Origin of the sequence: Kitasatospora sp. NPDC127116 (assembly GCF_042677365.1) — a bacterium.
In the GTDB taxonomy this organism is placed as follows: domain Bacteria; phylum Actinomycetota; class Actinomycetes; order Streptomycetales; family Streptomycetaceae; genus Kitasatospora; species Kitasatospora lactacystinica.
In genome coordinates this window covers 1-57,671 of the sequence record NZ_JBHXTL010000049.1, presented here as the reverse complement: position 1 = coordinate 57,671, position 57,671 = coordinate 1, and the positions used below count along the sequence as shown (strand labels likewise).

Sequence of the window (57,671 nt, the reverse complement as noted above, 5' to 3'; positions counted from 1 at the left end):
GCTCCTTGTACTGGTACGGCGCCTCGGGCAGCTCGCGGTAGAGCGGGTGGTCGACGGTGACGGAGGCGATCTCGCCGAGCAGGATCACCCGGCACTCGTCGCGCAGGTACGGGTCGGCGTCGCGCAGCCCGAGCAGCCAGGCGGTGACGGCGGGCGCGGCCAGCGTGCGCTCGACCGGCAGGCCGCGCCAGACCAGGGTGTTCAGGACGGACAGCGGCAGCTTGACGGTGCAGCGCTCGGGGTGGGCGGTGTTGAAGAAGGAGCGGATGGACTGCTGGGGCAGCCGTGGGTCGCCGTCCGAGGGCAGCGGGACGATCTCGCCGGAGGCGATCCAGGGGGCGAACAGCGGCAGGATCGTCTCGTCCCACTGCCAGGGGTGGACGGGCAGCAGCAGGTAGTCCCCGGCGTCCGGGCCGAGCGCGGCGCGCAGCGCGTCGACGTCGTCCAGCTCGCGGGCGTACAGCTGCTCGGGCCGTTCCAGGCCGGGCACCCCGCGGTACTCGGCGAGCCGGCGGTGGACGGCGATCCAGGGCAGCGGGCGGGGGCTGCGGGCCTCCGGGGCCCAGCGGGCGGCGTCGGTGCCGGAGAAGCCGATCCGGCCCTTGTTGGGCACGATCCAGGGGTGGCCGGTCTGCCGGCCCTCCAGGGCGGCGTGGTCGAGGTCGGCGAGTTCGGCGGCGGTCAGCGCGGTGGCGAGCTGGCGGGCGTCGGCGGTCAGGGTGGCGCAGAGCTCGCGGATCAGGTGGCCGGTGGTCTCGCCGCGCATGCCGAGGGTCTGCCGGGCGTACGGGAGGAAGCGCAGCGGGTCCAGGCCGTCCGGGCGGGTGCAGCGGACGGACTCGGGGTCGACCTGCCAGCTGTCGTAGGCGCCGCGCCGGGCGGTGAAGCGGTACTCGGCCTCGGGCAGCTCCAGCCGGTACTCGCCGGGCGCCTCGCCGGGGACGGGCCGGAGCAGGTCCTCGTAGGCGAACTCGCCCAGCATCTTGGCCAGCAGGGCGCGGCCGGCCCGCTGCCAGTGCCCGGCGGTGAGGTGCGGGGGCAGGTGGAGCGGCGGTTCAGCGGCCGACGGTTGCGGCACGGGTCAACTCCTGGGGGCGGGGGACGACGGGGGTCCGGTGGCGGGACGCGGGGTCGGGGGCGGGTACGGGCGGTGCGAAGCCGGTCCAGGCGGTGCGGTCGGGCAGCCGGTGGACGGTGCGCCCGGTGACGGCGTTGAGGATCACGGCGGCCCGGTGGGCGCCGAGTCCGAGGTCGGGGGTGCCGACGCCGTGGGTGTGCAGTTCGGCGTTCTGGACGTACAGCCCGCCGGTGAGTTCGGGGCGGGTGGCGACCCGGTGGTCCAGGTCGACCCGGTAGCGCCCGGCCTCGTCCCAGTCGATCAGCTCGGCGAGCGGTTCGAGGGCGGCCGGGCGGGCCGCCCGGTAGCCGGTGGCGAGCACCAGGGCGTCGGTGCGCAGCAGGTGCTCGGCGCCGGAGTCGGTGTGCCGGCAGTGCAGTTCGAGGCCGCCGCAGGGGCCCGGTCGGGCGGCGGTGACGGCGGTGCCGGGGGTGATCTCGACCGGGGCGGTGTCGATCGGGCGGCCGATGGTGCGCTCGTAGAGGTGGTCGTGGATCTCGGCGAGGGTCTCGGTGCTGGCGGCCTTGTGCAGCTGCCACTGGGCGGCGACCAGCGCGTCCCGGACGGGGGCGGGCAGGCCGTGGAAGTAGCGGGTGTAGTCGGGGGTGAAGTGCTCCAGGCCGAGCTTGGAGTACTCCATGGGGGCGAGCGCCCTGGTGCGGGTGAGCCAGCGCAGCCGGACGCCGTCGCCCTCGTGGCGCCGGAGCAGGTCGAGGAAGACCTCGGCGCCGGACTGTCCGCTGCCGATCACGGTGATGTCCCGGGCGCCGGCCAGGTCGGCGCGGCGGTCCAGGTACTCGGCGGAGTGGAAGGCGCGCGGGTGTCCGGCCAGCGCGGCGAAGGCCTCGGGGAGGACCGGCCGGGTGCCGACGCCGAGGGCGAGGTTGCGGGCCCTGACCTCGGAGCGCCGGCCGGTCGCGGTGTCGGTCAGCTCGGCGCGGTACCAGGGCGCGTCCCAGTGCAGGGCGGTGACCTCGGTGCCGAAGCGGCAGCCGGCCAGCCGTTCGGCGGCCCAGCGGCAGTAGTGGTCGTACTCGCGGCGCGGCAGCTGGAAGCGCTCGGCGAAGTAGAACGGGAAGAGCCGGTCCTGGTCGCGCAGGTAGTTGAGGAAGGACCACGGGCTGGTCGGGTCGACCAGGGAGACCAGGTCGGCGAGGAACGGCACCTGCATCCGGGCCCCGTCCACCAGCATCCCGTGGTGCCAGCGGAACTCCGGGCGCTGGTCGCAGAAGAGGGCGCGCAGGCCGGGGACGGGCTCGGCGAGCGCGGCGAGCGAGAGGTTGAACGGGCCGATGCCGACGCCGAGCAGGTCGTACGCGGGGGGTGTCGAGGTGTCCACAGGGGTTTCCTAGGCGGGGAGTTGGGCCTGCGCGGCGGGCCCGTCGGCCCGGTCGCGGACCATCAGGGCGGCGCGCTTGCCGGGCAGGTCGAGTTCGGCGGCGGCTCGGAATCCGGCCCGTTCGAAGGCCCGGACGGACCGCCGGTTGCGGACGTCCGGCTCGGCCACCACCCGTTCGCAGCGCGGATTCCCGCGAAGAATCAATTCTGCGAGGGCGGCGAGGAGGACGGCGCCCAGCCCTCGGCCGCGGCTGGCGGCGGGGCCGAGCAGCAGGTGCACGCCGGTGTCGTACGGCCGGGCGGGGTAGTGCGCGGCGAGCGGGTCGAGGTCGGCGCGGTAGACCTCCCAGTAGCTCATCGGCTCGCCGTCGAGCAGGCCGAGGCAGGGCAGGCTCCGGCCGTCGCCGTCCTGCTGGGCCCGGACGTGCCGTTCGGTGACCTCCGGCGGCCCGGCGAGCTCCCAGAAGGCGTCGACCTCCGGGTCGTTCATCCAGCCGGTGAGCAGCGCCAGGTCGGCGGGCAGCAGGACCGGGCCGAGCCGGAACTCGCCCGCCGCGGTGGGCACCGGACCGAGCCGGAACTCACCCGCCGCGGTGGGCACCGGACCGAGCCGGAACTCGCCCGCCGGGGCGGGCACCGGTGCCCGCCCGGGCAGCTCGTGCGGCATCAGGCGCCCGCCACCGGGTTGGGGATGTCCACGTACACGGACTGGCTGGCGACCGGGCCGACCAGCTCGTCCATGCCGTTGATCCGGGTGAGCAGGTTGGCCTTGCAGGGCAGCGTGGGCGCGTCCAGCAGCAGGGCGGGCAGCGCCGAGCCGGTGGCGGCGGCCCGCGGACCGGCCAGGAACCGGCGCAGCGCCGCCAGCAGCACCGTTTCGTCGGCGAGCCGCTGGGAGCCGAAGGCGCCGATCAGGCCGAGCACGTGGTTGATGCCGAGGTAGTAGGCGAAGTGGTGGTCGATCACCTCGTCCGGCAGGAAGGTGTCGCTGTCCGTGCCGAGCCCGGGCAGCCGGGCGGCGAGCGCGCCGGCGGCGCTCTCCCGGTAGTAGTAGCCCTGGTTGTCGCGGTAGCGGCCGCCGCACGGCCAGCCCTCGGCGTCCAGCAGCACGAGGCTGTTCTGCTGGTGCGCCTCCAGGGCGATGCCGCCCCGGCCGTCCAGCCAGAGGATGGGCAGCACGACCGCGTCCAGGTAGCGCAGGAACCATTCGGCGGCCACCGTCCGCAGCGGGCGGGCGCAGCGCAGGGCCAGCGCCCGCAGGAGGTCGCCGAGCCGGGAGGGCACGGTGTCGCCGCCGCCGAGCGGTTGTTCGGCGACCAGCCCGGCGACGCACAGCGCGCGGTCGGTGGGTGCGAAGGGCTGGGCGCGCAGCACGGTGTCCAGGCCGTTGGGGTCGCCGAGGTCGGGGTGGTCGACGCCGATCCAGGCAGGGTCGCGGACGATGTCGAAGCCGGGGTGGGCGGCCCGCCACTCGGCGGCCAGCCCGCTCTCCAGCAGCCGGTGCATCTCCAGGCCGCGGTGCAGTTCCTTGCGCAGGTTCTCCCGGCGGGAGTTGGTGATCCGCAGGCCGAGCGAGAGCTTGAGCATCCACGGGGTGCCGGGCCGGTAGACGGTGCGCACCGAGGAGGTGGGGTACCAGGGCTCGCCGGCCGGGCCGAGGTCGTGCAGCAGCCCGTCGGCGAGGAGTGCGGCGACGGCCGGGCGGTGGGCGAGTTCGCGGGCCTGCCAGGGGTGCAGCGGGACGGCCGCGGTGCCGGGCGGCAGCGCCGGGCCGCCGTCGAGCAGTCCTGCGGTGAGCTGCTCGGCGCTCTCGGCGACGGCGGAGCCGGCCGCGAGCAGTTCGCGGTCCACCGCGTACCAGTGCAGTTGGAAGGAGCCGTGCAGTTCGGGCGAGTAGGCGGCGCTCTGGGCGGGGCCGAGGCCGTCGCGGCTCTTGGGCGTGGGGTGCAGCGGGTGGCCGAGCAGCAGGGACTGTTCGGCGGCGAGGAAGTGCGAGCGCTCCGGCCCGCCGGGCACGGCGGCGGTGCGGCGGTGGGCGAGGATCTCGGCGGTGCGCACGACCGAGTCGGCGACCCGGCCGGCCAGGTCGGCGACCTGCCCGGGGTCGGGCCGTTCGGCGGCCGCGGCGGCGAGCAGCGCGGCGGCGGCGACGGCGTCCACCGGGGCCTCGGCGCCGCCCTCGCCGGCCGCGAGGGTGGCGGGGCCGAAGCGGTGCCAGCCGCCGGGCGACCAGTAGCGGACCGGGGCGGTGAGCCGGGCGGCCCCGCCGAGGACGGCGATCCGCAGTCGGCCGTCCGGGCCGGGCCGGGCTCCGGTCTCCCGCGTCCAGCAGCGCAACAGGGCTTCCAGTCCGGCCTGTTCGGCGGCGACGGCCGGGTCGGGGTGCAGCAGCAGGTCGTGTCCGAAGGCCCGTGCCGCGGTGGGCGGCGGTACGGGCGGGGCTCCGGTGAGGGCGGTGCTCAAGGCTGCTCCTTGGGGCGCGTGGGGGTGCGGACGCGCACTGTGGTGGAGGGGATCGGCGGGCACTCGCACCGTCGCGTCAGGTAAGGGTTACCTATCCATGACGGGTGATCACAAGGAACGCTCACTCGTCCGGGTGAGAATCGGCGATTGTGCACATCCGGGGCCGGATGCCCTGCTGGGCCGGTGCACCGGCCGGGCCCGGATCACGGATCGGTGACCTCCGGCCGGCACCGCAACCCGGGGGGTGGGCACCGCCGTCCTCCTTGGCGATGGAAGACTCCAGGACGGCGGACCGCCGCACCGCGAACCGGCCGGGCACCCAGCGCCCCGGTGTGCGGCCGCCCGCCGCGGCACCGTCCGGCGAGCCGGGACCACCCGGCGACCCGGCACCGCCCAGCACCCACCGCCCGAGCACAGGGGGAAGCGCACAGATGCCAACGATCCACCGGTCAGCCCTGGCCGCCGCCCTGGCCGCGGGCACCCTGCTCGCCGTGAGCGCCTGCGGGCCCGACGGCCCGGCGGGCGGCGGGACCAGCCCCGCGCCGCCGCCCTCCTCCGCGGCGGCCCAGGCCGCGGGCGCGGGCGGGGCGATCGGCGGCATCACCCTCCCGTCCGGGCTGCCGACCAGCCTGCTGGAGGGACTGCCCAGGAGCTGGGACGACCTGAAGAAGTGGAAGTTCGAGGACTGGGACAAGTGGGCGTCCAAGCACGTCTTCAACAACCCGGTGGTGAAGGACTTCTGGGACCCGGACAAGATGGGCGACTCCAAGCCCGCCGAGCCGGCCCCGCCCACCGCCAAGCCCGCCCCCGCCACCCCCGCGCCGTCCACCGACGACGGCGTGACCGACCCCGAGCCCCCGGTGGTCAAGGCCCTGGCGGTGCCCCGCCCGTACACGAAGCAGCCCTCCGGAAAGGTGTTCTTCTCCGCCCAGGGCGGCCGCGGAAACTGCTCGGCGACGGTGATCACCGACCCGCAGCACCCGGGAAAGAGCAACCTGGTCTGGACGGCCGGCCACTGCGTGCACGAGGGCAAGGGCGGGAACTTCTTCAAGGACCTGGTCTTCGTGCCCGCCTACAACAACTCGGGCGCCTCCAGCGGCGGCAAGCGGGCCCCGCTGTCCGAGCTGGCCCCGCTGGGCACCTGGTGGGCCGACCAGGTCACCGCCTCGCCGCAGTGGATGGTCGAGGGCGGCGGCAGCGGCGACGCCGCCAACCAGTACGACTTCGCGGTGATGCGCGTGCGCAACCAGAACGACACCGGCAAGTCCCTGGAGGAGACGGTCGGTTCGGCCGTTCCGGTCTGGTTCGACGCGCCGCGCGACCAGCTCAAGGTCTCGGCCGTCGGCTACCCGCTCGTCAAGCCGTTCGACGGCCAGGAGCTGTACAAGTGCGACGGCGGCAAGCCGACCCGGCTCTCCTTCGACGCCAAGCGCCCGACGATGCTGACCATCGGCTGCACCATGACCCAGGGCGCCAGTGGCGGCGGCTGGTTCGCCACCATGCCCGACGGCAGGACCGCCCTGGTCAGCAACACCTCGATCGGCACCCAGGAGCACACCTCGCTGAGCGGCCCCTACCTGGAGGCGGTCGCCCGGCAGGCACTGGACTGGATCTCCAAGAAGTAGCAGCCGTACGAGGGAAGCAGCCGCCGGCGGGGGGCGGTACGGGACCACCAGCACAGCACGGGGGACGAGCCAGCATGCCGACAACCACCAGCCGGCGGCGCCGGGCCGCGACGGCCGGCGCCGCGCTGCTCGCCGCGCTCGCGCTGGGCGCCGCCGGGTGCGGCCCGGACGGCCCGGCCCGGCCCGCCACCGCGCCCCTCGCCCTGCCCCGCTCCGCGCCCACCAGCCTGGGCGACCTGACCGGCTGGAAGGTGGAGGACTGGGACCGCTACGTCGCCGACAGCGCCTTCGCCGGCGACGCGGCGCCCGGCTCCTGGACGGCCGCCCGGATGGACACCGCCAAGCCCCGGCCCACCCCGGAGTACTCCCTGGCAGCCCCCGCGGCGGCCGGTGTCGAACAGGACGCCCCGCCGGCCGCCGTCCCGGCCCAGCCGCTGCCGCACCCGTACGCCCAGGCCGGTGCGGTGGTCGGCCGGCTCTTCATGACCACGCCGCAGGGCGACGCGGCCTGCTCCGCCACCGTGGTCTCCGACCCGGTCAACCCCGGCCGCAGCAACCTCGTCTACACCGCCGCGCACTGCCTGCACGACGGCAAGGGCGGCGGCTGGCTGAAGAACCTGGTCTTCGTCCCCGCCTTCAACCGGGACGGCCGGGTGGTCCACGGCAAGCCGAACCCGGACCAGCAGGCCGCCCCGTACGGCCGGTGGACGGCGGTGCGCGCGCTGGTCTCGCCGACCTGGCGCCAGGAGAGCGGCGTCGGTGCCCGCAACCAGTACGACTACGGCGTGCTGCGGGTGCGCGGCGAGGACGGCTCCGGCAGGTCCCTGGAGGAGACGGTCGGCGGCTCGGTGCCGATCTGGTTCAACGCCCCGCGCGAGCAGATCACCGCGGCCGCCGCCTACGGCTACCCGGCCGAGCGGCCGTTCGACGGCCTGGAGCTCGAACACTGCGACTCCCCGGCCGCGCCCGGGCGGCTCTCCTTCGACCGGAGCCGCCCGCCGATGTACGTGATCGGCTGCTCCATGACGGCCGGCGCCTCCGGCGGCGGCTGGTTCGTCATCAGGGACGGCAAGCCCAACCTGATCAGCGTCGGCGCGGTCGGCAACCGCAACCCGGCCGGCTACCAGGCCGGGCCCTCCCTGCACGACCAGGCGAAGCAGGCCTTCGACTACTTCGCCAAGAACGTCCGGTAGCCCCTGCGGGGGCACGGGAAGGGCCCCGGGACGGCGTACCGTCCCGGGGCCCTCCGTCGGCTCCGGCCTCAGCCCTGCAGGGCCACCGCGAAGTACTCCAGCTCGGCGGCCAGCTCGGCCTGCACCTTGGCGTGCAGCAGGGTGCCCTCGCCGGTGTGCTCGGTGGAGAGCAGCTCCCCCTCGGCGTGCACCCGGGAGACCAGCGCGCCCTGGGTGTAGGGCACCAGGGCCCGCACCTCGACCGCCGGACGCGGCAGCTCGTCGTCGATGAGCTGCAGCAGCTCCTCGATCCCCGCGCCGCTGCGGGCCGACACCACGATGGCGTGCGGCTCGCGGCGCAGCAGGCGCTGGAGCACGTGCGGATCGGCGGCGTCCGCCTTGTTGATCACCACGATCTCCGGCACGTTCTGCGCGTCGACCGAGACGATGACCTCGCGGACGGCGGCCAGCTGCGTCTCCGGCTCGGGGTGCGAGCCGTCCACCACGTGCAGGATGAGGTCGGCGTCGGCGACCTCCTCCATGGTCGAGCGGAAGGCCTCGACCAGGTGGTGCGGCAGGTGCCGGACGAAGCCGACGGTGTCCGCCAGGGTGTAGAGCCGCCCGCTCGGGGTCTCGGCCCGGCGCACGGTCGGGTCCAGGGTGGCGAACAGCGAGTTCTCCACCAGGACGCCCGCGCCGGTGAGCCGGTTGAGCAGCGACGACTTGCCCGCGTTGGTGTACCCGGCGATGGCCACGGACGGCACCTGGTGGCGCTTGCGCTCCTGGCGCTTGGTGTCGCGGCCCTTCTTCATGTCGGCGATCTCCTTGCGGAGCTTCGCCATCTTCTCGCGGATCCGGCGCCGGTCGGTCTCGATCTTGGTCTCACCGGGACCACGGGTGGCCATGCCGCCGCCCGAGGTGCCGGAGCCACCGCCACCCATCTGCCGGGACAGCGACTGGCCCCAGCCGCGCAGGCGCGGCAGCATGTACTGCATCTGCGCGAGCGAGACCTGCGCCTTGCCCTCCCGGGACTTGGCGTGCTGGGCGAAGATGTCCAGGATCAGGGCCGTCCGGTCGACGACCTTGACCTTGACCACGTCCTCCAGGTGGATCAGCTGGCCGGGGGTGAGCTCACCGTCGCAGACGACGGTGTCGGCGCCGCTGGCGGCGACGATGTCGCGCAGTTCCCTCGCCTTGCCGGAGCCGATGTAGGTGGCCGCGTCGGGCTTGTCGCGGCGCTGGATGACGCCGTCCAGCACCTGGGAGCCGGCCGTCTCGGCGAGCGCGGCGAGCTCGGCCATCGAGTTCTCCGCCTCCTCCAGCGTGCCGTCCGTCCAGACGCCGACGAGCACCACGCGCTCCAGGCGGAGCTGGCGGTACTCGACCTCGGTGACGTCTTCGAGTTCGGTGGAGAGGCCGGCGACACGGCGCAGGGCGGCTCGCTCGCTGCGGTCGTACTGGTCGCCGTCGTAGTGGTGGCCGAGGTCCTCGTCGATGGCCGCGAGGTCCTCGTCCATGAGGGCTTCCGCCCGCAGACCGTCGAGGCGGCGCGGAGCGTCGGCGTGGTCGCGGGTGTCGAACGTGGAGGTCATTCTGTCCTTTGGCTCGCTGGTACGGGTGGCCTTCGGGGACCGCTGCCGCGGTCCCGTAAGGAGTCTGCCCAGCTGCCGCCCCGGTTACCGTCCGGGCGGGGGTGAGCTGCCCCTCGGGTCCTCGGACGAGGCCCGGGCTCCTGTGCCCGGACAACACCGTGGACCGGCCGTGAATTCCCCATGATGGTCGCACGCCCGGCGCGGGCCGGTCATCCCCATTTCCGCGGGCCGGACATCCTCATTTCCCGCGGGCCGCCGGGCCGAGCGGCCGCTCCCCCGGCTCCCGGCCGCCGTCCGGGGCCTGCGGGCGGCTCACGTCGTACACCCCGGAGACCTTGAGCATCGCCCGCATCAGCCGCGGCAGGGCGGCCGGCTCGGGCAGTTCGACGGTGTAGGTGTGCCGGACCCGGGACTCCTGCGGCGGCTCGACCTCGGCCGAGACGATGCCGACGCCGGCGCCGGCTCCGGAGATCGCGGCGGTGAGGTCGGCGAGCAGCCGGGGCCGGTTCAGCGCCTCGGCCCGCAGGGTGACCCGGTGCCCGGTCGCCGGGGCGTCCTCCGGCCGCCAGCGGACCTCCAGCTCGGCCCGCCCGTCCGCGCGCATCCGCTCCCCCGCCGGGCAGCCGGTGCGGTGCACCGCGACCGCGCCGCCGCGGATCGGGTAGCCGGCCACCTCGTCCGGCGGCACCGGGGTGCAGCAGCGCGCCAGCCGGACCGGCGCCCCGGGCCGTCCGGCCACCGCGACCGGGGCGGCCCGCCGCTCGGCGGTCGGGCGCCCGGGCGGGGCGGGCTGGCCTCCGGTCGGGCCGGTGCGGACCACCGGCTGGCGGGCCGGGTGGTCGGCCAGCCAGCGCTCGATGGCCAGCCGGGCGCCCGGGGTGCGGGCGTGCGCCAGCCACTCGGGGGCGGGGCCGGAGGGCTGGCCGCCGCCGGCCGGGAGGGATTCGGTGAGCACCGCGATCTGGTCGCCGTCCTCCAGCACGGTGGACAGGGCGGTGAGCCGCCCGTTGACCCGCACCCCGATACATCGGTGGCCGGTCTCCTCGCCGAGCAGGTAGGCCGCGTCCACGCAGGTGGCGCCGGCCCTCAGCTGAAGCGTTTCGCCGCTCTCCGTCACCACGGTGATCTCGCGGTCGCCGGCCAGGTCGGCGGTGAGCGCGGACCAGAAGGCGTCCGGATCGGGCGTCTCCTGCTGCCACTCCAGCAGCCGGCTGAGCCAGCCCGGGCGGGCCGGGTCGGTGCGGTCCAGCTCGTCGGCGTCCTGCACGGCGCCGGCCGGGGACGGGTCCCCGAGCGCGACCACCCCGGTCTCGGCCACCTCGTGCATCCGCCGGGTGCGGACCAGCACCTCGACCACCGCGCCGCCGCTGAGCGCCACGGCGGTGTGCAGCGACTGGTAGAGGTTGAACTTGGGCGCGGCCACGAAGTCCTTGAACTCCCCGGGCAGCGGCGTCCAGCAGGTGTGCAGCTCGCCGAGCACGGCGTAGCAGTCGGCGTTCTCCTCGACCACCACCAGCAGCCGCCCGAAGTCGGCCGGCCGCGGCCCCTGCGGCCGGCCGTCCGGCCCGGGCACGGCGGCCCGGCGGAGCAGCACCCGGTGCAGCGAGACGCAGTGCCGGGGGCGGACGGTCACCTCGGCGGTCACCCCGGCCTCGGCCAGTTGGCGGGCCAGCTGCCGGGCGAAGGGCTCCAGCAGGGCGTCCGGCTCGGCCTCGTGACCGGTCATCAGGGCGCGGGTGCGGGCGTGTTCCTCGGGGTGCAGGGTGGCGAAGACGATGTCCTCCAGCTCCGCCTTGAGCACCTGGATGCCGAGCCGCTCGGCCAGCGGGATCAGCACGTCCCGGGTGACCTTGGCGATCCGCACCTGGCTGGCCGGCTTCATGTGCCGGATGGTGCGCATGTTGTGCAGCCGGTCGGCCAGTTTGATCACCATCACCCGGACGTCGTCCCCGGTGGCGACCAGCATCTTGCGGAAGGTCTCGGCCTCGGCGGCGGCACCGAAGTCGACCTTCTCCAGCTTCGTCACCCCGTCGACCAGGTAGGCGACTTCGGGCCCGAACCCGGCGCCCACCTGGTCCAGCGTCAACTCGGTGTCCTCGACCGTGTCGTGGAGCAGCGAGGCGACCAGGGTCGTCGTCCCGGCGCCGAGTTGGGCCAGGATCATGGTCACGGCCAGCGGGTGGGTGATGTACGGCTCGCCGCTCTTGCGCTTCTGGCCGCGGTGGCTGGCCTCGGCGAGCCGGTACGCCCGGGCGAGCAGGCCGAGGTCGGCCTGCGGGTGGTGCCGGCGGTGGACCTGGACGAGCGGCTCCAGGGCGTCCGGCACCGGCGGCCGGCCGGTGGCCAGTAACGCGGCCCGCCCGGCCCGGCCGAGAGCGGCCCGGCCGAGCTCTCCGAGGGGCCGCCTGGCCCCGGCCTGCCGTACGGTCGTCGGCTGTCCCGTCAGGGACTGCCCGGCTTCGATGGTCATCGGCACCTCCGGCAACGGTCGCCGGGCGCCGCCCCGTCCGAGGGGGTGATCTCGACACCCCTCCCCATGGGGTGATCGACCCGGTGGTCCATGCTACCGAGCAGAGCACGTTCCGCGACGCCCTGATTCCCGTCCGCGACCGGTATCACCCGATCGGGGGGATTCGTCACCACACGAATTGGGCAAACCGGGCCGCAGGCCTCAGCGCACCGACTCCCACCAGCGCCCGTCCAGCCGCCCCTCGGCCACGATCACCGCCGGCCCGGTCATCTCCACCCGGCCGTCCGGGTGCTCGGTGATGACCAGTCGCCCGCCCAGCACGTCCACGGTGTACGCGACCGACTCGCCGGTGACCGCCGGGTCGGCGCCGTCCCGGCGGATGGCCGCCACCGCCACCGCGCAGGCGCCGGTGCCGCAGGAGCGGGTCTCGCCCGAGCCGCGCTCGTGCACCCGCATCGCGACGTGCCGCGGCCCGCGGTCCACCACGAACTCGACGTTGACGCCCTCCGGGTAGGCGCTCGCGGGGCTGGTGAGCGGCGCGGCGAACAGGTCGCCGGCGTGGTCCAGGCTCTCCACGAAGGCCACCGCGTGCGGGTTGCCCATGTTGACGTTCAGGGCCGGCCAGCGCCGCTCGCCGACCGCGACCTCGATGCCGTCCGGCCCGGGCAGCCGGGCCCGGCCCATGTCGATGGTGACGTCGCCGGGCGTGCCGTCCTCGGCGGCCTCGGCGACCTTCGCGGTGAGCACCCCGGAGCGGGTGGCGACGGCCAGCTCGCCCGGCTCGGCCAGGCCGGCCTCGACCAGGAAGCGGGCGAAGACCCGCAGGCCGTTGCCGCACATCTCGGCGACGCTGCCGTCCGAGTTGCGGTAGTCCATGAACCACTCGGCCCGGTCGGCCATCGCCGCGGCCGCCGGGTCGGCGGCGGCGCGCACCACGCGCAGCAGCCCGTCCCCGCCGAGGCCGGCCCGCCGGTCGCACAGCGCGGCGACGGTCTCGGGACCGATCTCCAGCGCGCCGTCCGGGTCCGGGACGATGACGAAGTCGTTCTGGGTGCCGTGCCCCTTGAAGAAGGGGATGCCGCCCTGCTGGGGAGAGGATGCGCTCACCCCTCCGATGGTACTGAGCGGCGACCCGCCCGCTCGGGGCGGGAGGCTCCCGGGGTGGGAGGCACCCGGAGCGGGAGGCGCCCGGGGCGGAGGTGCTCCGGGCGGACGGCGCTCAGCGCAGGTAGGCGACCCGCCAGACCGCGAGCGCGCAGGCGGCGAGCGCGATCAGGGTGTAGACCACGATCGCCTTCCAGCCGGCCCGCTGCCCGGAGCCCCGCCTCGGCAGCCCCGGCCACTTGTAGCCGGCGTGCCGGGCGGCCATCGCGCCCCAGCCCATCGAGGCGGCGGTGAACAGCAGCCCGAGCATCCCGACCATGGTGGCGCGCGCCCCGGCCGAGCCGAAGGCGAGCGGGAAGGCGAACATCAGCGAGCCGAGGGTGCCCAGCAGGGCGATCGGCAGCGTCTGCCACCAGCGCAGCCGGCGCAGCGGACGGATCTCCCGTTCGTGCACCGCGGCGTCGGGCGGCGTGCGGGTGTCCAGGGCGGGCACCGCGGCCGCGTAGGAGGTCGGCGCCTCCAGTCCGGTCAGCACGGGGAGGTCACCCATCGTCGACTCGTCGAACTCCTCGGCCGGCGCGGTGACACTTCCGCCCTGGCCGGATTCGGGGCCGGTACCCGTCGACACACGGCCTCCCCTGACAGTTCGACACGAGCGGACTCGCGGCCGGGCACGGTCGGCCCGTCCGGCCGACCCCTACGGCATCGATGATGGCATGTCCAGAGAGGCGTTCCGGGCCTGACCGGGGTCGACGGGTGATCCGTGGCCATCACGTGATCGGGCCGTGACCGCCGGTTCGTCCTGCACGGTCGCCTGCGCGCGCAGGTGCACCGCCGGATTGGCCAAAAACCCGTCCTGTACGGCCGGAACCGCCTGACGGCCGATCAGTTCGAGGGATCGTTCCAGCAGCTCGACGGGGTCGGTTCCGGCCGGCCGGGAGAGCCATTCGATGCGGTCGTCGCGGCGGAACCAGGACTCCTGACGCCGGGCGAAGCGCTTGGTCGCCCGGACGGTCTCGGCCCGGGCCTCGTCCTCGGTGCACTCCCCGGCGAAGTGGTCGAGCACCTGCTGGTAGCCGAGCGCCCGGGAGGCGGTCCTGCCCTCGCGCAGCCCGGCCCTCTCCAGCTCCCGCACCTCGTCCAGCAGTCCGTCCTCCCACATCCGGTCGACCCGCAGCGCGATCCGCTCGTCCAGCTCCGGGCGCGGCACGGCGACGCCGATCTGCACCGCCTCGTACACGGCGGTGTTGCTCGGCAGGTTGGCGGTGAACGGCTGCCCGGTGATCTCGATGACCTCCAGGGCGCGGACGATCCGCCGGCCGTTGCTGACGAGGATCGCCTCGGCGGCCGCCGGGTCCAGCTCGGCCAGCCGCCCGTGCAGCGCGTACGGGCCGACCAGCTCCAGCTCGGCCTCCAGCCGGGCCCGCACCTCCGGGTCGGTGCCCGGGAACTCCATCTCGTCGATCGCCGCCCGGACGTACAGCCCGGAGCCGCCGACCAGGACGGGCGTGCGGCCGGCGGCGAGCAGCCGGTCGATCTCGGCCCGGGCCAGCCGCTGGTACTCGGCGACGCTGGCGGCCTCGGTGACGTCCCAGACGTCCAGCAGGTGGTGCGGCACTCCCCCGCGCTCGGCCGTGGTGAGCTTGGCGGTGCCGATGTCCATGCCCCGGTACAGCTGCATCGAGTCGGTGTTGATCACCTCGCCGTCGAGGCTGCGGGCGATGGCGACGGCCAGGTCGGACTTGCCGGCGGCGGTCGCGCCGACGACGCAGACCACACGGGGAGGGGCGACATGCGGGGTACGGGAGCTGCTCACCGTTCCAGTCTCCCAAAACCGCCGGGCCACCGGGGACCGGGCTGCCGCCCGCCCGCCACTGCGCGACGATATGACTGTTTCCCGGACATTTTCCGGCCGTTTCCCCGGTTGGGCCCGCTTTGCGAACGCTTTGCCCGGCCCGCTCGTTGTGCGGGGAACAGCGGATGAAGGAGATCGTCATGGGCCTGATGGACAACCTCAAGGGCAAGGCCGAGGAGCTCAAGGGCAAGGCCGGCGAGTTCGCGGGCAAGCACAGCGACCAGATCGAGAAGGCCGTGGACAAGGCCGGCGGGGCCATCGACAAGGCGACCAAGGGCAAGTACAGCGACAAGATCGAGCACGGCGCCGAGAAGGCCAAGGACGCGGTCGGCGACTTCGCCCAGAAGCCGAAGCCGGGCGACGAGGGGCAGCCCCCGCGGTCCTGACCCCGCGGTCCCGGTCCCGGTCCCGGCCGGTCCGGCGGTCCCGACCGGGAGCCCCGACGGCCGGGAGCCCCGGTCCGGCGGCCCCGACCGGCTAGGACCAGGACGCCACGAAGTACCCGACCCCGTACGGCGCCTCCTGGTGGCCCAGCCGCCCGGTGAGGCCGGCGCCCTCCGCGGCGCCGGCCAGCACCTGCCAGGGCGCCCGGCCGTCGGCCTTGAGCTCGGCGGCCAGAAGCGGGTCCAGCGCGGCCAGGGCGGGCAGGTCGGCCGAGCCCAGGGCGGCGGCCAGGGCGGCGTCGAAGCCCTCGGCCCGCTCGTCCAGGTACCCGGGCGCCTTCAACGAGCGGCAGGCGCTGCCGTCGCCGAGCACCAGCAGGCCGACCCGCTCGGCCAGGCCGGCCAGGCCCTGGCCGAGGCCGAGCATCCGGTCGGCGGGGGCGTCGGCGGGCACCGCGCACGCGTGCGTCGGCAGGGTCACCCCGGCGCGCTCCAGCAGCCAGGCGCCGACGGTCAGCGAGGGGGCCAGCTCCGGCCCCTCGACCCGGTCGCCGGGCAGCTTGGCGACCAGCGGCACCCCGTAGCGGCGGAAGGAGCCGGCTCCGCCCTCGGTCCAGACCTCGGCCGTCGGCCCGGTGCCGACCACCACGACCAGCTGCGGCCCGGCCGCGACCAGCGCCGCCAGCGCCTCGTCGCAGGCCGTGCGCAGGGCGTCCAGCTCGGGCGCGGCCCCGGCGGCGACCTCGGGGACGAGCAGCGGCGGACAGGGGCACACGGCGGCGGCTACCAGCATGTGGATCACTCTAGCCAAGAAGCCGGGCGGCCCGGCCGGAGCCGAAGCTCCCGCCGGGCCGCCCGGAACACCCGCGGGTCAGTCGCCGCAGCAGGCCCCGCCCGCCGGCGCGGCCAGCGGCAGCTCGGCCGGGGCGCCGATCTTCGGCAGGCCGAGCATCACTCCGGCCGGCTTGGCGGCGGGCGCGGCCCGGCGCTTCTCCCAGGCGTCGCCGGCGCGGGTGCGGCGCACCGCGAGCGCCGGGCCCTCGGCGAGCAGGTGGTGCGGGGCGGCGTAGGTGATCTCGACGGTCACCACGTCGCCGGGGCGCACCGGCTCGTCCGGCTTCGTGCTGTGCTCGTCGTCCACCCCTCGGAGCCTCGGGTTGAAGTGCACCAGCCGGTTGTCGGGGGCGCGGCCGGAGAGCCGCCGGGTCTGATCGTCCTTCTTGCCCTCGCCCTCGGCGACCAGGACGTCCAGGGTGCGGCCGACCTGCTTCTTGTTCTCCTCCCAGGAGATCTCCTCCTGGAGGGCGATCAGCCGGTCGTAGCGGGCCTGGACGACCTCCTTCGGCACCTGGTCCGCCATGTCCGCGGCGGGGGTGCCGGGGCGCTTGGAGTACTGGAAGGTGAAGGCGTTGGTGAAGCGGGCCTCGCGGACGGTGTGCATCGTCTCCTCGAAGTCCTCCTCGGTCTCACCGGGGAAGCCCACGATGATGTCGGTGGAGATGGCCGCGTCCGGCATCGCCTCGCGGACCTTGCGGATGATCCCGAGGAAACGGTCCTGCCGGTAGGAGCGGCGCATCGCCTTGAGGACGCGGTCCGAGCCGGACTGCAGCGGCATGTGCAGCTGGTGCATCACGCTCGGGGTCTCGGCCATCGCGGCGATCACGTCGTCGGTGAAGTCGCGGGGGTGCGGCGAGGTGAAGCGGATCCGCTCCAGGCCCTCGATCTGCCCGGCGGCGCGCAGCAGCTTGGAGAAGGCCTCGCGGTCGCCCAGGTCGGAGCCGTAGGCGTTGACGTTCTGGCCGAGCAGGGTCACCTCGATGACGCCCTCGTCCACCAGCGCCTCGATCTCGGCGAGGACGTCGCCGGGGCGGCGGTCCTCCTCCTTGCCGCGCAGCGCGGGGACGATGCAGAAGGTGCAGGTGTTGTTGCAGCCGACCGAGATGGCGACCCAGGCGGCGTACGCGGACTCGCGGCGGGTCGGCAGGGTGGAGGGGAAGGTCTCCAGCGACTCCAGGATCTCGACCTGGGCCCTGCGCTCGACCGCGGCCCGCTCCAGCAGCGCCGGCAGGTGGCCGATGTTGTGGGTGCCGAAGACCACGTCGACCCACGGGGCGCGCTTGACGATGCTCTCGCGGTCCTTCTGGGCCAGGCAGCCGCCGACGGCGATCTGCATGCCCTTGTGACGGGTCTTGACCGGCGCGAGCTGGCCGAGGTTGCCGTACAGCTTGTTGTCGGCGTTCTCGCGCACCGCGCAGGTGTTGAACACCACCAGGTCCGGGTCGCCCTCGGGCCCGGCCTTGACGTACCCCGCGTCCTCCAGCAGGCCGGACAGCCGCTCGGAGTCGTGGACGTTCATCTGACAGCCGTGCGTGACGACCTTGTAGCTCTTCAATCCGCTCTCACCGCTCACCAGACCAGGGTACGGGCAGCGGCGAAGGGCTTTTCCCTGAGCTTCCACCACCCGTTCCACTCCCGTTCCGCCTGAGCGCCTGGCAGTATCCCTGCATGACCCCCACCACTGCGTCCCGTCTCGGCGCCGCCGTCCGCACCGCGGCCCGGAGCCCGCTGTGGCGCACGGTGCTGGTGGTGGTACTGCTGGTGGCCGGGTTCGGCGGCTGGTGGCTGTCGGCGGGCCGCTCGCCCGGGTACCCGCGCGGCGAGGTCCGCTTCGCCACCGGGGTGCAGCGCGGCGTCTACGACCGGTACGGGCAGCTGCTCCAGGCCCACGTCTCCCGGACCATGCCCGGGGTGCGGCTGGCCCTGGACAACTCCGAGGGCTCGATCGACAACCTCACCCGGGTGATCAGAGGCCGGGACGCCTTCGCCATAGCCACCGCCGACGCGGTCGCCGACTACCAGGGCCAGGGCAAGGAGAAGCTGCGGGCCATCGCCCGGCTGTACGACGACTACCTGCAGCTGATCGTCCCGGCCTCCTCCCCGGTGCGCCGCACCGCCGACCTCAAGGGCCTGCGGGTCGGCGTCGGCCTGCCGCAGTCCGGGGTGAACCTGGTGACCAAGCGGCTGCTGGGCGCGGCCGGCCTGGACCCGGACCACGACATCGTCCCGGTGCCGAAGGGGATCGGCGAGGCCGCCGACGACCTGCGCGCGGGCCGGCTGGACGCCTTCTTCTGGTCCGGCGGCCTGCCCACCAGCGCGCTCACCGACCTCTCCGACCACTTCCCGATCCGTGTCGTGCCGCTGAGCGACCTCGCCGAGGCCCTGCACAAGGCCGAGGGCGGCGGCACCGACGCCTACCGGGCGGCCACCATGCCCAAGGGGACGTACCCGAACGCCGAGCCCAAGGACGCCGTCGCCACGGTGGCCGTGCCGAACCTGCTGATCACCCTGGACGACGCGGACCCGCGCCTGGTCGAGGGCATGACCCGCGCGGTGATCGACAGCCGGGACCAGATCGGCGCCCAGGTGCACGCGGCCCAGCTGGTCGACCTGCGCACCGCCGTCTACACCGACCCGCTCCCGCTGCACACCGGCGCGGCCCGCTACTACCGCTCGGTGAAGCCGTAGGGCGCGACCACCGACCGCTGACGCCGCGGGGCGCGGCCGCCGCCCGGTGAAGCCGTAGGGCGCAGGGCCTGCCCCGGCTACTTCTCCGGCCGGGGCACCGCCAGCGTCACCGCGAGCCCGGTCGGCCTGACCGGCGCGAAGCCGAGCGTGCCGCCGCCGGCCGCCAGCAGGGTGCGGGCGATGGACAGCCCGAGCCCCGAACCGTCCACGTTCTGGTGCCGCGTGCTGCGCCAGAACCGGTCCCCGGCCCGGGACAGCTCGTCCTCGGTGAGACCGGGCCCGGCGTCGGTGACGGTCACCGCGACCTCGTCCCGCCGCACCGCCACCCGCAGCCGCACCTCGCTGCCGGCCGGGCTGAACTTGAGCGCGTTGTCCACCACGGCGTCCAGGGCCGAGCCGAAGCCGATCGGGTCGGCCATCCCGATCGCCAGCGCCGGGCCGTCCCAGCGCAGCCCGATCCCGCGCTGCTCGGCCACCGGCCGCCAGGCGTCCACCCGGGACAGGGTGAGCTCGGCGAGGTCGGTGCGCTCCGGTTCGGGGCGGGCGTGCTCGGCGGTGGCCAGGCCGAGCAGGTCGTCCAGCACCCTGGCCAGCCGGGCGCCTTCCTCCCGTACGCCGCTGAGCTCCTCCTCGTGGCCCTCGGGCAGTTCCAGGCCGAGCAGCTCGACCCGCAGCAGCAGCGCCGACAGCGGGTTGCGCAGCTGGTGGGAGGCGTCCGCGACGAAGGCCTTCTGCTGGTCCATGGCGAGCACCACGTGGTCCGCCATCTCGTTGAACGAGCGGGCCAGCCGCTGGAGTTCGGGCGGTCCGCCGCCCGGGGCGACCCGGGCGGCCATCCGGCCGGTGGCGATGTCGTGGGTGGCCCGGTCCAGGGTGCGCACGGGGCGCAGCACCCACTCGGTGAGCCGGACGGCGAGCAGCACGGCGACGATCATCGCGGCGGCCTCGCCCGTGCCGATCACCAGCCACTTGTGCACCACCCGGGTGCGCAGCGCCTCGGCCGGGGATTCGCTGAGCACCACCGCGACCACGTCGCCGTCGCGCACCACGGGGGCGGCGACGGTGATCGTCCGGTCCGGCGTCCACGGCCAGACCTGCGGCGGGTTGTGGCTGCGCCGCCCGTCCAGCGCCTCCTGGAAGGCCTGGGCGCCCCAGCCCCCGGAGGGCACCCGCCAGTCGTCCGGGGCGACGGCGAGCGGAATGCCGTCGCGCTGGAAGATGCCCAGGCGCACGCCGTACAGGTCGTGGTAGCGGCGGACCTCGGCCTCGATCGCGCGCTGCCGGCTGCCGTCGCCCGGGGCGGGTTCCGGGTCGCCCTTGCGGGCGGAGTCGGCGGCGCCGGAGGTGGGCAGGTCCTGGGCGAGGCGGGCGGCGTCGTCGAGCCGGTCGACGACCACCTTGGTCTGTTCGGCCGCCGCGACCGCCGCCGCGAGCGGCAGCCCCAGGGCGGCCAGGACGCAGAGCATGAGGGCGATCAGGATGCCGAGCAGGCGGGTGCGCACGTGCGGTCAGTGCTCCGCGGGGGCGCTCGGGGCCGGTTCGGCCGCGGCGGGCGTGGGGCAGTCGGGGATCAGCCGGTAGCCGACCCCGCGCACGGCCTCGACCAGGCCGGGCAGCGCCAGCTTGTTGCGCAGCGAGCCGATGTGCACCTCCAGGGTGCGCCCGTTGCCCTCCCAGCCGCTGCGCCAGACCTCGCTGAAGATCTGCTCGCGCCGGTAGACGACGCCGGGGCTCTGCGCGAGCAGTGCGAGCAGGTCGAACTCCTTGCGGGTGAGCGGCACGTCGCGGCCGTCCACGCTGACCCGGCGGCGCTCCCGGTCGATCCGGATGCCGCGGGACTCCAGCGGGCCGCGCTGCTGCGGCACGGTGTCGGGCGCGGACACCGCCACCGCGGCGGGGGCGGCGCCGCGGCGGGCCACGGCGTGGATGCGGGCGAGCAGCTCGCCCATGTCGTACGGCTTGGTGACGTAGTCGTCGGCGCCCAGGTTGAGGCCGTGGATCCGGGAGCGGACGTCGGCGCGGGCGGTGACCATGATCACCGGCACGCCGCTGCCGGCCCTGATCCGGCTGCACACCTCGAAGCCGTCGCGGTCGGGCAGTCCGAGGTCGAGCAGCACCACGCGGTACGGCTCGTTGCCGTCCGGCACCAGGGCGTCCAGCGCCTCGTGCCCGCTGCGGGCGTGCCGGACCTGGAAGCCGTGCCGGCCCAGCACCGCGACCAGCGCGGCGGCCACGCGTTCGTCGTCCTCGACGAGCAGCAGTCGCATCCTGTCCTCCTCCTTCCCCCACGTGATCACCGATGATCACCGGGCCGATCGTTCAGGTCCCGGTCCTGCGCAGTATGGGCCAGCGAACGGCCCGGCGCCAGGTTCGACCGCGCACCGGGCCCGGGGGGAACGGGGAGCACCGGAGCGGATTCCCGCTGTGACATGCCCCGTCGGCGCCCGCGCGAACAGCGTGCGAGCGCCGTGTGGCCGTTTCGTGATCCTCAAGTTCCGCTCAGATCGGCTGACGGCGCGCGGTCATGGCTCCTAAGGTCGGCCCACCGGGGGCCGCGGCTCCGCCGGCCTCGGCCCCCGGATCCGTACCACCATTGCCTGTCAAGGGAGTTGAGACTTCTCGGACAGGCGTGATTCGACGACAGAGGGAGCAGGCGCGATGACCGAGAGCCCGGTCGAGGACTCCACCCCCGCAGCCGCCCCACTGGTCGTGCTGAGCAACGTCAACAAGCACTACGGCGCGCTGCACGTCCTGCAGGACATCGACCTCCGGATCGCCCAGGGCGAGGTGGTCGTGCTGATCGGCCCGTCCGGCTCGGGCAAGTCGACGCTCTGCCGGACGATCAACCGGCTGGAGACGATCGACTCCGGCGCGATCACGATCGACGGCCGGCCGCTGCCCGACGAGGGCAAGGAACTGGCCCGGCTGCGCGCCGAGGTCGGCATGGTGTTCCAGAGCTTCAACCTGTTCGCGCACAAGACCGTGCTGGAGAACGTGGTCATCGGCCAGGTGAAGGTGCGCAAGGTGCCCCGCCCGCAGGCCGAGAAGACCGCCCGGGAGCTGCTGGAGCGGGTCGGCGTCGGCGCGCAGGCGGACAAGTTCCCGGCCCAGCTCTCCGGCGGCCAGCAGCAGCGCGTGGCGATCGCCCGCGCGCTGGCGATGAAGCCCAAGGTGATGCTCTTCGACGAGCCCACCTCGGCGCTGGACCCGGAGATGGTCAACGAGGTGCTGGAGGTCATGCGCCAGCTCGCCGCAGACGGCATGACGATGGTCGTGGTCACCCACGAGATGGGCTTCGCCCGCTCCGCCGCCAACCGGGTCCTGTTCATGGCCGACGGGAAGATCGTCGAGCAGAACACCCCGGACGCGTTCTTCACCGCGCCGCGCTCCGAGCGCGCCAAGGACTTCCTCTCGAAGATCCTCCACCACTGACGCTTCGAGACCGGCGGGACCGCCCCCGGCCGCAGTGCCGGCCCGCCCCGCCCGTGCACGCCTTCCAGACGCCAGAGCCCGGTTGACACCGCGGCCCAGCCCCAGGAGAACCCTCATGAGGACGTCCCGCACCCTCGCCGTCGCGCTCTGTGCCGTCGCGCTCACCGCCACCGCCGCCTGCGGCAAGGACGGCACCCCCGGCGCCACCGCCGCGAGCAGCGGCGCCGGCGCCCCGAAGCTGCCGAGCTACACGGTCAAGACCGACGTCAAGGTGGACTCCGCGGTCCTCGCCGAGGCCAAGAAGCGCGGCCAGCTGATCATCGGCGCCAAGGCCGACCAGCCGAACCTCGGCTGGGAGGACGTCGCCAGCGGCGACCGCAGCGGCTTCGACATCGAGATCGCCAAGATGATCGCCGCCGACCTCGGCTTCACCCCGCAGCAGATCAAGTGGCAGACCCTGGTCTCCTCGCAGCGCGAGCCGGCCATCGCCAAGGGCCAGATCGACTTCTACGTCGGCACCTACAGCATCAACGACGAGCGCAAGAAGAGCGTCTCCTTCGCCGGCCCGTACTACATCGCCGGCCAGGACCTGCTGGTGAAGGCCGACAACACCACGATCACCGGCCCGGAGAGCACCGGCGGCAAGAACGTCTGCACCGCCACCGGCTCGACCTCGATCAAGAACATCCAGCAGTACAACCCGAAGGTCACCCAGTTCGACACCTACTCGGCCTGCGTCGAGAAGCTGCTGTCCGGCGAGGTCGACGCGGTCACCACCGACGACGCGATCCTCAAGGGCTACGCCTCCAAGTACAGCCCCAAGCTCAAGGTGGTCGGCAAGCCGTTCACCAAGGAGAACTACGGCGTCGGCCTCAACAAGGACGACAAGGCGCTGCGCGACGCGATCAGCGACGCCCTCAAGGCCCACGAGGACAACGGCGACTGGAAGAAGGCCTACGACGCGACCCTGGGCGCCTCCGGCTCCCCGGCGCCGGACGTCCCGGCCCTCGAGCGCTACTGATCCGCCCGCCGTACGTCGACTCCCGACCATGAACTGAGAGGAGGGCCGCCGGATGGGGTTCCTGTTCGAGGACGACAACTTCGCGTTGTTCCGCGACGGCTTCCTACAGACGATCGAGGTGAGCGCGCTCAGCGCTCTTCTCGCCCTGCTGCTGGGCACCCTGCTGGCGGCCTTCCGGGTCTCCCCGGTGCCGGTCCTGCGCGCCTTCGGCACCGCCTGGGTGACGCTCTTCCGCAACACCCCGCTGACGCTGCTGTTCTTCGCCGTCACCTTCGGCCTGCCGCCGCTGGGCGTGCACTTCAGCCACCTGGCGTTCGCGGTGCTGGCGCTCGGCGGGTACACCGCCTCGTTCGTCTGCGAGGTCATCCGCTCCGGCATCAACACCGTGCCGCTGGGCCAGGCGGAGGCCGCCCGCAGCCTGGGCATGACCTTCGGCCAGACCCTCACCCTGGTCGTCCTGCCGCAGGCCGCCCGGACCGTCCTGGGCCCGATGAGCAGCGTGTTCATCGCCCTGCCCAGGAACTCGGCGATCGCCGGCGCGTTCAGCGTCCCCGAGCTGTACAGCGCCCAGCAGACCTTCTCCGAGCGCGGCTACTCGATCTTCGCCATCTTCTTCTGGGTGGCCTGCGCCTACCTGCTGATCAGCGCCACGGTCGCCACGTTCTTCCGCTTCCTGGAATCCCGACTGGCGGTGGCCCGATGAGTGAGCGCAGCGAGCGAACGATCAAGTGGTGCGCGTGGGCGAAGGCCCCTGCCGAGCGCAGCGAGGTGGGCGCATGAGCGTTCTGAACCGTCAGGCGTCGGCGAGTGTCCTCTACGACACCCCCGGCCCGAAGGCCCGTACCCGGTACCGCGTGTTCGGCGTCCTCTCGGTGCTCGGCATCGCCGGTCTCCTCTGGTACGTCTTCAGCGCGCTGAACGACAACGGCCAGTTCGACGCCGGCCTCTGGGACGCCTTCCAGTACACCTTCGTCCAGCAGCAGATCGTGGACGGCCTGCTGTCCACCCTGGAGGCCTTCGGGCTCGCGGCAGCCTTCTCGCTCACTCTGGGCGCGCTGCTGGCGGCCGGTCAGCTCTCCGACCACCGGCCGGTCCGCTGGTTCTGCACGGCCTTCACCCAGTTCTTCCGGGCGATGCCGCTGCTGATCCTGATCGTCGGGCTCTACTACGCCTTCTTCGCCCAGCAGCCGATGTGGGCGCTGGTGCTCGGCCTCAGCCTCTACAACGGGGCGGTCCAGGCCGAGATCATCCGCAGCGGCGTCAACGCCGTCCCGCGCGGCCAGGGCGAGGCGGCGTACGGGCTCGGCATGCGCAAGACCCAGGTGATGATGTCGATCCTGGTGCCGCAGGCCGTCCGCTCGATGCTGCCCTCGATGATCGGCCAGCTGGTCGTCACCCTCAAGGACACCTCGCTCGGCTTCGTCATCACCTACAGCGAACTGTTGTTCATGGGCAAGAAGATCGCCAGCCAGCCGATCAACGCCGCGGGCTTCCCCTACATCCCCGTGGTGCTCGTGATCGGCCCGATCTACATCGTGATGTGCCTTCTGTTGACCGCGCTCGCACGCTGGATCGAAGCACGTGGCCGTCGCGGCGCGAACCGGCGCACTTCAGCTTCTGCTTGACGGACACGCAGGTGAACTGTTGCATTGCTCTTCGTGACACCTCCCGGGAGCATCCACGCGGCATATGCGGCAGCGGTAACTGACGCCGGCCGATCGGCCGGTTCGCGCCCGGAGGTTCCCTCATGGACCCGGTGATCGTGGTCGGGGCCGGACCGGTCGGTCTGGCCCTGGCCCTCGCCCTGGCCCGGCACGAGGTACCCACCGTCGTCCTGGACGAGGGCTCCGGGCTCTGTCCCGAGGGCCCGCGCAGCCTCGTGCTCGGCGCCGACACCGCCGCCTTCCTGACCCGGATCGGCTACCCGCGGGCCGCCTCGGACTCCGCGCTGTGGGACTCCTTCGCCGTCTGGCGCCGCCGCCAGGAGGTGCTGCGGATCGACCTCACCGATTCGCCCACCTACCACCTGCCCCAGCACCGCCTCCAGCGCGGGCTGCGCGACGCCCTCACCGGCACCCCGCTGATCAAGCTGGTCCCGCTCAACCGGGTCGTCGAACTCGAACAGGACCGGGACGGCGTCAGCATCCGCACCACGGGCACCCAGGACGGCTCCACCACCTGGTGGCGCGGCAGCCACCTGGTCGGCTGCGACGGCGCCAGATCCACCGTCCGCAAGCTCCTGAAGATCCGTTTCCCCGGCCGCCCGGCGGTCGACCGCAACGCCATCGCCACCGTCCGGGTCGACCTGCCCTTCGACGGCGCCCGCCTGCACCGCGAGCCCCCGTGGCGGGGCGACCGCGAGGCCTCCGCCCGTCCGCTGCCGGACGGCGTCTGGCGGCTCGACTGGCGACTGCCCCCCGGCCGGCCCGCCGCCACCGAGACGGTCGACCCGCACGCCACCTGGCCCGGCATCGTCACCGGCGACACCCTGCTCACCCGGGTCACCTCCACCCTCACCGGCTGGTGCGGCGAGCTGCCCCGCTTCGAACTGCTGGCCGCCGCCGACCACACCGCCCAGCAGCGGCTCGCCGCCCGCTTCCGGATCGGCCGCTGCTTCCTGGCCGGCGACGCCGCCCACCTGCACGGCGCCCTCGGCATGCAGAACCTCCCGGACGGGCTGCGCGACGCCGACAACCTCGCCTGGCGGCTGGCCCTCGCCTGGCACCTCCACTCCGGCGGCCCGCAGCCCGGCGGATCGCTGCTGGACGGCTACGAGGCCGAGCGGCGCGGGGCGGTCGGCGCCCGGCTGCGCGCGGTCGACCAGTCCATGCCGCTGCTGCGCCCGCTGCGCGGCTGGCAGCAGACCCGGCGCTCGCTGCTGGTCGGCGGCTTCCGCAAGCACGCCCCGCTGCTCGCCGACGGCCAGCTCGGCACCGGCCGGTTCGGCGGCGCGCCCGCCTACCCGGCGGCGCCCTCCGGCGTCCCCGGCCGGGTCCCGGTGCAGCGCGGCGCGCGCGGCACCACCTCGCTCAGCGAGCTGCTGCCCGCCACCGCCCCCGGGGTGCTCGTCCCGGACCTGCCGGTGCTCGCCGACGACGGCACCCCCGACCACCTGCACGCCCGGCTCGGCACCACCTTCCTGCTGCTGCTGGTCGCCCCCGGCACCGCCGTCTGGTCCTCCGAGCACTGGCTCGGCGCCGGCCTGATGCCCCGCCTCGCCGAGGTCGCCGCCGCGCTGCCCGTCCCCGCCGAGGTGCTGGTCACCGAGGACTACCCGGGCGCCGGCCCGCACACCGTCCTGCTGATCCGCCCGGACGGCCACCTCGTCGGCGTCACCCAGGGCGCCGTCGCCGAGGACCTCCTCGCCCTCGCCGACCGCGCCCGCGGCGGCCCGGCCACGCTCACCCCGGCCCCCGACCCGGCCGAGCAGCCCGAGCCCCGCGAGGTGGACTCCCCGAGCCAGGGCGTGTCCTGACGGGTCCCGGCGGGACGGCCCAGGCAAGTCCCCTTGCAGGTCCTGGCAGGTCTGGCAGGTCTCCTGGCGGGCCCTCCTAGCCGGCCACCGCCGTGGCCCGGCTCTCGCGGACCACCGTCACCCGGATCCGGCCCGGGTAGGTCAGCTCGGTGGAGAACTGGCGGGCGACCTCACGGGCGATCAGCTCCGCGCCCAGGTCGTCCACCGCGTCCGGGCGGACCATCACCCGGACCTCACGGCCGGCCTGCATCGCGTACACCTCGGCCACGCCCTGGTGCGAGCGCGCGATCTCCTCCAGCCGCGCCAGCCGCCGCACGTACAGCTCCAGCGACTCCTTGCGGGCGCCCGGCCGACCGCCCGAGCAGCCGTCCGCGGCCTGGGTCAGCACGGCCGTCACCGTCCGGGGATCGACCTCGTTGTGGTGGGCGGCGATCGCGTGCACCACCTCGGGGGACTCGCCGTACCGCCGGGCGAGCTCCGCGCCCACCGCCGCGTGGCTGCCCTCCGACTCATGGGTGAGCGCCTTGCCGATGTCGTGCAGCAGCGCCGCGCGCCGCACCGGCTCCGGGTCCACCCCGAGCTCGGCGGCCATCATCCCTGCCAGGTGCGCGGACTCCAGCAGGTGCCCGAGCACGTTCTGCCCGTACGACGCCCGGTAGCGCAACGAGCCCAGGGTGCGGACGAGTTCGGGGTGCATCGCGCCGACCCGGGCGTCCAGCAGGGCGTCCTCGCCGGCCCGGACGCAGCGCTGCCCGACCTCCTCCCGGCTGCGCTCGTGCAGGTGCTCGATCCGGGTCGGGTGGATCCGGCCGTCCTCGACCAGCTGCTCCAGGGTGAGCCGGGCGGTCTCCCGGCGGACCGGGTCGAAGCAGGACAGCTGCACCGACTCGGGGGTGTCGTCGACGATCAGGTTCACGCCGGTGACCGCCTCGAAGGCCCGGATGTTGCGGCCCTCCCGACCGATGATCCGGCCCTTGATGTCCTCGTTCGGCAGCGGCAGGACGGTGACGGCGCTCTCCATCGTCTGCTCCGTCGCCAGCCGCTGGATCGCCCCGGCGACGATGTCCCGGGCCCGGCGCTCGCCCTCCTCCTTGGCCTCGCGCTCGATCTCCCGGACGGTGACCGCGGCCTCCCGCCGGACCGACTCCTCGGCCTCCCGCAGGAGTTCGGCGCGGGCCTGCTCGGCGGAGAGCCCGGCGGCCCGCTCCAGCGCCGCCACCCGGCGGGCGACCAGCGCCTCGGACTCGCTCCGGGACCGCTCCAACTCGGTCGAGCGCTCCGCCAGTTCGTCCTCGCGGCGGCGCAGCCTGCGCAGTTCCTCGGCCATGTCCTGCTCGCGCCGGGCGAGTTCGGCCCGCTGCCCGGCGCTCTGCTCCTCGGCCCGCCGACGGGCCCGCTCGGCCTCGGCCAGCGCGCTGTGCCGGGCCGCCCGGAGCCGCCTGATCACCAGCCCGGCGGCCACCGCGAACACCAGCAGCAGGAACGCGGCCGATCCGGCGACCGCCACCAGCGAGCCGCCCGGGCCGGTGCCCGCCGAGATCCCCATGTGCCGCCCACTCCCCCGTCGCCGCGCGGGCCGCCGTACGGAGGCGCCCCGGGAACTGATGGCGAGGCTAGGTGGGGGTCATGAAAGGGTCAAGGGTTGACCTGGTTCACTCCAGGACGCCTACAGAACTGCCACTACTCCCGACCCGACAGTTCACTCCGCTCCTCCTCCAGCGCACTGCGCACCACCCGGAACGCCAGTCCCTCGGAGTAGCCGCGCCGGGCCAGCATCCCGACCAGCCGCCGGGTGCGCACCTGTGCGTCCAGCCCCCGGGTGGAGCGCAGCCTGCGCTCCACCAGCGCCCGGGCCGCGTCCGTCTCGTCGTCGTGGTCGACCTGGGCGACGGCCTGCTCGACCAGGTCGGCGGCGACGCCCTTGGTGCGCAGCTCCTGGGTCAGCGCCCGCCGGGACAGGCCCCGGACGGCGTGCCGGGACTCCACCCAGGCCGCGGCGAAGGCCGCGTCGTCGATCAGCCCGACCTCTTCGAGCCGGGTGAGCACCTCGTCGGCGACCTCGTCCGGGATCTCCCGCTTGCGCAGGGCGTCGGCGAGCTGCTTGCGGGTCTTGGCGGCGCCGGTCAGCAGCCGCAGGCAGATGTCCCGCGCGCGGGTCTCCGGATCGACCGACTCCTCGGCCTGCTTCCGGGAGGCACGGCCGGTGCCCTCCTCCCCGGACGGCCCGGCCGCGGAACGGCCCCGACGGGCGCCGCGACGGGAGGCCGAGGCGGCCGCACCCCCGTGACCGGCCGCCTCGCCTCCGCCCCGGCCGCTCTCCGCGGCCGCCGGTGCCGAAGCGGGCCCCGCCGCTTCGAGTTCCTCGGCCTCCAGGGCCGAGCGCCGCCGTCGGCGGCCGGTGGGCAGCTCGGAGGCGGAGACCAGGCCGAGCGCCTCGACCGATGCTTCCGCCGGCTCCGGTCCGGGCGCCGCGCCGCGCACCGCCCGGTCCGGAGCCAGGTCGAACTCCGGCTCGGGGCCGGATGCCCACTGCGTGGTGGAGCGGCGATCACGCCGGGAGGGCCGCCGCCCGGGCCTCTCGGCCGCCGGCTCCGGTTCCTCCGCGACCGCGGCGAACCAGTCCGGCGGGCCGTAGTCGTCGTCCTCCGGGCCCGCCGGGCCGCCGCCCACCGTGTCGTACTGCGTCAACGGATCAGGCCTTGGCCGCCGCCGTCTTCTTCGCCGCGGCCGTCTTGGTGGCGGTCGCGGTGATCGGCTTGGCGGCGCCGTCGGCGGCGGGAGCAGCAGCAGCAGCAGCAGCGTCGGCCCCGCCCTCGGCCGGCTCCTCCACCTTCGGGCCGATGCCGAGCTTGCCCTTGATCTTCCGCTCGATCTCGTCGGCGAGCTGCGGGTTGTCCCGCAGGAAGTTGCGGGCGTTCTCCTTGCCCTGGCCGAGCTGGTCGCCCTCGTAGGTGTACCAGGCGCCCGACTTGCGGATGAAGCCGTGCTCCACGCCCATGTCGATCAGGCCGCCCTCGCGGCTGATGCCCACGCCGTAGAGGATGTCGAACTCGGCCTGCTTGAACGGCGCGGCGACCTTGTTCTTGACCACCTTGACGCGGGTGCGGTTGCCGACCGCCTCGGTGCCGTCCTTCAGGGTCTCGATCCGGCGGATGTCGAGGCGGACCGAGGCGTAGAACTTCAGCGCCCGGCCACCCGTCGTGGTCTCCGGCGAACCGAACATCACGCCGATCTTCTCGCGCAGCTGGTTGATGAAGATCGCGGTGGTGTTCGACTGGTTCAGCGCACCGGCGATCTTGCGCAGCGCCTGGCTCATCAGTCGGGCCTGCAGACCGACGTGCGAGTCGCCCATCTCGCCCTCGATCTCGGCGCGCGGCACGAGCGCCGCGACCGAGTCGATGATCACCAGGTCGATCGCGCCGGAGCGGATCAGCATGTCGGTGATCTCCAGCGCCTGCTCACCGGTGTCCGGCTGGCTGACCAGCAGGGCGTCGGTGTCCACGCCGAGCTTCTTGGCGTACTCCGGGTCGAGCGCGTGCTCCGCGTCGACGAACGCGACCGTGCCGCCGGCCTTCTGGGCGTTGGCGGCCAGGTGCAGGGTCAGGGTGGTCTTGCCGGAGGACTCGGGGCCGTAGATCTCGACCACCCGGCCGCGCGGGATGCCGCCGACCCCGAGGGCGACGTCCAGGGCGGTGGACCCGGTGGAGATCACCTCGACCGGCTCGTTGGCCTTCTCGCCGAGGCGCATCACCGAGCCCTTGCCGAACTGCCGCTCGATCTGGGCGAGAGCGGTCTCCAGGGCCTTCTCGCGGTCCGTACCTGCCATGGCTTTTTCCCTCGGGTTCTGTGCTGTGCGCTTCATCGTCCTCGACGCTAGCGCGTCCCACTGACAAACGGGCTCGATCGGGCTCGGCCTGTGGAAAACTCCTCGCCGGAGAGTACAAAGAACATCTGTTCGATTCAAGCGTCGCACGTCCGGGCCGTGCCGCCCCCGGGACACCCCCCGGGGGCGGCGCCCCGGGTCACTCCCCGCGCCTCGTCCCGTCCCCGCCGACCATCCGGCGCAGCCGCCGGGCCGCCTCCCGGCGCAGCTCCCGCCGCGCCCGCCGCTGCTCGCCCCGGTCGATCCGCGGATCGGTGGCCACCTCGTACCGCCGCACGTACGTCCCCACGAAGCCCTGGAGCGTGGCCGCCGCCGGGATCGCGATCACCGCGCCGACCGCGCCGAGCAGCGCCGCGCCCGCGATCACCGAGCCGAAGGCCACCGCCGGGTGCACGTCCACCGTCCGCGCGGTGATCCGCGGCTGCAGCAGGTAGTTCTCGACCTGCTGGTAGACCACCACGAAGACCAGCACCCAGAGCGCGTCCACCGGCTCCACCGTCAGCGCCACCAGCACCGGCAGCGTCCCGGCCAGGTACGTCCCGAGGGTCGGCACGAACTGCGACATGACGCCGACCCAGACCGCCAGCGCCGCCGCGTACGGCAGGTTCAGCAGTTCGAACATCACCCAGTGCCCGGCGGCCGACACCACCGCGAGCAGCGCCCGGGAGTACAGGTAGCCGCCGGTCTTGGCGAGCGCGATCTCCCAGGCCCGCAGCACCTCGCCCTGCTTGGCGGGCGGCAGCATCGAACAGACCGTCCGGCGCACCCGCGGGCCCTCGGCGGTGAAGTAGAAGGTGAACAGCCCGACCGTGAAGGCCTGGAAGAGCCCGCCGATCACGGTGGACGAGACGCCCCAGACGTTGTCGGCGGCCTGCTGGACGTAGTTCTCGATGGTGCCGGAGTCCTTGAGCAACCGATTCTGCAACTCGCCCAGCGAGAGGTCCTGGTGGAAGGTCCGGTTGATCCAGCCGATCAGATTGTCGACCAAGTGCGGAAGGTCCCCCGCGATCTTCGCCACCTGGTCGACCAGCAGCGTGCCGAGCGCGGCGAGGAAGCCCACCACCGCGGCCCCGACCGCCACGAACACCAGGAAGGTCCCCACCCCCCGGCGCACCCCCCGCGCCGCCATCCGGTCCACGGCCGGCTCCAGCGCCAGCGACAGGAAGAACGACACCAGCAGCATCACGAACAGGTCGATCAGCTGCCGGAACGCCCAGTCGGCGAGCTGGAACACCCCCACCAGCACCAGGAACAGCACCATCGCCCGCGGCAGCCAGCGCGGCATCCCGCCGCCCCAGAGCCCCCCGCCCACCGGAGCGCCCTCGGCGCTCCGGTCCGAATTCTTCTGCTCTGCGCTATTTGTCACCCGAACAGTCTGTCCCATGCCGCCCGGAGGCCGGCACTCAGCGCAGCACGCCGGAGACGCCCTGGGTGTCGCAGACCACGCGCCAGACGTCCTTGGCCTCCCAGCCCGACTCCAGCGCCTGGCGCACCGTCCGCCCGCCCAGCTCGCTCATCACGTGGTCGGTCGCGAACGACTCCGCGTACGACTCCCCGAAGTGCGCGTACATCCGTCGCCAGAAATCCGTCAGCCTCATGCCCCGATTATCCCGGACCGCGCCCGCCAGTCCCCGGCCGTCAGCGCGTACTCGACCTCACCGTGCTCACTGCCCGGGATCGTCTCCGGGTAGTCCTCGCGGAACGTACGGACGTACGACAGCCCGCTCTTCTCCATCACCCGCCGCGAGCCCGCGTTCACCGTCATGGTGTACGCCACCACCCGCTCCACCCCCAGCTCCATGAACCCGCGCCGGACCAGCGCCCGCGCTCCCTCCGTCGCGTACCCGCGCCCCCACGCGGCCCGCCGCAGGCGGTACCCGAGCTCGACCTCCCCGCGCTCCCCCTCCCGCGTCGGCCGGAACTCGAACCACCCCAGGAACGCCCCGCCCGCCCGCTCCTCGGCCGCCCACCAGCCGAGGTCGCCGTACCGCCGGTAGTGCTCCAGGTACTGCGGCAACAACTCCTCCTCGACCCACTCCCGCGGGCTCGGGCGCCCCCCGGTGAGGAAGCGCATCACCGCGGGGTCCCCGTCCAGCTCCACGAGCCGGTCCGCGTCCGCCGCCGTGAAGCGCCGCAGCACCAGCCGCTCGGTCGTCAGGAACACCGCCGCGTCCGATTCACCCATGCCCCGATCCTCACCCCCGTCCCGCCGCCCCGTCACCTGCTTTTCCCCGCCCCCACCACCCGACGGGCGCGCGGGGCGCGGCCCGCGCGCCCGCAACGGAATCCGCGCCCCCGTCACCGGGGCAGCGCCAGCAGCCCCGCACCGAAGTACTGCCGCTCCCCGCAGCCGAACACCCCCGCGGGACACCCCGGTGCCGCCGCCCCCGCCAGCACCCCCGCCAGCCCGTCCGCCCCCAGTTCCGGACGCAGGGCCGCCACCACCGCCACCGCCCCGGTCACGTGCGCGGCCGCCATCGAGGTCCCCGCCAGCGCGGCGTACCGCCCGTCCGGCCAGTCGGAGACGATCGCGCCCTGCGGCCCGCCGTCCGGGTCGCCCCCCGGCGCGGCCAGCGAGACCCGTCCGCGCCCGTAGTTGGAGTAGCCCGCCGGGTGCCCGTCCCGGTTGACCGCGGTGACGGTGACCACCCCGGGAAGCTCGCCGGGCAGCCGCACGCACTCGGTGCCCAGGTGGCGGACGGGCGCCGGCCCCGAGAGCCGGTCGTTGGGGCTCCGGTCGTCGGTCCGCCCGGCGCCGAGGTCCTGCCCGTCGTTGCCCGCCGAGGCGACCACCACCGCCCCCTTCCGCCGGGCGTACCCGACGGCCCGCCCGACGGCCGCGGTCAGTGCGGCCTGGTCCCGGTCCTCGGGGCAGTTGTACTTCCACGGGTCGGCGAAGTAGCTGTTGTTGATCGCCCTGGCCCCGTGGTCGGCGGCCCAGAGCATGCCGCAGACGACGTTCTCGGCGTAGTACTGCCCGAGCGGCCCGAGCAGCCGGACGGCGGCGATCCGTACGCCCGGCGCGACCCCGGTGACGCCGTGGCCGTCCCGGGTGGCGCCCACGATCCCGGCGACGTGCGTGCCGTGGCCGCTCTCGACCACCCCGGGGTCCGGCCGCCAGGCGCCGGTCCGGGCGTCGGGCCGGCCGTCCGCGCAGGAGGCGGAGGCCTTGGGGTCGACGGCGGCACGCAGGTCCGGGTGGGTGTCGTCGACGCCGGAGTCCAGCACGGCGACCAGCACCTTGTGCAGCACGTCGGCGCCCGGCACCGCAGCCCCGGCCGGCGCCGAACCCCCGCCCCGCACCGCGCCTGCGGCCGGCGGCGCGCCACCGGACACCGCCGAGGCATCGCCCGCCCGGACGCCGGCGCCCCCGACCATGGCGAGGTTCCAGGCGCCCGCCTCCCCCGGATCGGGCACCGTCACGGTCCCGGAGTCCGCCCGGTCACCACCGCGCGGAAGGACGTCCCCGCTCCGGCCCGTCCCGGCCGCCGGCCGCGCGCCGGTGCCCGCCGAGAAGTCGCCCGCCCCCGCCACCGCCCGCGGCGGCGCGACCACCGGCGCGGTCCTGGTCGCCCCGACGGCGGCGATCCCGGGCCGGGCCCGCACCCGGTCGGCGAACGGGCCGGTCGCGTACACCAGCGCGGCCCCGATCTGCGGGTACTCCTGGACCACCTGCCCGCCCACGGCCCGGCTCTCCGTTCCGGCCCGGGCCGCGCCGGCGGCGTCCTCGCCCTCGGCCAGCACCAGGTAGCTGAGGTACGCCCGCCCCGATCCGGACACGTACGGGACGGCGCCACCCACCACGAGCGCCGTGAGCAGCATCGCGAGCAGCGCCCGGGCGGGCCCGCCGGCCCGGCGGCGCCGGACGGTCCTGCCCGACGGGTGCACCTGCGCCATCGCACGGTCTCCGCTCGTCGGTCCGGTGGGTCACGACTGGATCAAGCATCCGATTCCTCACCATATGAGCGGATTGTTGTTTCTGCTCCCCGGCTTGCACCCCTCCCCGCACCCCTCCCCCGCACCTCCCGCCCGTCCCCTCCCGAACCGCCCTCCAGGTCCCCCGTCCCGGCCCACCTCCACTTGTCGGTCCCACCCGGCACCATGGGGGCATGGCGCCCCCGCACCCGACCCCGCCCGCCGACGACCCCCTGGCCGGTTTCGCCCCGGCCACCCGGGCCTGGTTCACCGGCGCCTTCTCCGCCCCCACCGCCGCCCAGTCCGAGGCCTGGCGGGCCATCCGGCGGGAGACGGACGTCCTGGTGGTCGCCCCCACCGGCTCCGGCAAGACGCTGGCCGCCTTCCTCTCCGCCCTCGACCGCCTCAGCACCACCCCGCCCCCCGCCGAGCCCAGGCGCCGCTGCCGGGTCCTCTACGTCTCGCCGCTCAAGGCGCTCGCGGTGGACGTCGAACGGAACCTGCGCGCCCCGCTGGCCGGCCTGCGCCAGGCCGCCGTCCGGCTCGGCCTGCCCGAACCGGAGGTCCAGGTCGCCATCCGCTCCGGCGACACCCCGGCCGCCGACCGCCGCCGCTTCGCGACCCACCCGCCGGACATCCTGATCACCACCCCCGAGTCGCTGTTCCTGCTGCTCACCTCCGCCTCCCGGGAGGCCCTGCGCGGCGTGGACACGGTGATCCTGGACGAGGTGCACGCGGTCGCCGGCACCAAGCGCGGCGCGCACCTCGCGCTCAGCCTGGAACGGCTGGACGAGCTGCTGGACCGCCCGGCCCGCCGGATCGGCCTGTCCGCGACGGTCCGCCCGGTCGAGGAGGTGGCCCGCTTCCTGAGCCCCCGGCGCGGCGCCGCCGTGGTCCAGCCCGCCTCCGAGAAGGAGTTCGACCTCTCGGTGGTCGTCCCCGTCCCCGACCTGGACGACCTGCCCGCCGCCCCGGCCACCGGCGGCTCCGCCGGCACCGACCCGCAGCGGCAGGCGTCGATCTGGCCGCACGTCGAGGAGCGGATCGTCGACCTGGTCGAGGCGCACCGCTCGACCATCGTCTTCGCCAACTCCCGCCGGCTGGCCGAGCGGCTGTGCAACCGGCTGAACGAGATCGCCTACGAGCGCGCCACCGGCACCGCCGTCCCCGGGGCGCACGCCCCGGCCGAGCTGATGGGCGGCTCGGGCGCGGCCAAGGGCGCGCCCCCGGTGATCGCCCGGGCCCACCACGGCTCCGTCTCCAAGGAGCAGCGGTCGCTCGTCGAGGAGGAGTTGAAGGCCGGCCGGCTGCCCGCCGTGGTCGCCACCTCCAGCCTGGAGCTGGGCATCGACATGGGCGCCGTCGAGCTGGTCGTCCAGGTCGAGTCCCCGCCCTCGGTCGCCTCCGGCCTGCAGCGGGTCGGCCGGGCCGGCCACCAGGTCGGCGCCGTCTCCACCGGTGTCTTCTTCCCCAAGTACCGGGGGGACCTCGTGCAGTCCGCCGTGGTCACCGAGCGGATGCGGGCCGGCCGGATCGAGTCGCTGCGCATCCCGCGCAACCCGCTGGACGTGCTCGCCCAGCAGCTGGTCGCGATGACGGCCCTGGACGCCTGGCCGGTGGACGAGCTGCTCGCCGTGGTCCGCCGCGCCGCCCCCTTCGCCACCCTCCCGCAGTCCGCGTTCGACGCCGTGCTCGACATGCTGGCCGGCCGCTACCCCTCGGACGCCTTCGCCGAGCTGCGCCCCCGCCTGGTGTGGGACCGGGTGGCCGGCACGGTGACCGGCCGCCCCGGCGCCCAGCGGCTGGCCGTCACCTCCGGCGGCACCATCCCCGACCGCGGCCTGTTCGGCGTCTTCATCGCCGGCACCACCGCGTCCGATTCGAAGGCGGGGAAGAAGGGCGGTGGCGGGCGACGGGTGGGCGAGCTCGACGAGGAGATGGTCTACGAGTCCCGCGTCGGCGACGTGTTCACCCTCGGCACCACCTCCTGGCGGATCGAGGAGATCACCCACGACAAGGTGCTGGTCACCCCGGCTCCCGGCGTCCCCGGCCGGCTCCCGTTCTGGAAGGGCGACACCCTCGGCCGTCCGCTCGAACTCGGCCGCGCCCTCGGCGCCTTCACCCGCGAACTGGGCGCCCTCCGGCCCGAGGCCGCCACCGCGCGCCTCCAGCAGGCCGGCCTGGACGACTGGGCGGCCGCCAACCTGCTGGACTACCTGGCCGAGCAGCGCGCCGCCTGCGGCCACCTCCCGGACGACCGCACCATCGTGGTCGAGCGCTTCCGGGACGAGCTCGGCGACTGGCGGATCGTCATCCACTCCCCCTTCGGCGCCCAGGTGCACGCCCCCTGGGCGCTCGCCCTCGGCGCCCGGCTGCGCGAGAAGCACGGCCTGGACCCGCAGGTCATGCACGCCGACGACGGCATCGTGCTGCGCCTGCCCGACGCCGACCTGCTGGCCGCCGACTTCGACTTCGGCGGCCCCCCGGAGCAGACGGTCCCGGACGAGGCGCCGGTCGGCGCCGACGCCGCCCTGTTCGACCCCGGCGAGATCGAGCAGCTGGTCACCGACCAGGTCGGCGGCTCCGCCCTGTTCGCCTCCCGCTTCCGGGAGTGCGCCGGCCGCGCCCTGCTGCTCCCCCGCCGCAGCCCCGGCCGCCGCACCCCGCTCTGGCAGCAGCGCCAGCGCGCCGCCCAGCTGCTCGAAGTCGCCTCCGAGTACGGCTCGTTCCCGATCGTCCTGGAGGCCGTCCGGGAGTGCCTGCAGGACGTGTTCGACGTCCCCGGCCTGGTCGAGCTGATGGGCGATCTGGAGTCCCGCGCCGTCCGCCTGGTCGAGGTCACCACCCCGGAACCCTCGCCCTTCGCCCGCTCGCTGCTGTTCGGCTACGTCGCCCAGTTCCTCTACGAGGGCGACACCCCGCTCGCCGAGCGCCGTGCCGCCGCCCTCTCGCTCGACTCCCGGCTGCTGTCCGAACTCCTCGGCCAGGCCGAACTGAGCGAACTGCTCGACCCGCAGGTGCTCACCGAGCTGGAGGCCGAGCTCCAGCGCCTCACCCCCGAGCGCCGGATCAAGGACGCCGAGGGTGTCGCCGACGCCCTGCGCCTGCTCGGCCCGCTCACCGAGGCCGAGTTGACGCTCCGCGGCGCCGATCCGCTCTGGGCCCTGGAGCTGGAGGCGGCCCGCCGGGTGATCCAGGTCCGGATCGCCGGCGAGCAGCGCTGGACGGCGATCGAGGACGCCGGACGGCTGCGCGACGCGCTGGGCACGCCGCTGCCGGTGGGTGTCCCGGAGGCCTTCACCGAACCGGTCAAGGATCCGCTGGGCGATCTGATCGCCCGCCACGCCCGCACCCACGGCCCGTTCACCGCCGCGGAGGCCGCCGCCCGCTACGGCCTGGGCGGCGCCGTGGTCGCCGGCACCCTGCACCGCCTGACCGCCGCCGGCCGGCTGGTCCAGGGCCGCTTCAGGCCCTCCGAGAGCCACACCGCCCCCGAGTGGTGCGACGCCGAGGTGCTGCGCCGGTTGCGCCGCCGCTCGCTGGCGGCCCTGCGCCAGGAGGTCGAGCCGGTCCCGCCGCGCGCCCTGGCCGCCTTCCTGCCGCAGTGGCAGCACCTGTCCGGCCACCGGCTGCGCGGCCCGGACGGCCTGCTGCGGGTGGTCGAGCAGCTCCAGGGCACCGCCCTGCCCGCCTCCGCGCTGGAGAAGCTGATCCTCCCGGCCCGGCTCACCGACTACTCCCCCGGTCTGCTGGACGAGCTGATGGCGGCCGGCGAGGTCGGCTGGTGCGGGGCCGGCGCGCTGCCCGGCAAGGACGGCTGGCTCAGCCTGCACCTCGCCGAGAACGCCCACCTGCTGCGCCCCGAGCCCGTTCCGCCCGCGCTCACCCCGGTGCACAGCGCCCTGATGTCCGCGCTGGCCGGCGGCTACGGCCTGTTCTTCCGCCAGCTCGTCCAGCAGCTGCCGGAGGAGACCGCCGAGGCGGAGATCGTCGAGGCGCTCTGGGACCTGGTCTGGGCCGGTCACGTCACCAACGACACCCTCGCCCCGCTGCGCGCCCTGCTCGGCTCCGGCCGGACGGCGGGCGCCACCGCCCACCGCGCGCCGAGGTCCACCCCGCGCGGCCGCTACGGCGGCGCCGGCCGCGCCTTCGGCCGGGTCGGCGGCGCCCTGCGCAGCGGCCCGCCGACGGTGGCCGGCCGGTGGTCGCTGCTGCCCGCCTTCGCCGCCGACCCGACGGTCCGGGCCACCGCCCGGGCGCAGAGCCTGCTGGACCGGCACGGCCTGCTCACCCGGGGCACGGTGGCGGCCGAACGGGTGCCCGGCGGCTTCGCCGGCGTCTACCGGGTGCTCGCCGCGATGGAGGAGCGCGGCCGGGCCCGCCGGGGCTACTTCGTCGAGGGCCTGGGCGGCGCCCAGTTCGCCATGGAGGGCGCGGCGGACCGGCTGCGCTCGGTGAACGGCCGGCTGGAGCGGGCCCGGGCCGCCGAGTGGCCGGCCGCCCCGCTGGGTGAGCCGCCGCAGACGCTGGTGCTGGCGGCAGCGGACCCGGCCAACGCGTACGGCGCCGCCCTGCCCTGGCCCGAGCCGCCCACCGCCCCCGGCGGCAAGGAGTCCACCGCCCACCGCCCGGGGCGCAAGGCGGGCGCCCTGGTGGTCCTGGTGGACGGCGAGCCGGCGCTGTACGTCGAGCGCGGCGGCAAGTCCCTGCTGGCCTGGCCGCAGGACGGAGCCACCCTGGCGCTGGCGGCCGGGGCGCTCGCGGCCGCCGTCCGGGAGGGCGCGCTCGGCAGCGTGACGGTCGAGCGGGCCAACGGCGAGCCCGCCCTCGGCTCGGATCTCGGCCGCGCCCTGGAGGAGGCCGGCTTCCACGCCACCCCGCGCGGCCTGCGCCTGCGCCCCTGACCGCGCGGTTCCGGCCCCGCCGCGGGGACCGTGGGGGAACGCCGAAAGGCCGGAGGCCGCGGGGTCGGACCCCGCGGCCTCCGGCCCCGTCGAATCACCCGGTCGGCGGCAGCTGTACCTCCACCGGCTCCACCGGTGCCACCGGCTCCGCCCGCGGACGCCGGGCCGGTCCGGTCGCGTTCCAGTCGGCGTGGACCGGGATGAGACCGAGTCCCCAGCCGCCGGCCGCGAGCAGCCCCAGCACCGCACCGTCGGTCAGCTGCCCCCGGACCACCAGGAGCCACCAGGCGAGCCCGGCCGCCGAGAGCGCCAGCAGCCGGCGCACCGGACGCCGTACCCGGGTGGACAGCCGCGCCCGGGCCCGTATTCGGGCCATCGGGCGCGTCTGCGCGTCTGTTCGCACGACCGCCCTCCCTTCGCTCGCCCCGGGCAGGGGCGCCCGGGAGTCGAGGCCGGGATCAGGCGGCGACCACGTCCATCGCGGCGGCCTTGGGCGACAGGGTCGCCCGGTCGGCGCCGGGGGCGGGCAGCGGAACCGGTTCGAGTACCGGCCTCAGCAGATCACCTTCGGAGAGGGTGGCCATCGCCGCAAGTTCGGCGAGCGACAGTTCGTCGCTGACCTCGCGCATGACCTCGGACATCCGGACATCGAGTGCGTCGCAGATGGCGGAGAGCAGCTCCGAGGACGCCTCCTTCTGTCCCCGCTCGACCTCGGAGAGGTATCCGAGCGAAACCCTGGCGGCCGCCGACACCTCGCGGAGTGTGCGGCCCTGGCGCTGGCGCTGCCGACGCAGTACATCGCCCAGTAGGCGACGAAGCAGGATCATCGGTGCCTCCCTCCTCGGACTGCGGATCGAGATGTCACGACCCCACCGTACCGCCTTGCCCGCTTCGCGTGCGGGGACCCTGGTCGTGTTCACTCTGGGCTGCAAGGCCGTCCCCCTCCTCGTTCCGGTGTCGTACCGGGGTTCGCGGGCCCCTCGTGGTACCCGTCGCGACCCGCCCCGCCACCGTCACGCAACTCGTTCGCCACCTGGTTTCTGCCCAACCAGGGTGTTGGATGTAACACGATCCTCCAGCTGTCCCATACCCGCGCACCGGATCGCCGGATCCCGGTTCGGTGGAGATCCCCGCCCGGCGGGGCTCCTACCGTGCGAACCGACCGACCAGCAGCTCCAGCGCCGCGGTCACCGCCCCGTGACGGATTGTGGCACGACCCCCCGACAGCAGGGGAGAACTGACCAGAGTTCCCCCCGGGCCGGCGACCGCCAGGTGCACCGTGCCCACCGGCCGCCCGTCCTGCGGGTCGGGCCCGGCCACCCCGGTCGTCGCGAGCCCGTACGTGGCCCCCAGCAATCCGCGCACGCCCTCGGCCATCTGCCGGGCCACCACCGGATGGACCGGCCCGTACACGTCCAGCAGGCCCTCGTCGACCCCGAGCACCGAGGCCTTCAGTTCGGTCGCGTACGCGGTGACCGAGCCCCGGAAGGTCGCGGACGCCCCGGGGACGTCCACCAGCGCGGCGGCCAGCAGACCCCCGGTCAGCGATTCGGCGACCGCGAGCGTGCCGCCCTCGGCCCGCAGCGCGGCGTGCGCCCGCTCGGCCAGCTCGTAGTCCCGCTCCGCCGCGTCCCGCTGCGCCACGTCCCGCTCCGCCACCCGGTCTCCCCCGTCGCTCAGCGGCCGGCCCGGGCCGCGGCCTGTCCCTCGCGGCGCAGTCGCACCGCCTGTCCGATGTAGTCCAGCGCGGTGCCGACGGTCAGCACTACCGCCAGGCCCATCAGCACGGCCCGCCCGGTGGCCAGCCAGCCGGTCAGCGGCAGCACGTACATGCCGACCGCGGTGCCCTGGGTGAGCGTCTTGAGCTTGCCGCCGCGGCTGGCCGGGATGACGCCGTAGCGGATCACCCAGAAGCGCATCAGCGTGATGCCGAGCTCGCGGGCCAGGATCACCACGGTGACCCACCAGGGCAGGTCGCCGAGCACCGAGAGGCCGATCAGCGCCGAGCCCATGATCGCCTTGTCGGCGATCGGGTCGGCGATCTTGCCGAAGTCGGTGACCAGGCCCTTGCGCCGGGCGAGCTCGCCGTCGAACAGGTCGGTGATCATCGCGATCGCGAACGCCGCCCAGGCGACCGCGCGCCACTTGGGGTTGTGCCCGTCGTCGGCGAACAGCAGGGCCACGAAGACCGGCACCAGCAGCACCCGGACCATCGTGAGCACGTTGGCGATGTTCCAGACCCCCGGGGCGGACGCCGCCGCGGCCACCGGTCTGCCCGGGTGGGCCGCGGCCGGGGCGACGGGCCCCTTGGTCATTCCCCGACTCCCGAGACCGTGGCCCCCGCGACCTCGGCGCCCGGGGTCCTGGGCGGTCGCACCTGCTCCAGCGCCTCGGCGATCAGGTCGACGCCCTCGCTGGCGACCACCTTGGCCCGCCAGAACTGGCCGATCCCGGGCGCCTCGACGCCGGTGAGGGTGGTCAGGCCGTCGGTCTCCGGGGCCTGGTGGGCGGAGCGGCCCTCGACCACGCCGTCCTCGATCGACTCGATCAGCACCTCGACCTCGGTGCCGATCCGCTGCTCGGCCCGCTGGGCGGTCATCTCCTCGGCCAGCCGGCTCAGCCGGTCCAGGCGGTCGGCGATCACGTCCTCGGCGAGCTTGCCGTCGTAGGTCGCGGCCTCGGTGCCGTCCTCGTCCGAGTAGCCGAAGACGCCGATCGCGTCCAGCCCGGCGTGGGTGACGAAGCGCTCCAGCTCGGCGAAGTCCTCCTCGGTCTCACCGGGGAAGCCGACGATGAAGTTGGACCGGGCGCCGGCCTGCGGGGCCTTGCCGCGGATGGTCCCCAGCAGTTCCAGGAACTGGTCGGTGGAGCCGAAGCGGCGCATCCGGCGCAGCACGGCGGGTGCCGAGTGCTGGAAGGACAGGTCGAAGTAGGGCACCACGTCGGCGGTCCCGGTCATCGAGTCGATCAGGCCCGGGCGCATCTCGGCCGGCTGGAGGTAGGAGACCCGGACCCGCTCGACGCCCTCGATCGCGGCGATCTCGCCGAGCAGCGTCTCCAGCAGCCGGATGTCGCCGAGGTCCTTGCCGTACGAGGTGTTGTTCTCGCTCACCAGGACGATCTCGCGCACGCCCTGCCCGGCCAGCCACTGGGCCTCGTTCAGCACGTCGGAGGGGCGCCGGGAGATGAAGGAGCCGCGGAAGGCCGGGATGGCGCAGAAGGAGCAGCGGCGGTCGCAGCCGGAGGCGAGCTTGACCGAGGCCACCGGGTTGTCGTCCAGCCGCTTGCGCAGGGTGCGCGGGCCGGAGGCGGGGGCGACGCCGTCCGGCAGGTCGGTGATCGGCTCGGCGGGGGCCTCGGCGCCGTGGCCGGGCAGCGCGACGGCCTCGGCGGCGGACTGCCGCTCGGCCGGGCTGATCGGCAGCAGCTTGCGGCGGTCGCGGGGCAGGTGCGGGGCGTGGTGGCCGCCGGAGAGGATCGTCTGCAGGCGGTCGGAGATGTTGGTGTAGTCGTCGAAGCCGAGCACGCCGTCGGCCTCGGGCAGCGCGTCGGCGAGCTCCTTGCCGTACCGCTCGGCCATGCAGCCGACCGCGACGACGGCCTGGGTGCGGCCGTGCCCCTTGAGGTCGTTGGCCTCCAGCAGGGCGTCCACGGAGTCCTTCTTGGCGGCCTCGACGAAGCCGCAGGTGTTGACCACGGCGACGTCCGCTTCGGCGGCGTCGTCGACGAGCAACCAGCCGTCGGCTTCCAGTCGCCCGGCGAGTTCCTCGGAGTCCACCTCGTTGCGGGCGCATCCGAGCGTGACAAGGGCGACAGTACGGCGTTCAGGCATAGGCCCAAGATTAACGCGCGGGCTCCGGTGCCGTTGGCCCCGGAGTCCGCGCGCCTCGGATCAGCTGATCATCAGCGGGCCGTCCGGCCCCTGTGGTCAGCCAGCCTGCGGGTCTCCGGGGGTGTACGTGACGTGCACCACCTGGCCGTCCTTGCCGAGGAGGCCGAGGTCCTTCCCGTTGACGTACGCGTGCACGGCCCCGCCGTTGCCGAGCACCAGCTTGATCTGCCGGGGGTCGGTGAAGGTCTGGTCCTGGCCGTTGCTGATGTTGTTCTGGAACAGCGACTTTCCGCTGCCGTCCATCGCCGAGACCCAGCTGGTGCCCTCGGCGACCAGCTTCACGGTGACCTTGTCGGCCGGGACGGCGGCGATCGCGGCGGCGCTGGGCACGGGAGCCGGCGGCTGGACGGCGGGCGTGGCGGCGGGGGCCACCGAGCCGGTCCCCGAGCCGCTGGGCAGCGGCGCGCTGGCCGAGCCGGTGGTGCCGCGCCCGCCCGTGCCGCTGACCAGGTTGAAGCCGATCAGCGCGACCACGGCGACGATCGCGGCGACCATGGCGGCCGCCCAGTTCGGCCGGCCGCGGCGGGGCACCTTGATCGGGCCGCTGTCGATCAGCTGGGTCGCCGGGCGCCTGGCGGCGGGCGGGCCGCCGTGCGCGGCGTCGTACCGGGCGACCAGCGCCTCACCGTCCAGACCGACCACCCGGGCGATCAGGCGGATGTGCCCGCGGGCGTAGAAGTCTCCGCCGCAGCGGGCGAAGTCGTCCGCCTCGACGGCATGGACGATCGGCACCCGGACCCGGGTGGCGGTACTCACCTGGTCCACCGTGAGCCCCGCGTCGATCCGGGCGGTGGACAGCACCCGGCCGATGCTCGGGGCATCGGCCGCCTGCACCACGTCGTCGGCCGGTTCGAGGGGCGGCATGGTGTTCTCGCGGTCGGAGGACTTGCCGATGGTCACGGGGCACGCCTTTCGAGCGGATGGCCACCTGCTGGGGAACAGTCTAGGGGCGTGGGCGGATCGTTTCTCAAGCGGAACGGGCCGAATGCGCACTCCCGGTCCGACCGGGGTCCGGCACCGCGCCGACGGGCCGTCAGCGCGGCCGCGCGGGGAACCCGGGGTCCGCTTTCCGCGGTGTGACGCGGTGTACGCACGTTCGGTTCCCCACGTGGCGCCTACCCCCCTCCGAACGAGTGACACCTCGCCCAGGACACGGGCCGGGCCCCGACCGGGCCCGTCCGTCAGCCCCGAAGGGTGATCAGCACCCCGTCCAGCTCGTCCGGCTTCACCAGCACGTCGCGGGCCTTGGAGCCCTCGCTCGGACCGACGATCCCGCGCGACTCCATCAGGTCCATCAGCCGGCCCGCCTTCGCGAAGCCGACCCGGAGCTTGCGCTGGAGCATCGAGGTCGAGCCGAACTGGGTGGAGACCACCAGCTCGGCCGCCTGGATCAGCAGGTCCAGGTCGTCGCCGATCTCCTCGTCGATCTCCTTCTTCGGCCCGCCCCCGACCGTCACGTCGTCCCGGTAGACGGCGGTCAGCTGGTCCTTGCAGTGCTGCACCACCCTGGCGATCTCCGCCTCGGTGACGAACGCGCCCTGCATGCGGATCGGCTTGCTGGCGCCCATCGGCAGGAAGAGCGCGTCGCCCTTGCCGATCAGCTTCTCCGCGCCGGGCTGGTCCAGGATGACCCGGGAGTCGGCCATCGCGGAGGTCGCGAAGGCCAGCCGGGACGGCACGTTGGCCTTGATCAGGCCGGTGACCACGTCCACCGAGGGCCGTTGGGTGGCGAGCACCAGGTGGATGCCGGCCGCGCGGGCCAGCTGGGTGATCCGGACCACCGAGTCCTCGACGTCGCGCGGCGCGACCATCATCAGGTCGGCCAGCTCGTCGACGATCACCAGCAGGTACGGGTACGGCGTCAGCTCGCGCTCGCTGCCGAGCGGCGGGGTGACCTTGCCGGCCCGCACCGCCGCGTTGAAGTCGTCCACGTGCCGGAAGCCGAACGCCGCGAGGTCGTCGTAGCGCATGTCCATCTCGCGCACCACCCACTGGAGGGCCTCGGCGGCCTTCTTGGGGTTGGTGATGATCGGCGTGATCAGGTGCGGGATGCCCTCGTACGCGGTCAGCTCTACCCGCTTGGGGTCGACCAGCACCATCCGCACCTCGTCCGGGGTGGCCCGGGCGAGGATCGAGGTGATCAGGCAGTTGATGCAGGAGGACTTGCCCGCGCCGGTCGCGCCGGCCACCAGGATGTGCGGCATCTTGGCGAGGTTGGCCATCACGGTGTGGCCCTCGACGTCCTTGCCCATGCCGACGACCATCGGGTGGGTGTCCTCGGCGGCCGTGCGCGAGCGCAGCAGGTCGCCGAGGTTGACCATCTCGCGGTCCCGGTTGGGGATCTCGATCCCGACCGCGGACTTTCCGGGGATCGGGCTGATGATCCGCACGTCCGGGCTGGCCACCGCGTACGCGATGTTCTTGGCGAGCGCGGTGATCCGCTCCACCTTGACGGCCGGGCCGAGCTCGACCTCGTAGCGGGTGACCGTCGGCCCCCGGGTGAAGCCGGTGACCTTGGCGTCCACCTTGAACTCGGCGAAGGTGCCGGTGAGCTGGGCGACCACCTCGTCGTTGAGGGCGCTGCGGGCCTTGGCCGGGCCGCCGCGCTCCAGCAGGTCGAGCGAGGGCAGGGCGTAGGTGACGCCCTCGCCGAACTGCAGCTGCTCCATCCGCACCGGCGCCGCGCCGTGCTCCTCGGGCGCGCCCGGGCCGCCGCTGCGGGCGGCGGGGACGGCGGCCTCCTCCGGCGGGGCGGTGCGGTCCTGCACCTGGTGCATCATGTCCGCCACCGCGGAGGAGGCGGGCACGCCGTAGACCAGGGCGCCGTCCAGGTCCGCGGCCGCGCCGGCGGCGAGGTCGCGGGTGGCGTACGGGTCCAGCGGCTCCTTGTCCAGGGAGATCCGCTCGACGTCCTCCGGCTCCTCGGCGGGCTTGCGCCGGCGGCGGCGCCGGCGGGCGGCCACCTCGTCCGAGGGGTCGTCACCGCCGGTGTCCACGGTGAACGGCAGCGCGTCGGGGTCGGCGTCCTCCGGCGGGTCGGTGGACAGCTCGCGCTCCGGCGCGCGCCCCCACCGCTCGTCCTCCGGCCCGGGCTCGACCACGCCCAGCCGTATGCCGATCCCCCGCACCCGCTCGCCGATCCGGTTGATCGGGGTGGCGGTGACCACCAGCAGGCCGAAGAAGGCCAGCAGCAGGAGCAGCGGCACGGCGAGCGCCGGCCCGGCGGCGGCCATCATCGGGGTGGACGCGGCCCAGCCGATGATTCCGCCGGCCGCCCTTATCCGGGAGGCGCCGCTGCCCATCATGGGCGCGCCGCAGCCGATGTGGACCAGGCCGAGGACGCCGACCAGCAGCGCGCTCAGCCCGATCATGATCCGTCCGTTGGCCTCCGGCAGCTCCGGGTGGCGCCAGAGCCTGATCGCCATCGCGGCCAGCAGGAACGGCACCAGCACGTCGAGCCGGCCGAACAGCCCGGACACCACGGCGGTGGCCCCCTCCCCCAGCCAGCCCTGCGGGCTGAACCAGGTGCCGGCCGCGGTCACCAGCGCGAGCGCGAACAGCAGCAGTCCCACGCCGTCCTTGCGGTGGTCCGGATGCAGGTTCTTGGCGCCGTCGCCGAAGCCCCGGAAGATCGCCGCGATCGGGCTGGCCAGGGCGTTGAGCGCGCCCATCAGCACCGATCTGGACGGCTTCGGCGGCGCGGGTGCGGCCGGCTTGGCCGCCGCCTTCTTCGCGGGAGCCGCCTTCCCGGCCGCCGCCTTCTTCGCGGGCGGCTTGCCCGGGGCCTTCGCCGCGGCCTTCCCGGACGCTCCCGGACTCGACTTGCGTGCTGCGTTCCCGGGCGTGCGAGTGGCCATGGGTCAGCAGCCTACCGGGGCCGACGACCACTGCACATGTGCCCGAGTCCGGGCGCCGGGACGTGTCGCAGACACACCGTCACCCTGACCGGGATTCACCCGGTCGCCGCACCGGACCACCCGGACGGGTGAACCCCGGCAGGGGATCAGGAACTGCCCGGACGCATCGCGTCCAGGGCCCGGCGCAGCCCGGCGAGCTTGCGCTCCAGGTGTGCCGCGGTGGCGGCCACCCCGGCGTCCTCGCCCCCGTCCAGCTGCTTGCCGAGCGCCTCCGCCTGCTCCTCGACCGCCGCCAGCCGCGCGGACAGCTCACCCAGCAGCGCCCCGCCGAGGGCCCGCTCGTCGCCGCCCTCCTCCAGCTGCAGGCGCAGCAGCGCGGCCTGCTCCTTCAGCTGGCAGTTCTTCGCGTACAGGTCGACGAAGACGGAGACCTTGGCGCGCAGCACCCACGGGTCGAAGGGCTTGGAGATGTAGTCCACCGCGCCGGCCGCGTAGCCGCGGAAGGTGTGGTGCGGGCCGTGGTTGATCGCGGTCAGGAAGATGATCGGGATGTCCCGGGTGCGCTCGCGGCGCTTGATGTGGGCGGCGGTCTCGAAGCCGTCCATCCCCGGCATCTGGACGTCCAGCAGGATCACCGCGAAGTCGTCGGTGAGCAGCGCCTTCAGTGCCTCCTCACCCGAGGCCGCACGGACCAGTGTCTGGTCCAGGGCCGAGAGGATCGCCTCCAGCGCCAGCAGGTTCTCCGGTCGGTCGTCGACCAGGAGGATCTTGGCCTTCTGCATCAGGGCTCGCCCTCCTGTCGCCTGCCTGCCGCCCGGTGCAGGCACCCGCGTACTGCCCACCGCTACCCCGGTCATGCTAGCCGCACCCCCTCGCCCGGCACATCGCCCCGTCGTGACCCGATCCGGGGCGGCGCGCAGCCAGTGCTCCGGCGCACGCTCAGCAGCGTGTCGCCATCCGGTCACTGTTCGCAACGATCGGTGACCCTACCCGGTTCCCGGGCCCGACCGCCAGCAAACCGGCCGACCGGCCGACGTGAACCCCGGGGCCCGGTCGGGGCTTCACGCCTCCCCCCGCGATCACGCGCGGTCCGCGTTCAGCCACTCGCGCATGACCGACAGCAGGTGGTCGGTCTCCACCGGCTTGGTGATGTGGTCGGTGGCACCCGCCTGCAGCGACTTCTCCCGGTCGCCCTTCATCGCCTTGGCGGTCAGCGCGATGATCGGCAGGCCCGCGAACTGGGGCATCCGGCGGATCGCCTCGGTGGTCGCGTAGCCGTCCATCTCCGGCATCATGATGTCCATCAGGACCAGCGCCACGTTCTCGTGCTGCTCCAGCATCTCGATGCCCTCGCGGCCGTTCTCGGCGTACAGGACGGTCAGGCCGTGCTGCTCCAGCACGCTGGTGAGCGCGAACACGTTGCGGACGTCGTCGTCCACGATCAGCACCTGCTGGCCGTCGAAGCGCCGGTCGCCGTTGACCGGGCGGGGCTGGAGGGGCTCCACCGTCCGCGGTCCGGCGGCGCTCTCCAGGGCGGCGCTGCGCCGGCGCTCCACCGCGCCGCGGCGGCGCTCCTCGGCCAGCTCGCGGACCTCCTGGGCCCAGTGGTCGGCCGGGTTCTCGCCGACCGGCACCGGCAGGCCCACCGGGGTCACCCCGACCGAGGCGCGCGGCGTCAGGCCGGCCGGCACGGTCGAGCGGGGGTCGCCGACGGCCTCCGGGGCCTCGGTGCGCAGCGGCAGGTAGAGCGTGAAGGTCGAGCCCTTGCCCAGTTCGCTCTCGGCGTGGATCTCGCCGCCGAGCAGCCGGGCGATCTCGCGGCTGATGGACAGGCCGAGGCCGGTGCCGCCGTACTTGCGGCTGGTGGTGCCGTCGGCCTGCTTGAACGCCTCGAAGATCTCGCGCAGCTTGTTCCCGGGGATTCCGATGCCGGTGTCGGAGACCGCGAAGGCGATCAGCTCGTCGTCCGGGCCCTGGATCGAGCCGGACTCCAGCAGCCGCTCGCGCACGTCCTGCGGGACCTCCCGGCCGGCCGGGCGGATCGAGAAGTCGACGGCTCCGGCGTCGGTGAACTTCACCGCGTTGGAGATCAGGTTGCGCAGCACCTGCTGGAGCCGCTGCTCGTCGGTGTGCAGGGTGACCGGCAGGGCGGGCGAGACCCGGACGGCGAAGTCCAGGTTCTTGTCCAGCGCGACCGGCTGGAAGGTGGCCTCGACGTAGTCGACCAGCTGGACCAGCGCGATCCGGGCCGGGCGGACGTCCATCTTGCCGGCCTCGACCTTGGACAGGTCGAGGATGTCGTTGATCAGCTGGAGCAGGTCGGAGCCGGCGCCGTGGATGGTGTCGGCGAACTCGACCTGCTTCGGCGAGAGGTTGCCCTCGTTGTTGTCGGAGAGCAGCTTGGCCAGGATCAGCAGCGAGTTGAGCGGGGTGCGCAGCTCGTGCGACATGTTGGCGAGGAACTCGCTCTTGTACCGGGAGGCCAGGGCGAGCTGCTCGGCGCGCTCCTCCAGGACCTGCCGGGCCTCTTCGATCTCGCCGTTCTTGATCTCGATGTCGCGGTTCTGCTGGGCGAGTTGCTCGGCCTTCTCCTGCAACTCCTCGTTGGTGCGCTCCAGTTCCTCCTGGCGGGCCTCCAACTCGGCGGACCGCATCGAGAGTTCGGCGGTGAGGCGCTGGGACTCCAGCAGCAGGCCCTCGGTCTTGGTGTTGACGCTGATGGTGTTGACCGTGACGCCGATGAGGTCCGCGATCTGGTTCAGGAAGTCCAGCGCGACGGTGGTGAAGGAGCTGAAGGTGGCCAGTTCGATCACGCCCAGCAGCCGGCCCTCGAACAGCACCGGCAGCACCACGATGTGGGCCGGGGAGGCCTCGCCGAGCCCGGAGGCGATCTTCAGGTACCCGGGCGGCGCCTCCTTGAGGATGATCGCCCGCTTCTCCACCGCGGCCTGGCCGATCAGCGACTCGCCGGGGCGGAAGGTGGTCGGCATCGCCCGCCGCTGGTAGCCGTAGCTGCCGATCAGGCGCAGCACGGTGTCGTTCTCGTCGTCGTCCTCGGTGATCAGCTCGGCGGTGCGGCCGGCCGGCTGGGCGAGGAAGAAGGCTCCGTGCTGGGCGGAGACCACCGGGGTCAGCTCGGTCATGATCAGCGAGGCGACCGCCTCCAGGTCCCGGCGGCCCTGGAGCAGGCCGGAGATCCGGGCCAGGTTGGTCTTGAGCCAGTCCTGCTCCTGGTTGGTGCGGGTGGTCTCGCGCAGGTTGGCGATCATCTGGTTGATGTTGTCCTTGAGCTCGTCGAGCTCGCCCGCGGCGTCCACGTCGATCCGCAGGCTCAGGTCGCCCCTGGTGACCGCGGTGGCGACCTGGGCGATCGCGCGCACCTGCCGGGTCAGGTTGTTGGCCAGCTCGTTCACCGACTCGGTGAGGTCCTGCCAGGTGCCGTCCACGCCGGGCACCCGGGCCTGGCCGCCGAGCCGCCCGTCGGTGCCCACCTCGCGGGCCACCCGGGTCACCTCGTCGGCGAAGGCCGACAGCTGGTCGACCATGGTGTTGATGTTGGTCTTGAGCTGGAGGATCTCGCCGCGCGCGTCGACGTCGATCTTCTGCGAGAGGTCGCCGCGGGCCACCGCGGTGATCACCAGCGCGATGTTCCGCACCTGGCCGGTGAGGTTGTTGGCCATCTGGTTGACGTTGTCGGTCAGGTCCTTCCAGATGCCGGCCACGCCCGGCACGCTGGCCTGGCCGCCCAGGGTGCCGTCGGTACCGACCTCGCGGGCCACCCGGGTGACCTCCACCGCGAAGGAGGACAGCTGGTCGACCATGGTGTTGAGGGTCGCGGCGAGCGCCGCCACCTCGCCCTGGGCGTCGATGGCGATCTTCTTGGAGAGGTCGCCGCGGGCCACCGCACCGGCGACCTCGGCGATGTTGCGCACCTGTCCGGTCAGGTTCGACGCCATGAAGTTGACGTTGTCGGTCAGGTCCTTCCAGATGCCCGACACCCCTCGCACCCGGGCCTGACCGCCCAGGATGCCCTCGGTGCCCACCTCGCGGGCCACCCGGGTCACCTCGTCGGCGAACGCCGACAGCTGGTCCACCATCGTGTTGACGGTCGTCACCAGCTCCAGGATCTCGCCCCGGGCGTCGACGGTGATCTTCTTGGAGACGTCGCCGCGCGCGACCGCGGTGGTCACCTCGGCGATGTTCCGGACCTGGCTGGTCAGGTTGTTGGCCATCAGGTTGACGGAGTTGGTCAGGTCCTTCCAGATCCCGGCCACGCCGGGCACGCTGGCCTGGCCGCCGAGGATGCCCTCGGTGCCCACGTCCCGGGCGACCCGGGTCACCTCGTCCGCGAAGGCGCCCAGCTGGTCCACCATCGTGTTGATGGTGTTCTTCAGCTCCAGGATCTCCCCGCGCGCGTCCACCTGGATCTTCTGCGACAGGTCGCCCTTGGCGACCGCGGTCGTCACCTGGGCGATGTTGCGCACCTGATCGGTGAGGTTGTTCGCCATGAAGTTGACGTTGTCGGTCAGGTCCCGCCAGACCCCGGCCGCCCAGGGCACCTGCGCCTGACCGCCGAGCCGTCCCTCGGTGCCCACCTGACGGGCCACCCGGGTCACCTGCTCGGCGAAGCCGGAGAGCTGGTCGACCATCGTGTTGATGGTGTTCTTCAGCTCCAGCATCTCGCCGCGCGCGTCCACCTCGATCTTCTGCGACAGGTCGCCCTTGGCGACCGCGGTCGTCACCTGGGCGATGTTGCGCACCTGGCCGGTCAGGTTGTTCGCCATGAAGTTCACCGAGTCGGTCAGGTCCCGCCAGACCCCGGCCACGCCCGGCACCTGGGCCTGCCCGCCGAGCCGGCCCTCCGTCCCCACGTCCCGGGCCACCGTGGTGACCTGGGCGGCGAACCCGTTCAGCTGGTCGACCATCGTGTTGACGGTGTTCTTCAGCTCCAGCATCTCGCCGGCCACCTCGACGGTGACCTTGCGGGACAGATCGCCCTTGGCCACCGCCGTGGTCACCTGGGCGATGTTGCGCACCTGGGCGGTCAGCCGGCCCGCCATGGTGTTGACCGAGTCCGCCAGGTCCTTCCAACTGCCGGACACGCTGCGGACCTTGGCCTGGCCGCCGAGCTTGCCCTCGGTACCGACCTCGCGGGCCACCCGGGTCACCTCGTCGGTGAACTCGGAGAGCTGGTCCACCAGCCCGTTGACGGTCCGCCCGATCTTCAGGTACTCGCCGCGCAGCGGGTGGCTCACCCCGTTGCTGTGCAGCGAGCGCAGCTCCATCTTCTGGTCCAGGTCGCCCTCGGCGATCGAGGTGAGCACCCGGCCCACCTCGGCCATCGGGCGGGCCAGGTCGTCGATCAGCGCGTTGCAGTTGTCGACCGCCGCCATCCAGGCGCCCTCGCCCGCGCCGGTCTCCAGCCGCTCGTTCAGCCGGCCCTCGCGGCCCACCGCGCGCCGGACCCTCGCCAGTTCACCGGTCAGGTGCTGGTTGCGCTCGGCGACCTCGTTGAACACCGCGGCGATCTCGGCCAGCGGCCCGTCCCCCGGGACGGTCAGCCGGCGGCGGAAGTTGCCGTCCCTCATCGCGGTCAGCGCCGACAGCAGCTTGCGCAGCTCGGCGGGCTCCGCGCCACGATTGTGGCCCGGCGCCCGTCGGCCGGCCGCGTTCCGCGGCACGGCCCCGGGGCGTCCACCGCGCGCAGTGGGCGGCGTCGTTCCGGTTGCGTCCTTGGTGGCCGAACTCAACGGGCCCCTCCCACATCGTGAACTGTCCGGTGACCGACCGTGCCGGTGCGGCACGCACCCGGGCACCGGCCCGGCTGGGCTGCGTGCCGACGGTCCGCGACGCGCCGGCACCCACACGACCGTACTGCTCGCACCGGCCGTCGCGGACCCCCCAGTCTGGCAGCACCGGCACCGGGTGCACGGCCGGTTGCGCTCGGTTCGTACCGCACCGTCCGAAACAGGTGGGCAGAATCACCCTCAGGTGCCTGTTTCGACTCCCCGTCCCCACGGGGAACCAAGCGGAAAGTAGGGTGGAGCGCTGCACCGGGCCACGACCCGACCCAGCGCCGCCGCTCACCCCGACGGCGCGCACGGGGATTCGGCGCCGCACCCCGGACAGCCAGGGCAAGAGCAGCAGAGGAGAAGTGGCAACGTGGTCACCGCGCGCGCAGCCGCCACCTTCGATCCCGACGGCCGGTCCGCGGCCGCCGCACGGGGGTTCGTCCGGGACGCGCTGCTCGGCTGGGGCCTGCCCGAGGTCGTCGACGACGCGGTCGTGCTGGTCAGCGAGCTCGTCACCAACGCCGTCGTGCACGCCGGCACCGCCGCGGAGGTCTGCTGCCTGCGCGAGGAGGAGAGCGTCCGGATCGAGGTCACCGACCACCACCCCGAGCGCGGCCTGCCCTCGCTCGGCGACGGTCCGGTCACCGGCTCCGACCGCTACGCCGACCCGGACGGCGAGGGCGGTCGCGGCCTGCTGATGTGCTCCGCCCTCTCGGAGCGGTGGGGCGTCGAGTACGCGGCCGGCCGCAAGACCGTCTGGTTCCGCCTCGCACTGCCCGTACACGTGTCCGGGACCCGCTACGCCGTTCCCGCGACCCCCGGCAGCGATCTGCCCAGCGGCCCCGGCCCGGTGCGCGTCGCCGTCGTCCAGCTCGACGAGGACGGCCGGGTGCTGGCCTGGAACCCGGACGCCGAGGCGCTCTTCCAGTACCCCGCCGCGACCGTCCTCGGCCGCGCCTGGGCCGACCTCGCGGTCTGGCCCAAGTCCCCCGCCCGCGGCCTCGGCCTGACCGACACCCTGCGGATGGCCCGCTGGGAGGGCGGCTACGGCATCCGACGCCAGGACGGCCAGGAGGTCGAGGTGTACGGCGTCCAGGTCCGGCTGCGCGACACCGAGGGCGTCCCCTCCACCCTCTGCCTGCTGGTCCTCGAACCCGACCGCGCGGTGCTGCGCTCCCCCGCCCGGGCCCTGCCCGGCGAGCGCCCCGACCCGGCCGGCCCCCGGCTCGACCTGCTGGCCGGCCCGGTCGCCACCGACGACCTCGACACCCTGCTCCAGCGCACCGTCGAACGCGCCCGCGACCTGCTCGACGGCGACGCCGCGTACCTGCTGCTCACCACCGACGACGAGGCCGAGTTCGAGGTCCGCGCCGCCACCGGCCTCACCTCCGGACACCGCAGGCACACCCGCTTCCCGGTCGGCACCGGCAACCGCTACGACTCCGCCCGGCTGCCCTCCGTCCACGAGGACCTCTCCGCCCGGCCCACCGGCCTGCCACTGCTCTCCGACAGCGGCATGCGCTCCCTGATCACCGTCCCGCTCAAGGTCGAGGGCCGGCTGATCGGTTCGCTGGGCATCGCCGCCGCCGTGCCCGGCCGCTACGACAACGAGGACGCGCTGCGCCTGCAGTTCGCCGCCGACCGGGTCGCCCTCGCCGTCGAGAGCACCCGGCTGACCGAGCTCGAACAGCTGCGCCGCGGCTCGCTCTCCTTCCTGGTCGAGGCCTCCGACCTGCTGGCCGGCACCCTCGAACACGAGCAGACCCTCGCGCTGATGGCCCAGATGGCCGTCCCCACCCTCGCCTCCTGGTGTGCCGTCTACACCACCGCCGACCGCTCCTCACCGGCCAGGCTCGCCTTCGTCCTGCACGAGGACGAGGACCGCATCGACCCGCTGCGCGACCTGCTCGACAAGACGCCCGTACCGGAGGCCGGCCCCGCCCACGGCGTCCGGTTCTGGACGGCCCTCGCCGAGTCCGCCGAGGCGGGCGGCCTCGCCGACGGCCCGGAGCTCGCCGGCCTGCTCGGCGAGACCGTCGTCCTCGCACTGACCGCCCGCAACCGCGTCATCGGCCTGCTGGTGCTCGGGGTCCCGGCCGGCGTCGGATTCCGCCAGGAGATCCTCGAACTCGCCGAGGACCTCTCCCGCCGGGCCGCCCTCGCCCTGGACAACTCCCGCCTCTACTCCGAGCGCACCGCCACCAGCCAGGCCCTCCAGCGCAGCCTGCTCCCGCCGGACCTGCCGGAGATCCCCGGCGTCGAGGTGGACGTCTACTACCAGGCGGCCGGCGAGGGCAACGAGGTCGGCGGCGACTTCTACGACCTGTTCACCATCCGCGAGGGCACCTACGGCTTCGCCATCGGCGACGTCTGCGGCACCGGCCCCGAGGCCGCCTCGGTCACCGGCCTGGCCCGGCACTCGCTGCGGCTCCTCGCCCGCGAGGGCCTGGACGCCCCGCAGGTGCTGCGCCGGCTCAACGCGGCCATCCTGGACGAGGGTTCGCGCAGCCGCTTCCTCACACTGCTCTACGGCGAGCTGACGCCCCGCCCGGACGGCAGCACCGAGCTCTCCCTGGTCTGCGCCGGCCACCCGCTGCCGCTGCGGCTGCGCACCGACGGCCAGGTCGACCGGGCCGCCACCCCGCAGCCGCTGCTCGGCGTCATGGACGACCTCGACCTCACCGCCGAGCACCTGGTGCTCGCCCCCGGCGAGGTCCTGCTCTGTGTCACCGACGGGGTCACCGAACGCCGCGAGGGCCGGCGGATGCTGGGCGACGACGGCCTCGCCGAGGTACTCACCGGCTGTACCGGCCTGACCGCCGGGGCGGTCGCGGCGAGGGTGCAGCGTGCGGTCGAACGCTTCGCCCCGGAGCCGCCGTCCGACGACATGGCGATCCTGACCCTCCGGGTGCCCACCCAGCGCAAGACCTGAGCGTCCGGCGGCCGACGCGTGCCGGCGAGTGCCGGCGCGGCGTCGGTGCCGTGCCGGGCCGTGCCGGGCCGTGCTGAAGCCGTGCTGACGCAGTCACAAATTGTTATATTCACAAGGGTACAAGCGAAACGGGGTCGGGTAGACCGATCTCACCGGAGATTCCCTCCGGCGGGGGCACGACCAGCGGCTCTCCGCTGGCCCACCACTTCCGATGGCCCCTCACTTCCGACCGCGGCCCGCGCACACTCACAACAGTGCGCCTTCGGCGCGGTCGCGCGCATCCACTCATCGAGACGACACCACAGCGTCACTGCGCCCTGCGCGCGCCCAGAGTGAAAGGAGCCTCCGGTGAGCAACGACGCTTCCGGGGCAACGAACGCCCGCTCCACCGGAGCCGACGCGGGTAACCTCGGCTACCTCGCGCTCGGTCTCACACTGCTCGCCTACGGCCTGCTCTCCACCGGCATCCTGCACGGAGCCGGAGCCGGGAACGCGGCCCACCTCGCCCATATCCTCGGCGGCGTCACCCTCTTCATCGCGGGCCTCTGGCAACTCCGCGGCGGCGAGGGCTTCACCGGAACCGCCTTCACCACCCTCGGCGCCTTCTGGGCGACCTGGTCAACGGCCGCTGGGGCGGGCAAGAACGCCGCCGGACTCTTCCTGCTGCTGTGGGCCCTGCTCGCCCTCACCCTCACCGCCGCGAGCTGGGGTTCGGGCCTGCTCGGCCGCGCCGTCTACGGCCTGCTGACGGTCTCCCTGCTGCTCTCCGCCATCGCCACCTTCGGCGGCTACGGCGGCCTGGCCAAGGTCGCCGGCTGGATCGCGACCGTCTCCGGGCTCGCCGCCTGGTACTGGGCCACCTCCGCACTGAGCAACGGCTCCTGGGGAAAGATCGCCCTGCCGGTCAAGTAGCCGACCGGGAACGACCTCGGTCAGCCCACCTGCTCCAACTGCTCCTCGGCGGTGCCGCGGGGCCGGACCTCCGTCCCGGCGGAGGCCCGGCCCCGCCGGCGTGCCGCCAGCGCCAGCACGGCGTAGGCGAGGAGCAGGATCACCACCGCCACGATGCCGTCCAACCAGAAGTGGTTCGCCGTCACCACCACCACGGCCACCGTCAGCACCGGATGCAGCACCATCACCCATCGCAGTGAACTGCGCGACACCCGGATCACCGCGACCGCCGCCAGCACGCACCAGGCGACGTGCACCGAGGGCATCGCCGACAGCTGATCGGCCACCACCACACCGCCGACCGCGCCGCCGTAGACCGACTGCCCGTACTGGGCGGCCACGTCGACGAAACCGCTCTCCGGCAGCATCCGCGGCGGCGCCACCGGGATGAACTGCACCAGCAGGCAGACCGCGGTCGTGATCACCACCGTGTTGCGCACCCACGCGTAGCGCTCGCGGTGCCGCACGAACACCCAGAGCAGCACACCCAGCATCACCGCGAAGTGCATGGCCGCGTAGTAGTAGTTCGCCAGCCTCACCAGCACCGGGTACGGCGTGACCGCCCGCTGCCAGGACGCCTCGTCCGGCAGCCCGACCACCTGCTCGGTGTGGTGGATCCAGCTCGCGCGGTCCAGCGCGTGGTCCGTACTCATCACCGAGAGGTGCCCGACCAGCTGCCAGAGCGCGAACAGCGCCAGCAGCGTGCCGGCCTCCCGCAACAGCGCGGACAGCGCCGGCTTCCGGCCCCTCGCCGCGGCGTAAGCGCCCGCGTGGAGGCCGATGGCGGCGGCCCCGGCGGACTGCCAGGTCAGGGTCAGGTTCTGCATTGGCAGAGGGTAACGCAAAAAGCCCCTTCCCGGTTGGGAAGGGGCTTTTCGGAATAATTGTTCGGCGGCGTCCTACTCTCCCACAGGGTCCCCCCTGCAGTACCATCGGCGCTGTAAGGCTTAGCTTCCGGGTTCGGAATGTAACC

41 protein-coding genes, 1 rRNA gene and 1 pseudogene (1 of these 43 running past the window's edge) are annotated in these 57,671 nt (G+C 73.9%); 12 read left to right on the top strand and 31 right to left on the bottom strand.

Annotated features, from left to right (window positions below; all coding sequences use genetic code 11):
- The 4 genes in view from ACFVHV_RS20870 to ACFVHV_RS20855 are tightly spaced (at most 9 nt apart) and all read right to left on the bottom strand, a layout consistent with a single transcriptional unit that may run on beyond the window.
- A protein-coding gene (locus tag ACFVHV_RS20870; protein WP_359907056.1) for an IucA/IucC family siderophore biosynthesis protein crosses the window boundary here: on the bottom strand, positions 1-1,078 show its 5' portion. It extends 746 nt beyond the left edge of the window; only the first 1,078 of its 1,824 coding nucleotides appear in the window; it begins with the start codon at positions 1,076-1,078; the stop codon falls past the left edge of the window.
- Positions 1,056-2,456 carry a lysine N(6)-hydroxylase/L-ornithine N(5)-oxygenase family protein gene (locus ACFVHV_RS20865; protein ID WP_380352607.1) on the bottom strand — a complete coding sequence of 467 codons (1,401 nt, stop codon included), beginning with the start codon at positions 2,454-2,456 and terminating at the stop codon, positions 1,056-1,058. Before ACFVHV_RS20865 ends, ACFVHV_RS20870 begins: the two co-directional genes overlap by 23 nt.
- A gap of 9 nt (positions 2,457-2,465) precedes the next feature.
- Positions 2,466-3,122 carry a GNAT family N-acetyltransferase gene (locus ACFVHV_RS20860; protein ID WP_380352605.1) on the bottom strand — a complete coding sequence of 219 codons (657 nt, stop codon included), beginning with the start codon at positions 3,120-3,122 and terminating at the stop codon, positions 2,466-2,468.
- A complete protein-coding gene (locus tag ACFVHV_RS20855; RefSeq protein WP_380352604.1) occupies positions 3,122-4,918 on the bottom strand; it encodes an IucA/IucC family protein in 1,797 nt (598 codons plus the stop codon). The genes ACFVHV_RS20860 and ACFVHV_RS20855 overlap by 1 nt, the downstream gene beginning before the upstream one ends.
- 431 nt (positions 4,919-5,349) lie before the next feature.
- On the opposite strand from ACFVHV_RS20855, the gene ACFVHV_RS20850 reads away from it, so the two are divergent.
- Both ACFVHV_RS20850 and ACFVHV_RS20845 read left to right on the top strand, forming a co-directional pair.
- Positions 5,350-6,543: a hypothetical protein gene (locus tag ACFVHV_RS20850; protein ID WP_359907067.1), complete on the top strand. Its 1,194-nt coding sequence runs from the start codon at positions 5,350-5,352 to the stop codon at positions 6,541-6,543.
- A gap of 74 nt (positions 6,544-6,617) precedes the next feature.
- Positions 6,618-7,736, top strand: a complete 1,119-nt coding sequence (locus tag ACFVHV_RS20845) for a hypothetical protein (RefSeq protein WP_359907069.1) — start codon at positions 6,618-6,620, stop codon at positions 7,734-7,736.
- A 68-nt stretch (positions 7,737-7,804) separates the two neighbouring features.
- Here the strand turns inward: ACFVHV_RS20845 and hflX are convergent, their stop codons facing one another.
- From hflX to miaA, 5 genes and pseudogenes are all read right to left on the bottom strand, one after another.
- Entirely contained in the window at positions 7,805-9,307 is a 1,503-nt protein-coding gene (gene hflX / locus ACFVHV_RS20840) for a GTPase HflX (RefSeq protein ID WP_359907072.1), read from the bottom strand.
- A 238-nt stretch (positions 9,308-9,545) separates the two neighbouring features.
- Positions 9,546-11,777: a RelA/SpoT family protein gene (locus ACFVHV_RS20835; protein ID WP_380352602.1), complete on the bottom strand. Its 2,232-nt coding sequence runs from the start codon at positions 11,775-11,777 to the stop codon at positions 9,546-9,548.
- A 201-nt stretch (positions 11,778-11,978) separates the two neighbouring features.
- Complete coding sequence (gene dapF / locus ACFVHV_RS20830) at positions 11,979-12,884, bottom strand: diaminopimelate epimerase (RefSeq protein ID WP_380352600.1); 906 nt, start codon at positions 12,882-12,884, stop codon at positions 11,979-11,981.
- A 112-nt stretch (positions 12,885-12,996) separates the two neighbouring features.
- Positions 12,997-13,509: a hypothetical protein gene (locus tag ACFVHV_RS20825; protein ID WP_359907080.1), complete on the bottom strand. Its 513-nt coding sequence runs from the start codon at positions 13,507-13,509 to the stop codon at positions 12,997-12,999.
- A 249-nt stretch (positions 13,510-13,758) separates the two neighbouring features.
- A pseudogene (gene miaA, locus ACFVHV_RS20820) lies at positions 13,759-14,697 on the bottom strand (tRNA (adenosine(37)-N6)-dimethylallyltransferase MiaA); the annotation flags it as partial.
- 164 nt (positions 14,698-14,861) lie between these two features.
- On the opposite strand from miaA, the gene ACFVHV_RS20815 reads away from it, so the two are divergent.
- Positions 14,862-15,122 (top strand): antitoxin, encoded by a 261-nt coding sequence (locus ACFVHV_RS20815; RefSeq protein WP_359907083.1) that lies wholly within the window; start codon positions 14,862-14,864, stop codon positions 15,120-15,122.
- 91 nt (positions 15,123-15,213) lie between these two features.
- Here the strand turns inward: ACFVHV_RS20815 and ACFVHV_RS20810 are convergent, their stop codons facing one another.
- Both ACFVHV_RS20810 and miaB read right to left on the bottom strand, forming a co-directional pair.
- A complete protein-coding gene (locus ACFVHV_RS20810) occupies positions 15,214-15,912 on the bottom strand; it encodes a class III extradiol dioxygenase subunit B-like domain-containing protein (RefSeq protein WP_359907085.1) in 699 nt (232 codons plus the stop codon).
- A gap of 78 nt (positions 15,913-15,990) precedes the next feature.
- A complete protein-coding gene (miaB, locus tag ACFVHV_RS20805; protein ID WP_359907088.1) occupies positions 15,991-17,529 on the bottom strand; it encodes a tRNA (N6-isopentenyl adenosine(37)-C2)-methylthiotransferase MiaB in 1,539 nt (512 codons plus the stop codon).
- Between the two features lie 95 nt (positions 17,530-17,624).
- Here miaB and ACFVHV_RS20800 point away from each other — a divergent pair, with 95 nt between their 5' ends.
- Positions 17,625-18,644, top strand: a complete 1,020-nt coding sequence (locus ACFVHV_RS20800) for a TAXI family TRAP transporter solute-binding subunit (RefSeq protein WP_359907091.1) — start codon at positions 17,625-17,627, stop codon at positions 18,642-18,644.
- Positions 18,645-18,721: 77 nt separating this feature from the next.
- Here ACFVHV_RS20800 and ACFVHV_RS20795 read toward each other — a convergent pair whose 3' ends face one another.
- Together ACFVHV_RS20795 and ACFVHV_RS20790 are read right to left on the bottom strand one after the other, a co-directional pair.
- A complete protein-coding gene (locus ACFVHV_RS20795) occupies positions 18,722-20,146 on the bottom strand; it encodes a HAMP domain-containing sensor histidine kinase (protein ID WP_359907094.1) in 1,425 nt (474 codons plus the stop codon).
- Between the two features lie 6 nt (positions 20,147-20,152).
- Positions 20,153-20,911 carry a response regulator transcription factor gene (locus ACFVHV_RS20790; protein WP_359907097.1) on the bottom strand — a complete coding sequence of 253 codons (759 nt, stop codon included), beginning with the start codon at positions 20,909-20,911 and terminating at the stop codon, positions 20,153-20,155.
- A 391-nt stretch (positions 20,912-21,302) separates the two neighbouring features.
- On the opposite strand from ACFVHV_RS20790, the gene ACFVHV_RS20785 reads away from it, so the two are divergent.
- The 5 genes from ACFVHV_RS20785 to ACFVHV_RS20765 all read left to right on the top strand — a co-directional run bounded on the left by ACFVHV_RS20785 (position 21,303) and on the right by ACFVHV_RS20765 (position 26,572).
- Positions 21,303-22,076: an amino acid ABC transporter ATP-binding protein gene (locus ACFVHV_RS20785; RefSeq protein WP_359907100.1), complete on the top strand. Its 774-nt coding sequence runs from the start codon at positions 21,303-21,305 to the stop codon at positions 22,074-22,076.
- Between the two features lie 115 nt (positions 22,077-22,191).
- Positions 22,192-23,097, top strand: coding sequence for a glutamate ABC transporter substrate-binding protein (locus ACFVHV_RS20780; protein WP_359907103.1), 906 nt, complete (start codon positions 22,192-22,194; stop codon positions 23,095-23,097).
- 52 nt (positions 23,098-23,149) lie between these two features.
- Positions 23,150-23,800 carry an amino acid ABC transporter permease gene (locus ACFVHV_RS20775; protein WP_359907105.1) on the top strand — a complete coding sequence of 217 codons (651 nt, stop codon included), beginning with the start codon at positions 23,150-23,152 and terminating at the stop codon, positions 23,798-23,800.
- Between the two features lie 73 nt (positions 23,801-23,873).
- Positions 23,874-24,722: an amino acid ABC transporter permease gene (locus tag ACFVHV_RS20770; protein ID WP_359907108.1), complete on the top strand. Its 849-nt coding sequence runs from the start codon at positions 23,874-23,876 to the stop codon at positions 24,720-24,722.
- A 122-nt stretch (positions 24,723-24,844) separates the two neighbouring features.
- Positions 24,845-26,572 (top strand): FAD-dependent monooxygenase, encoded by a 1,728-nt coding sequence (locus tag ACFVHV_RS20765; protein ID WP_359907111.1) that lies wholly within the window; start codon positions 24,845-24,847, stop codon positions 26,570-26,572.
- Positions 26,573-26,648: 76 nt separating this feature from the next.
- Here ACFVHV_RS20765 and rny read toward each other — a convergent pair whose 3' ends face one another.
- From rny to ACFVHV_RS20730, 7 genes are all read right to left on the bottom strand, one after another.
- Complete coding sequence (gene rny / locus ACFVHV_RS20760) at positions 26,649-28,118, bottom strand: ribonuclease Y (RefSeq protein ID WP_359907114.1); 1,470 nt, start codon at positions 28,116-28,118, stop codon at positions 26,649-26,651.
- A 134-nt stretch (positions 28,119-28,252) separates the two neighbouring features.
- Positions 28,253-29,260, bottom strand: coding sequence for a recombination regulator RecX (gene recX / locus ACFVHV_RS20755; protein WP_380352595.1), 1,008 nt, complete (start codon positions 29,258-29,260; stop codon positions 28,253-28,255).
- A 4-nt stretch (positions 29,261-29,264) separates the two neighbouring features.
- Positions 29,265-30,398 (bottom strand): recombinase RecA, encoded by a 1,134-nt coding sequence (gene recA, locus ACFVHV_RS20750; RefSeq protein WP_380352593.1) that lies wholly within the window; start codon positions 30,396-30,398, stop codon positions 29,265-29,267.
- Positions 30,399-30,594: 196 nt separating this feature from the next.
- The gene (locus ACFVHV_RS20745; RefSeq protein WP_380352592.1) at positions 30,595-31,821 is read right to left on the bottom strand and encodes an AI-2E family transporter; all 1,227 of its coding nucleotides are present in this window, start codon (positions 31,819-31,821) and stop codon (positions 30,595-30,597) included.
- 37 nt (positions 31,822-31,858) lie between these two features.
- A complete protein-coding gene (locus ACFVHV_RS20740; RefSeq protein ID WP_359907122.1) occupies positions 31,859-32,053 on the bottom strand; it encodes a DUF3046 domain-containing protein in 195 nt (64 codons plus the stop codon).
- Positions 32,050-32,640, bottom strand: a complete 591-nt coding sequence (locus ACFVHV_RS20735) for a GNAT family N-acetyltransferase (RefSeq protein WP_359907125.1) — start codon at positions 32,638-32,640, stop codon at positions 32,050-32,052. Before ACFVHV_RS20735 ends, ACFVHV_RS20740 begins: the two co-directional genes overlap by 4 nt.
- Positions 32,641-32,753: 113 nt before the next feature.
- Positions 32,754-34,352: a S8 family serine peptidase gene (locus ACFVHV_RS20730; protein ID WP_359907127.1), complete on the bottom strand. Its 1,599-nt coding sequence runs from the start codon at positions 34,350-34,352 to the stop codon at positions 32,754-32,756.
- A gap of 212 nt (positions 34,353-34,564) precedes the next feature.
- On the opposite strand from ACFVHV_RS20730, the gene ACFVHV_RS20725 reads away from it, so the two are divergent.
- Positions 34,565-39,274 (top strand): ATP-dependent helicase, encoded by a 4,710-nt coding sequence (locus ACFVHV_RS20725; RefSeq protein WP_380352589.1) that lies wholly within the window; start codon positions 34,565-34,567, stop codon positions 39,272-39,274.
- 94 nt (positions 39,275-39,368) lie between these two features.
- Here the strand turns inward: ACFVHV_RS20725 and ACFVHV_RS20720 are convergent, their stop codons facing one another.
- The 9 genes from ACFVHV_RS20720 to ACFVHV_RS20680 all read right to left on the bottom strand — a co-directional run bounded on the left by ACFVHV_RS20720 (position 39,369) and on the right by ACFVHV_RS20680 (position 52,704).
- Complete coding sequence (locus tag ACFVHV_RS20720; RefSeq protein ID WP_359913887.1) at positions 39,369-39,677, bottom strand: hypothetical protein; 309 nt, start codon at positions 39,675-39,677, stop codon at positions 39,369-39,371.
- A gap of 55 nt (positions 39,678-39,732) precedes the next feature.
- Entirely contained in the window at positions 39,733-40,101 is a 369-nt protein-coding gene (locus ACFVHV_RS20715) for a helix-turn-helix transcriptional regulator (protein WP_359913890.1), read from the bottom strand.
- Between the two features lie 319 nt (positions 40,102-40,420).
- Positions 40,421-40,933 (bottom strand): CinA family protein, encoded by a 513-nt coding sequence (locus ACFVHV_RS20710; RefSeq protein ID WP_380352587.1) that lies wholly within the window; start codon positions 40,931-40,933, stop codon positions 40,421-40,423.
- 17 nt (positions 40,934-40,950) lie between these two features.
- Entirely contained in the window at positions 40,951-41,589 is a 639-nt protein-coding gene (gene pgsA / locus ACFVHV_RS20705) for a CDP-diacylglycerol--glycerol-3-phosphate 3-phosphatidyltransferase (protein ID WP_359913893.1), read from the bottom strand.
- Positions 41,586-43,106: a 30S ribosomal protein S12 methylthiotransferase RimO gene (rimO, locus tag ACFVHV_RS20700; protein WP_380352585.1), complete on the bottom strand. Its 1,521-nt coding sequence runs from the start codon at positions 43,104-43,106 to the stop codon at positions 41,586-41,588. The genes pgsA and rimO overlap by 4 nt, the downstream gene beginning before the upstream one ends.
- 96 nt (positions 43,107-43,202) lie before the next feature.
- Positions 43,203-44,066 (bottom strand): helix-turn-helix domain-containing protein, encoded by an 864-nt coding sequence (locus tag ACFVHV_RS20695; RefSeq protein WP_380352583.1) that lies wholly within the window; start codon positions 44,064-44,066, stop codon positions 43,203-43,205.
- Between the two features lie 281 nt (positions 44,067-44,347).
- A complete protein-coding gene (locus tag ACFVHV_RS20690; RefSeq protein ID WP_359913899.1) occupies positions 44,348-47,023 on the bottom strand; it encodes a DNA translocase FtsK in 2,676 nt (891 codons plus the stop codon).
- 146 nt (positions 47,024-47,169) lie between these two features.
- The gene (locus ACFVHV_RS20685; protein WP_359913916.1) at positions 47,170-47,808 is read right to left on the bottom strand and encodes a response regulator; all 639 of its coding nucleotides are present in this window, start codon (positions 47,806-47,808) and stop codon (positions 47,170-47,172) included.
- 294 nt (positions 47,809-48,102) lie between these two features.
- Complete coding sequence (locus ACFVHV_RS20680) at positions 48,103-52,704, bottom strand: HAMP domain-containing protein (protein ID WP_380352581.1); 4,602 nt, start codon at positions 52,702-52,704, stop codon at positions 48,103-48,105.
- Positions 52,705-53,185: 481 nt separating this feature from the next.
- Between ACFVHV_RS20680 and ACFVHV_RS20675 the strand changes: the two genes are divergently transcribed.
- Both ACFVHV_RS20675 and ACFVHV_RS20670 read left to right on the top strand, forming a co-directional pair.
- Positions 53,186-55,747: a SpoIIE family protein phosphatase gene (locus ACFVHV_RS20675; RefSeq protein WP_380352580.1), complete on the top strand. Its 2,562-nt coding sequence runs from the start codon at positions 53,186-53,188 to the stop codon at positions 55,745-55,747.
- A gap of 348 nt (positions 55,748-56,095) precedes the next feature.
- A complete protein-coding gene (locus ACFVHV_RS20670) occupies positions 56,096-56,659 on the top strand; it encodes a GPR1/FUN34/YaaH family transporter (protein WP_380352578.1) in 564 nt (187 codons plus the stop codon).
- A 20-nt stretch (positions 56,660-56,679) separates the two neighbouring features.
- Here the strand turns inward: ACFVHV_RS20670 and ACFVHV_RS20665 are convergent, their stop codons facing one another.
- Both ACFVHV_RS20665 and rrf read right to left on the bottom strand, forming a co-directional pair.
- The gene (locus ACFVHV_RS20665) at positions 56,680-57,525 is read right to left on the bottom strand and encodes a phosphatase PAP2 family protein (protein WP_380352576.1); all 846 of its coding nucleotides are present in this window, start codon (positions 57,523-57,525) and stop codon (positions 56,680-56,682) included.
- A gap of 59 nt (positions 57,526-57,584) precedes the next feature.
- Positions 57,585-57,671, bottom strand: a 5S ribosomal RNA gene (gene rrf, locus ACFVHV_RS20660); the annotation flags it as partial.

Bases quoted from the DNA above. Each gene is read 5' to 3' on its own strand.
- ACFVHV_RS20860 (WP_380352605.1), bottom strand. From the start codon at position 3,122: ATGCCGCACGAGCTGCCCGGGCGGGCACCGGTGCCCGCCCCGGCGGGC.
- ACFVHV_RS20850 (WP_359907067.1), top strand. From the start codon at position 5,350: ATGCCAACGATCCACCGGTCAGCCCTGGCCGCCGCCCTGGCCGCGGGC.
- ACFVHV_RS20845 (WP_359907069.1), top strand. From the start codon at position 6,618: ATGCCGACAACCACCAGCCGGCGGCGCCGGGCCGCGACGGCCGGCGCC.
- hflX (WP_359907072.1), bottom strand. From the start codon at position 9,307: ATGACCTCCACGTTCGACACCCGCGACCACGCCGACGCTCCGCGCCGC.
- ACFVHV_RS20835 (WP_380352602.1), bottom strand. From the start codon at position 11,777: ATGACCATCGAAGCCGGGCAGTCCCTGACGGGACAGCCGACGACCGTA.
- ACFVHV_RS20815 (WP_359907083.1), top strand. From the start codon at position 14,862: ATGAAGGAGATCGTCATGGGCCTGATGGACAACCTCAAGGGCAAGGCC.
- ACFVHV_RS20810 (WP_359907085.1), bottom strand. From the start codon at position 15,912: ATGCTGGTAGCCGCCGCCGTGTGCCCCTGTCCGCCGCTGCTCGTCCCC.
- ACFVHV_RS20800 (WP_359907091.1), top strand. From the start codon at position 17,625: ATGACCCCCACCACTGCGTCCCGTCTCGGCGCCGCCGTCCGCACCGCG.
- ACFVHV_RS20790 (WP_359907097.1), bottom strand. From the start codon at position 20,911: ATGCGACTGCTGCTCGTCGAGGACGACGAACGCGTGGCCGCCGCGCTG.
- ACFVHV_RS20785 (WP_359907100.1), top strand. From the start codon at position 21,303: ATGACCGAGAGCCCGGTCGAGGACTCCACCCCCGCAGCCGCCCCACTG.
- ACFVHV_RS20780 (WP_359907103.1), top strand. From the start codon at position 22,192: ATGAGGACGTCCCGCACCCTCGCCGTCGCGCTCTGTGCCGTCGCGCTC.
- ACFVHV_RS20775 (WP_359907105.1), top strand. From the start codon at position 23,150: ATGGGGTTCCTGTTCGAGGACGACAACTTCGCGTTGTTCCGCGACGGC.
- ACFVHV_RS20770 (WP_359907108.1), top strand. From the start codon at position 23,874: ATGAGCGTTCTGAACCGTCAGGCGTCGGCGAGTGTCCTCTACGACACC.
- ACFVHV_RS20765 (WP_359907111.1), top strand. From the start codon at position 24,845: ATGGACCCGGTGATCGTGGTCGGGGCCGGACCGGTCGGTCTGGCCCTG.
- rny (WP_359907114.1), bottom strand. From the start codon at position 28,118: ATGGGGATCTCGGCGGGCACCGGCCCGGGCGGCTCGCTGGTGGCGGTC.
- recA (WP_380352593.1), bottom strand. From the start codon at position 30,398: ATGGCAGGTACGGACCGCGAGAAGGCCCTGGAGACCGCTCTCGCCCAG.
- ACFVHV_RS20740 (WP_359907122.1), bottom strand. From the start codon at position 32,053: ATGAGGCTGACGGATTTCTGGCGACGGATGTACGCGCACTTCGGGGAG.
- ACFVHV_RS20735 (WP_359907125.1), bottom strand. From the start codon at position 32,640: ATGGGTGAATCGGACGCGGCGGTGTTCCTGACGACCGAGCGGCTGGTG.
- ACFVHV_RS20730 (WP_359907127.1), bottom strand. From the start codon at position 34,352: ATGGCGCAGGTGCACCCGTCGGGCAGGACCGTCCGGCGCCGCCGGGCC.
- ACFVHV_RS20725 (WP_380352589.1), top strand. From the start codon at position 34,565: ATGGCGCCCCCGCACCCGACCCCGCCCGCCGACGACCCCCTGGCCGGT.
- ACFVHV_RS20715 (WP_359913890.1), bottom strand. From the start codon at position 40,101: ATGATCCTGCTTCGTCGCCTACTGGGCGATGTACTGCGTCGGCAGCGC.
- pgsA (WP_359913893.1), bottom strand. From the start codon at position 41,589: ATGACCAAGGGGCCCGTCGCCCCGGCCGCGGCCCACCCGGGCAGACCG.
- rimO (WP_380352585.1), bottom strand. From the start codon at position 43,106: ATGCCTGAACGCCGTACTGTCGCCCTTGTCACGCTCGGATGCGCCCGC.
- ACFVHV_RS20690 (WP_359913899.1), bottom strand. From the start codon at position 47,023: ATGGCCACTCGCACGCCCGGGAACGCAGCACGCAAGTCGAGTCCGGGA.
- ACFVHV_RS20665 (WP_380352576.1), bottom strand. From the start codon at position 57,525: ATGCAGAACCTGACCCTGACCTGGCAGTCCGCCGGGGCCGCCGCCATC.